The sequence below is a fragment of the Pseudomonas sp. PB106 genome, from assembly GCF_009764645.1.
GTDB lineage: Bacteria > Pseudomonadota > Gammaproteobacteria > Pseudomonadales > Pseudomonadaceae > Aquipseudomonas.
Window position 1 is genome coordinate 1 of the sequence record NZ_RWIM01000168.1, and the last position, 57,671, is coordinate 57,671.

The following is a 57,671-nucleotide window of genomic DNA, read 5'->3' on the forward strand; positions in this document are numbered from 1 at the left end:
TGCGATCTTTTGATCTTGATGTTAAAGATCAAAAGATCGCAGCGTGCCGCAGCTCCTACAGGGGCGATTATTGCCAGCCGAAGACTTCGCAGCTGTTCGCGGTGCTGGCGGCGGCCAGTTGTTCCGGGCTGATTTTCATCCACTCGGCCAACGCCGCACAAATCGCCGGCAAATGCGCCGGCGTATTGCGAACACCGGGAAACATCGCGGGCGCCATGTCCGGTGAGTCGGTTTCCAGCACGATAGACTCCAGGGGCAACTCCGCCAGCACGCGATGCATGCGCAGTGCCTGCGGCCAGGTCGGCGCGCCGCCCAGACCCAGTTTGAAACCGAGTTTGATGTATTCCCGTGCCTCTTCGCGGCTGCCGGCAAACGCATGGATGATTCCGGCACGTTTGAGCTTGAGGCGCTTGAGGGTGGCGATCACCGCCGCGTGGCTGCGGCGCACATGGATCAGCGCTGGCAATTCGAAGTCCGCCGCCAGTTGCAGCTGTGCTTCGAACAGCGACTGTTGGCGCTCGCGATCCAGCGTTTCGATGAAGTAATCCAGACCGATTTCGCCCACCGCACACAGCTGTTGATGACCGCGCAAGCGTGTCAGCCAATCGCCGAGTGCCGATAAGTCTTCGGGGCGATGCTGATCGAGATACACCGGGTGCAAACCGAATGCCGCGTACAAATCGGCATCGCTCTGCACCAGATCCCACACCCGTTGCCAATTGCCCTCGTAAACCCCCAACACCACCATCCGCCGCACTCCGAGGGCGCGGCTTTCGGCCAGCAGCGCCGGACGATCGGCGTCGAAGTCGGGGAAGTCGAGGTGGGTATGGCTGTCGATCAGCTCCACGGTTCAGTCCCGGTGAATACGCTGCTTGAAGGTCCGCGCGATGGCTTGCACGCCGGGCTTGTACTCCGACTGCTCGACGGCGGCCAGCGCCAGTTCCAGCGCCTTGTCGGCGATCAACTGGTGCTGCTGGGCCATGGCGTTGACCGGCAGTGGCAGAAAGTCCAGCAACTGCGTGTCGCCGAAGGTGCCGAGGCGCAGCGGTCGTGATTTCAGCGGGAAGTCATGCAGCGCATCGAAAACGCCCTGCAGCAGCACGTAGGAAGTGGTGACCAATGCGTCGGGCAAATGCCCCAGGCGCTGCAGGAGTTCTTCCATCAACTGCCTGCCGCACTCACGGCTGAAAGATTCAGCGTGCTCGACCAGCACTTCACCTTTGAAGTCGACCAGCGCCTGTTGGAAACCGGCGGCACGTTCCTGGCTGATGCTCAGTTCCGGGCGTGCGCCGAGCAGTACGATTTGTTTGGGTTGCGGATCGAGCAGGCTCTGGGTCAGGTGCCGGCTGGCCTCGCGGTCGTCACTGATCACCGAGCAGAAATGCTCCGGCTCCATGACCCGGTCGATGGCGATGATCGGCGTGCCTTTGGCCTGCAATTGTCGGTAACTGTCGTCACCGGCGGGCAGGCAACTGGCAACGATCAGCGCATCGCAACGGCGCGCACGGAACAGTTGCAGCAATTGCCGTTCGCTGTCCGGGGCATCGTCGGAGCTAGCGATCAGCAATTGATAGCCGCGTGCACGCGCACCTTGTTCCAGCAGTTTGGCGATCCGCGCGTAACTGGGGTTTTCCAGATCCGGCAGAATAAAGCCCAGCGTGCGCGTATGCCGACTGCGCAGCCCGGCCGCTTGAGGGTTTGGCGTGAAGCCGTGCAGTTCGACCACCGCCCGCACGCGCTCGACGGTCGCGGTGCTGATGCGTTGCTGTTCGGCCTTGCCGTTGATGACGTAGCTGGCGGTGGTCACGGACACTCCGGCCAACCGCGCGATATCACTGAGTTTCAACCCGGGATTTCCTTGTTTTTTCGAGCTTGCCGCAACATTTTCGCCAATCCTACCCGATTAGGGCAGGCGACTATTGTCGCAGCGCATCCGACAAGTTGGACTTCAAGGATGGGACATTATCGAGTAACGTGCCGATCAATCTAGATTAAACGTTTCAGCAAGCGTATTTTCTACGTTTTAGACGCCTTTGGCCGGTTCTGCCGTGAAACCGCCAAAACAGCCGCTGAAAAGCGAAGCTATCCAGCGCCTAAGCTGCAACCATTCAAAACAATACCTGGCGTCATCCGATGCCAAAAAGGAGATCGTATGCTCGAGCTCACTATAGAGCAGATATCCATGGGCCAATCGGCTGTGGATAAACCCGCCGCCCTGCAATTGCTGGCCAATCATCTGGTCGCCGATGGGCTGGTCGCCGACGGTTACCTCGCTGGCCTGCAGGCCCGGGAAGCCCAGGGCTCGACCTTTCTCGGGCAAGGTATTGCCATTCCTCACGGAACCCCGGAAACCCGCGATCAGGTGTTCGCCACTGGCGTGCGCCTGATGCAGTTCCCCGAAGGTGTGGATTGGGGCGATGGCCAGATCGTTTATCTGGCGATCGGTATCGCCGCCAAATCCGACGAACACCTGCGCCTGCTGCAACTGCTGACCCGTGCCCTTGGCGAGACCGATCTGGGCCAGGCCCTGCGTCGTGCGAGCTCCCCGGAAGCGTTGCTGAAACTACTGCAAGGCGCGCCGCAAGAGCTGGCGCTGGATGCGCAGATGATTGGCCTCGGCGTGTCGGCGGATGATTTCGAAGAACTGGTTTGGCGTGGCGCACGCCTGCTGCGCCAAGCCGATTGTGTGAGCAACGGTTTCTCTGCGGTGCTGCAACAAGTCGAAGCGTTGCCGCTGGGCGACGGCCTGTGGTGGCTGCACAGCGAACAAACGGTGAAACGCCCGGGCCTCGCGTTCGTGACGCCGGACAAACCGATGCGCTACCTCGGCCAGCCGCTCAGCGGTCTGTTCTGTCTGGCCAGCCTCGGCGAAGCGCATCAGGCACTGCTTGAGCGTCTATGCGCGTTGCTCATCGAAGGTCGCGGCCATGAATTGGGCCGTGCCACCAGCAGTCGTAAAGTTCTCGAAGTGCTCGGCGGCGAGTTGCCTGCCGACTGGCCGAGCGCGCGGATTGCGCTGGCCAACGCCCACGGCTTGCACGCGCGCCCGGCGAAGATCCTCGCGCAATTGGCAAAAAGTTTTGATGGCGAAATTCGTGTGCGCATCGTCGACGGTCAGGACAGCGCCGTGTCGGTGAAGAGCCTGAGCAAACTGCTCAGCCTCGGTGCTCGTCGTGGTCAGGTGCTGGAACTGATCGCCGAGCCGAGCATCGCCGCCGATGCCTTGCCGGCACTGCTCGCCGCTATCGAAGAAGGCCTCGGCGAAGAAGTCGAGCCGCTGCCCGCGATTAGCGAACAACGAGAAGTCTTTGCCGACATCGCCGAAGTAGTCATTGCCCCGGCGTCAGGCACTCAGTTGCAAGCCATTCCCGCCGCGCCCGGCATTGCCATCGGCCCGGCGCACATTCAAGTGCAGCAATCCATCGATTACCCGTTGCGGGGCGAGTCCGCCGCCATCGAGCGCGAACGTCTCAAACAAGCGCTCAGCGATGTGCGCAGCGACATTCAGGGCCTGATCGAACGCAGCAAGGCCAAAGCCATCCGCGAGATCTTCATTACCCATCAGGAGATGCTCGACGACCCGGAACTCACCGACGAAGTCGACACCCGCCTCAAGCAAGGCGAAAGCGCTGAAGCGGCGTGGATGGCGGTGATCGAAGCGGCGGCCAAACAACAGGAATCGCTGCAAGACGCGTTGCTCGCCGAGCGCGCGGCGGATCTGCGTGACATCGGCCGCCGTGTGCTGGCGCAACTGTGCGGAATTGAAACGCCGAACGAACCTGAGCAAGCGTACATTCTGGTGATGGACGAAGTCGGGCCGTCCGACGTTGCACGGCTGGATCCGGCGCGTGTCGCGGGGATTCTCACCGCACGCGGCGGCGCCACAGCGCACAGTGCAATCGTTGCGCGAGCCCTCGGGATTCCGGCGCTGGTCGGCGCTGGCGCAGCGGTGTTGTTGCTGGCGCCAGGCACACCGTTGCTGCTCGACGGTCAACGCGGTCGCCTGCACGTCGATGCCGATGCGGCGACCTTGCAACGCGCCACCGAAGAACGCGACACCCGCGAGCAACGCCTGAAGATTGCCGCCGAACAACGCCATCAACCGGCGCACACCACCGACGGCCACGCGGTCGAAGTGTTCGCCAACATCGGCGAAAGTGCCGGCGTGATCAGCGCGGTGGAGCAGGGCGCCGAAGGCATTGGTCTGCTGCGCACCGAACTGATTTTCATGGCCCACCCGCAAGCACCGGATGAAGCCACGCAAGAAGCCGAATACCGTCGTGTGCTCGATGGTCTCGCCGGGCGGCCATTGGTGGTGCGTACGTTGGATGTCGGCGGCGACAAACCGCTGCCGTATTGGCCGATCGCCAAAGAAGAAAACCCGTTCCTCGGCGTGCGCGGCATTCGCCTGACCTTGCAGCGTCCGCAGATCATGGAAGCGCAGTTGCGTGCCTTGCTGCGTTCTGCCGACAACCGTCCGTTGCGGATCATGTTCCCGATGGTCGGCAGCGTCGAAGAGTGGCGCCAGGCCCGCGACATGACTGAACGTCTGCGCCTGGAAATCCCGGTCGCCGATCTGCAACTGGGGATCATGATCGAAGTGCCGTCCGCCGCGTTGCTCGCGCCGGTATTGGCCAAGGAAGTCGACTTCTTCAGCGTCGGCACCAACGACCTCACGCAATACACCCTGGCCATCGACCGCGGCCACCCGACCCTGTCGGCGCAGGCGGATGGCCTGCACCCGGCGGTACTGCAACTGATCGACATCACCGTGCGCGCCGCCCATGCCCATGGCAAATGGGTCGGCGTCTGCGGCGAACTCGCGGCAGATCCGCTGGCGGTGCCGGTGCTGGTCGGCCTCGGGGTCGATGAACTCAGCGTGTCCGGGCGCAGCATCGCCGAAGTCAAAGCGCGCATCCGAGAACTCAGCCTGACTCAGGCGCAAACCCTTGCTCAACACGCCCTGGCCGTGGGCAGCGCCAACGAAGTACGCGCATTAGTGGAGGCCCTGTAATGGCCAAGATTCTTACCCTGACCCTCAACCCGGCGCTCGACCTCACCGTCGAACTGCCACGGCTGGAGGCCGGTCAGGTCAATCGCAGCGAGGAGATGCACACCCACGCCGCCGGTAAAGGCGTGAACGTCGCGCAGGTGCTCGCCGACCTTGGTCATCAACTGACGGTCAGTGGTTTTCTCGGCGAAGACAATCTGCAAGCGTTCGAAACCCTGTTCGCCAAGCGCGGTTTTGTCGACGCGTTTATCCGCGTGCCGGGCGAGACGCGCAGCAACATCAAAGTGGCTGAACAGGACGGTCGCATCACCGACATCAACGGCCCGGGGCCAGTGGTCGATGCTGCCGCACAGCAAGCGTTGCTTGAGCGTCTGGTGCAGATTGCACCGGGGCACGACGCGGTTGTAGTCGCCGGCAGTTTGCCGCGTGGCGTGACGGCGCAGTGGTTGCGTGAGTTGATCGAACGGCTCAATCAGCTTGGCCTGAAAGTCGCTCTCGACTCCAGCGGCGAAGCGTTGCGCGAAGCTTTGAAAGCCAGTCCGTGGCTGATCAAACCGAACACTGAAGAACTCGCCGATGCGCTCGTTTGCGACGTGGTTTCGCACGCGGCCGAGGCACAGGCAGCGGCACGTTTGCATGCGCAAGGCATCGAGCACGTGGTGATCTCTCACGGTGCCGATGGCGTGAACTGGTTCAGCATCGGTTCGGCATTGCACGCGACGCCGCCGAAGGTCAGCGTCGCCAGCACGGTCGGTGCCGGTGATTCGTTGCTGGCCGGCATGCTCCACGGTTTGCTCAGCGCCGACACGCCTGAACAAACCCTGCGCACGGCCACCGCGATTGCCGCGATGGCGGTGACCCAGATCGGTTTCGGCATCAACGACGCCGCGCAACTGGCGCAGCTCGAACAGGGCGTGCGCGTGCGCCCCCTGACAGAACAATAAGAGGGTTTGTCATGAAGTTAGCCATTGTTACGGCTTGCCCGAACGGCATGGTCACCAGTGTGCTGTGCGCGCGATTGCTTGATGCGGCGGCGCAGCGTCAGGGCTGGAGCACCAGCGTTGAAGTGGTCGATGCCGCGCACCCAGAACGCGAGTTGTCGGCGGCGACGATTGCCGCGGCCGAGTGGGTTTTGTTGGTCGCCACCGGTGCGGTCGACATGACGCGTTTTGTCGGCAAGCGGGTTTTCCAGATTGCCCCGGCCCAAGCGCTGCAGGATGTCGAAGCAGTGTTGCGTCGTGGTGCTGAAGAGGCTGAGGTCTACGTTGCCGGGGCCGCTGAACCGGTCGCTGATGCGCCGCGTGCGCCACGCCTCGTCGCCATCACCGCGTGCCCGACCGGTGTCGCCCACACCTTTATGGCCGCCGAAGCCTTGCAGCAAACCGCCAAGCGTCTGGGTTATGAACTGCAAGTCGAGACCCAAGGCTCGGTGGGTGCGAAAACCCCGTTGAGTGCAGCGGCGATTGCCGAAGCTGACGTGGTGTTGCTGGCGGCGGATATTGAGGTTGCCACCGAGCGTTTTGCTGGCAAGAAAATCTATCGTTGTGGCACTGGCATTGCCTTGAAGCAGTCTGAAGCGACGCTGAAAAAAGCGCTGGCCGAAGGCGTTGTGGAAAGTGCTGCGGGTGACGGTAAAGCACCGGCCAAGCAAGAGAAAACTGGTGTCTACAAACACCTGCTGACCGGCGTGTCGTTCATGCTGCCGATGGTGGTGGCGGGCGGTTTGATGATCGCGCTGTCGTTCGTGTTCGGCATCACCGCGTTCAAGGAAGAAGGCACGCTGGCTGCGGCGCTGATGCAGATCGGCGGCGAGACCGCGTTCAAACTGATGGTGCCGCTGTTGGCCGGTTACATCGCTTATTCGATTGCCGACCGCCCGGGTCTGGCGCCGGGAATGATTGGCGGCTTGTTGGCGAGCACCCTGGGTGCCGGATTTATCGGCGGCATCGTCGCCGGGTTCATCGCCGGTTATGCGGCCAAGGCTATCAGCCGCTATGTTGCGTTGCCGCAGAGTCTTGAGGCGCTGAAACCGATTCTGATCATCCCGTTGTTTGCCAGCCTGTTCACCGGTCTGGTGATGATCTACGTGGTCGGCAAACCGGTCGCCGGGATGCTGTTGGCCCTGACCAATTTCCTCGACAGCATGGGCACCACCAACGCAATCCTGCTCGGTGTGGTGCTTGGCGGCATGATGTGCGTCGACCTCGGTGGGCCGATCAACAAAGCGGCGTATGCGTTCTCGGTGGGGTTGTTGGCGTCGCAGAGTTATGCACCGATGGCGGCAACCATGGCCGCCGGTATGGTGCCGCCGATTGGTCTGGGCATCGCCACGTTTATTGCACGGCGCAAGTTTGCCCAGACTGAACGCGAAGCGGGGAAAGCGGCGCTGGTGCTGGGGCTGTGCTTTATCTCTGAAGGCGCGATCCCGTTTGCCGCGAAAGATCCGTTGCGGGTGATTCCGGCGAGCATTGCCGGTGGCGCACTGACCGGTGCGTTGTCGATGTACTTCGGCTGCAAACTGATGGCGCCGCACGGTGGCCTGTTTGTGTTGGCGATTCCGAATGCGATCAATCATGCGTTGTTGTATCTGCTGGCGATTGTCGCGGGGAGTTTGTTGACGGCCGTCGTCTACGCAACGGTCAAACGCCCGGAAGCCGTCGAGTTGGCCCTGGAACCGGCCAAGGCTTAACCGACACCACAAATCTCCTGTAGGAGTGAGCCTGCTCGCGATAGCGGTCTGTCAGTGACATGAATGTTGGCAGATATACCGATATCGCGAGCAGGCTCACTCCTACAATGGGTTCTGCGGTGTGTCTGGTGTCATGTGTGTTTCATGATGTCGTGCTTAAGTTTTCCTTTTTTCAGGGAGAACAGCATGAGCGATTTCAATCCCGGTCGCCGGCGTGTCATGCAAGTGGTTGGCGCCGGGCTGTTGATGCCAAGCCTGGCGCCGGCGGTGATTGCTTCGGTCAAGGATCGTCCGCAACTGACCGATGGCGTGCAGTCCGGCGACCTGCAAGGCGACCGCGCGATGATCTGGAGCCGTAGCGATCGCCCCGCGCACATGGTGGTCGAGTGGGACACCCGCAGCCAGTTTCGTAATCCACGTCGACTGATCTCAGCACTCGCCGATGCGCGCACAGATTTCACCGCCCGCGTTGAACTCAGCGGGCTGCCCGCCGATCAGGCGATCTTCTATCGGGTGTATTTCAAGGACGCCCGTACCGGCGCCGCCAGCGAGCCATGGCTCGGCCACCTGCGCAGCGCACCGACGGTGCGGCGCAATATTCGTTTCGTCTGGAGCGGCGACACCGTCGGCCAGGGCTTCGGCATCAACCCGGACATCGGCGGCATGCGCATTTACGAAGCCATGCGTCTGCGCTTGCCGGACTTCTTTATCCACAGCGGCGACACCATCTACGCCGATGGCCCGGTGCCTGCTCAGCTCACCACCGAAGGCGGGCGCATCTGGCGCAACCTGACCACCGAAGCCAAGAGCAAAGTCGCGCAGACCCTCGACGATTATCGCGGCAACTACCGCTACAACCTGATGGACGAAAACATCCGTCGCTTCAACGCCGAAGTGCCGCAGATCTGGCAGTGGGACGACCATGAAGTGGTCAACAACTGGTCGCCCGGCAAGCAGCTCGACGAGCGTTATCAGGAGAAAGATATCCACACCCTGGTCGGTCGCGCGCGAAAAGCCTGGCTAGAATATTCACCGATGCGCCTGCAGGCCGCCGACGGTGGCGGACGGATTTATCGCAAGCTCAGTTACGGGCCGATGCTCGATGTGTTCGTGCTCGACATGCGCAGTTATCGCGGCGCCAATGACGACAACCTTGGCGCCGCGAAACCGTTCCTTGGGCGTGAGCAACTGGACTGGCTCAAGCGCGGCTTGAAGAAATCCAAAGCCCAGTGGAAGGTGATTGCCGCCGACATGCCGATCGGTTTGGGTGTGCCCGATGGCGAGGTCAGCCCGGGTGTGGCGCGCTGGGAAGCGGTAGCTAACGGTGACCCGGGACCGGCGCAGGGGCGCGAGGTGGAAATCGCCGAATTGCTCGGCTACCTGCGTGCGCAGCAGGTATACAATTTCGTCTTCCTCACCACCGACGTGCATTACTGCGCGGCGCATCACTACCACCCGGATCGTGCGGCGTTTCAGGATTTCGAACCGTTCTGGGAGTTTGTCGCGGGGCCGTTGAATGCCGGCAGTTTCGGGCCCAATCCGCTGGATAAAACCTTCGGCCCTGAGGTGGTATTCGAGAAAGCGCCACCGGTGCAGAACGCATCGCCGTTTGCCGGGTTTCAGTTTTTTGGCGAGGTGAATATCGAAGGGCAGAGCGGGGAGATGAGCGTGGTGTTGCGCGATCTGAATGGCGTAGCCGTTTTCGAACAGAAGTTGCAGCCAATCTGACCGTAGGAGCTGCCGCAGGCTGCGATCTTTTGATTTTGCTTTGTGAAGATCAAGATCAAAAGATCGCAGCCTGCGGCAGCTCCTACAGGGGTGTTTTCAATAGACGTCGCGGCGGTAGCGGCCCTGTTCGATCAGGCGTTCGACTTCGGTGCTGCCGAGAACGTCGTTGAGTACCTGGTCCACGCCTGAGGCCATGCCTTGCAGGCTGCCGCAGATGTAGATCACGGCGCCGTCAGCCAACCATTTTTTCAATTCGTCAGCCGACTCACGCAAGCGATCCTGCACATAAACCTTCTCGACCTGATCGCGCGAAAACGCCAGATCCAGCCGTTGCAGATCACCATTGATGAACCACTCTTCCAGCTCCGCGCGGCAGAGGAAATCGTGTTCACGATTGCGCTCACCAAACAGCAACCACTGGCGCTGCTGGCCGTCGGCAATCCGTGCCTTGAGCAAACTGCGCAGCCCGGCCAGACCTGTGCCGTTGCCCAAAAGAATCATCGGCACTGGCTCGTTCGGCAGGTGGAAACCACTGTTGCGGCGCACGCGCAGGCTGATGGCGCCACCGACCGGCGCATGCTCGGTCAACCAGCCGGAACCGATGCCGAGGCTGCCATCGACATGCTGTTCCTGACGTACGATCAGCTCCAGCACACCGTCGGCGGCAATCGAGGCGATCGAGTATTCACGCATGGCCAGCGGCACCATCGCATCGACCAGCGACTGCGCATGCAAACCGACCAGATGCGCGCGATGCTCCGGCAATTGACGCGAAGCCAATGCAACTTCCAGCGGCTCGTCGAGGCCGTTGATTTTCACCATGGTCTCGCCACGAATACCCAGGCCGTCGAGGAAATGTTCGATGACCCACGGGCAATTGCGCGGCAGCACTTCGACCAGATCACCAGCCAGCCAACTGCTGGTGTTCGGTGCGTTCAGGCCCAACAGATAAACCGGCGAACCGCTGCTGTCCGGGTTCATCAGTTCGCGGCGTGTCAGCGTCCAGTTGTCGTAGCTCGGCGCCTGCCAGGTATCGACCGGCGCCTGCCCGGTGAGCAGACCGAGTTGTGTCTGCCAGTGACGCAGCGCATAGGGGTCGCCGCTGTCGACTTCTACCGGCGCAAACAACGTCTTGCCGCCGTGTTCGCCCAGCCACTGATGCAGGCGTTTGGCGAAGCCGCAGAAGTGCTGATACTGCCGATCACCCAGACCGAGCACCGAGTAATTCAGACTGTCGAGCGTTGCAGCCTGGCCCAGCACTTTGCGCTCGAAACCACGGGCGCTGTCCGGTGCTTCGCCGTCGCCGAAGGTGCTGACCACGAACAACGCGTTGTTTGATTCACGCAAATCTTGCTCGCTGACATCGGCCAGCGGCTGCACTTTCACCGGCAAACCGGCGGCCTGCAATTGCCCGGCGGTTTGCCAAGCCAATTGCTCGGCAAAACCGCTTTGACTGGCAAAACCGATCAGCCACGCCGACGCATCGTCGGCCGGTTGCTCGAGACCTTTGCGCGCGTCCTTGATGTGCTTTTTCTTGCGTCGGCGATCGAGATACAGCAGCCATCCGGTGATGAAAAACAGCGGCATGCACACCGCCGCGAGCGTGATGATGATCCGTCCGAAGAGGCCGAAATAGCTGCCGACGTGCAGCGCATAAATGCTGGTCAGCAGTTGCGCCTTGAAGCTCTTGTCGGCGTAGCGGTCGACCCGTTTGACGATGCCGGTGGCCGGGTCGAGGGTGATCTGGTTCAGTGCACGATCATGCGGCGAACTTTCCAGCAGGTAGAACACCGTCGCCGGTTGACCGGCCACCGGCGGCATCCGAATGTTGTAGGCAGACAGGCCAGGGCCGGCAGCGCTGTAGATGCTGCTCCACATCGCCGCGTAGTCGGCGGTCGGTGCCGGGCCTTCTGGTGCCGGGCCGCGACCGCCGCGCACGCGCTCGTTTTGCGGCGCGTCGGAGAGCAATTTGGTCAGGCCTTTGTTGTACCACTCGTACGACCACGACAACCCGGTCAACGCCAGCAGCAAATAGACCAACAGGCACCAGGTGCCCGCCACCGAGTGCAGATCCCAATTGAAGGCGCGGCCCTTTTTCTGCCAGTCCAGCGTCAGCCAAACACGCCAGCTGTTCCACTGACGCGGCCAGCGCAGGTACAGACCGGAGAGGCAGAAAAACAGCAGGATCAGCGTGCAGGCGCCGGTGATGTTGCGCCCGGTATCGCCCATCGCGAGGAAGCGGTGCAGTTGCAGCATCAGGCCGAAGAAGTCCTGGCCGACGGCATCGCCCATGAACTCGCCGGTGTACGGGTCGAAATAGCGCATTTCACCGCGACGTTCGCCCTTTGGCGGGGTGAAAAACACTTTCGCCGCGTTGCCGCTATCGGTCTCGACCCAGAGCATTGAAACTTTTTTACCCGAGGTGGCTTCGATGCGCTCGACCAGTTCAACCGGGGGCAGGACGCCGGCGACCTGTTTTTCCACTTGCAGGACGGACGGATTGATCGCCCGCAGGATTTCGTCCTGAAACGAATAGGCCGCGCCGGTGATGCCCATCAAGGCCAGCACCAGGCCTGCGGTGATGCCAAAAAACCAGTGCAACTGGAACAGGGTTTTCTTCAACACGTCACTCGCCGTCCGTTCGGAAATTGTCTTCACGGCGCGCATTATGCCGTGGGTTATCGAGAAGCGTTCTTTATTACGCACAAAAGCCCCGTTCAATTGAATGAACGGGGCCCACTGTTTTTGTAGGAGCTGCCGAAGGCTGCGATCTTTTGATTTTTTTCAGAATCAAAAGCCAGATCAACAGATCGCAGCGTGCCGCAGCTCCTACAGGTTTAGAAGTGGAAATTGGTGCTCAACAGCGCCGTACGGCCCGCCGCCTGGTTGGCGAAGTGGGTCGAGAAGGCTTTGTCGTAGTAGTTTTCGTTGGTCAGGTTCTGCACGTTGAGTTGCAGGTCGACGTTCTTGGTCAGCTTGTATGCTGCCATCGCGTCGTAGCGAACATACGAATCGACCATGGTGGTGTTGGCCACGCTGCCGAACACGTCATCCACGTAGAACGCACCGCCACCGATGGTCAGCTTCGGCGTGACCTGGTAAGTGGTCCACAGGCTGGCGCTGTTTTTCGGCGTGTTTGGCAGTTCGTTGCCATCGTTGGCCCGGCCCAGTGGACCGCCATCGACTTGTTCGCTGTCCATGTAGGCGTAGCCGGCGAACACTTGCCATTTGTCGGTGAGCTTGCCGCTGGCCGACAGTTCGACACCTTGCACGCGGGTCTTGCCGGCGTTTTCGTACGACGAGGTATCGACCTGCACGCGAGCGTTTTCTTTCTCGGTGCGGAAGATGTCAGCAGTCAGCGACAGACGATCATTCAACAGATCCCACTTGGTGCCGATTTCGTAGTTCTTGGTGGTTTCCGGCTCCATGTCGCTGCTCAGCAGATTGCCGCTGCGATCTGCCGTGCCGCCCAACGGGTTGCCTTCCTGACCTTCACCCAGCGTGTTGCCCGGTGGAGTCGCCGAGGTCGCGTAGGACGCGTAAATGCTGCCGTTCTCTGCTGGCTTGTAGACGACACCGAATTGACCGGTGACGAACTCGCTGGTGTCGTCACCCTTGGAGGTGGTGCGGCCAGCGTTGGTGTAAGTCTTGTAGCCGGTTTCGAAATGGTCGTAACGCAGGCCCATGTTCACCAGCCATTGCTCGGACAGCTCCAGGGTGTCGAACACATACAGTGCGTACGTATCGGACTGGGTGTCGGTGCCGGCGTAGTTGCGCGAGATCGCGCCGTTCCACGGATCGTTCGGGTTCGGGTTCGACAGCGAAGTGCAGTTGTAGCCACTGGCCGCGCCGATCAGACCCGGATTGCAGTTTGTGGTCGCTGCGCTGGTGCGCGGCGTGGTGTCGGTGTTGACGTTGTACGAAGACTTCTGGCTTTCCTCACGGGTGTATTCGACGCCGGTGGAGAAGCTGTTCTTGAAGCCGGCGACGTAGAAGTTGCCGAACAGGTCAGTCTGGTTGGTGGTGGTCTCGGTGTTGCTCACCCGAGTATTGGCACGACGCCAGACGCTGCCGTTGTTGACGTTGCCCTTGCTGTCGTCCGGCTGAGTCAGGATGTAATCCTGCATGCTGGTGCCGTGGCGCAGGGTGTTCTTGATCGTCAGCGAGTCGCTCAGGTCATGCTCAATGGCGAAGGTCGCGGTGTCGGTGCGGCCCTTGCGGAAGTCGCGATCCAGACCGTAGAAGTTGCTGTGATCACCGCCAGCGTATGGCTTGTCCGGGTTGGACTTGGTGCGCGCAGCAGAGCCGCCGGTTGGAATGGTGTAAGGGATGCCCGAATCCGGGGTGTCGTTGCTTTCCAGGTGGTAGTAATCGAGGTTGACGCGGGTGTCGGTGCCCAGGCCAAACGCCAGGGACGGAGCGATGCCCCAACGGTCGTAATCGACCTTGTCACGACCGGCGACATTGCTCTCGTGGCTCATCAGGTTCAGACGGCCAGCGGCGGTGTCGCTGAACTGGTAGTTGCCGTCGAGGGTGTAGCGCTGGGTCTGGTCGGAGCCCCGGGTGAAGCCACCGTCGAACGAGTTGCCCAGGTGCGCTTTTTTGCTCACCAGGTTGATGCTGCCGCCGGCTGCGCCACGACCGCCGATGGCAGAGTTCGGGCCCTTGCTGACTTCAATGTTTTCCACGGCGAAGATTTCGCGGCTCTGCGAACCGGTGTCGCGCACGCCATCGAGGTAGGTGTCGCCTTGGGCGTCGAAGCCGCGAATGAACGGACGGTCGCCCTGAGGGTTGCCGCCTTCACCGGCGCCAAAGGTGATGCCCGGCACGGTGCGCAGCGCGTCCTGCATGTTCAGGGCGCCGGTGTCTTTCAGAACCTGTTGCGGAATCACGGTGACCGAGCGCGGCGTGTCGACCAGCGGCGCGGTGTACTTGGGCGAGGAGGCTTTTTCGACCTGGTAGGACGTCGAGTCCTGGGCTTCGCCGGTGATGGCGGTGGCGTCCAGGGCGATGGCATTGCCGGAGGCTTTGCTCTCGGTTTTTTCCGCAGCGAAGACCATGTGGCCAGCGGAGCCTGCAGTGATCGCTACACCAATTGCCGAAGCGAGCAGACGTGGTGAACTGACCGGTAATTGTGCGTGTTGACGTGCCATTTTTATTCCCCTCCCCAAGGATTTGAGGCGGCGGAATATAGGGTAAACAGGTATTCGTATCAATTGCGAAACATTGCTAACTGCACTGAATTTACATTCTTTACAATTTAACCTTACGGTTTCTGCCAGTTCGTTCGTCTCCCGGGTTTTACACGGCCAATAAGAATCAATACCATTGCCGCCTCTTTGCCATCAGGTGACATCACCATGCTGCTGCACATTCCCGCACTGTTCGCGAAAGACGAGGTGCAGCGCATTCGCGAGGCGCTGGAGCAAGCCGATTGGGCCGATGGCAAGATCACCGCTGGCTTCCAGTCGGCCAAGGCCAAGCACAACCTGCAATTGCCTGAAGGCCATCCACTGGCCAAGGAAATCGGCGCGGCGATGCTTGAGCGGCTGTGGAAAAATCCGTTGTTCATGTCGGCCGCGTTGCCGCACAAAGTCTTCCCGCCGTTAGTGAACTGTTACACGGCCGGCGGCAGTTTCGATTTCCACATCGACAATGCGGTGCGCCAGCCCAAGGGCAGTATTGAGCGCGTGCGCACCGATTTGTCGGCCACGCTGTTCTTCAGCGAGCCTGAGGATTACGACGGCGGCGAGCTGGAAATCCAGGACACCTACGGCACTCGGCAAGTGAAACTGCCGGCCGGCGATATGGTTTTGTACCCCGGCACCAGTCTGCATAAGGTCAACGCGGTCAGCCGTGGCGCGCGCTACGCCTCATTCTTCTGGACGCAGAGCCTGGTTCGCGAAGACAGCCAGCGCGCATTGCTGTTCGAGATGGACGGCGCGATCCAGCAGCTCACCCAGGACATGCCCGATCATCCTTCATTGATCCGCCTGACCGGCACCTATCACAACCTGCTTCGTCGCTGGGTCGAGGTATGACGTTTCAAATCCGTCGCGAGGAGATCCTCAGCGGCGAGCAACTCAGCGCCATGCTCGCAGAAAGCCCGGCCCGCGCGGCGCAGGCGATTTTGCTCGCGGCGGGCGAGGGCGAGGTTGAAGCGCAGGCGTTGCTTGGACAGATTCTGCTGGACGGTCAGGGCATCGCGCAGGATCAAGCGCTGGCGCTGCGCTGGTTCGACATCGCCGCCGGGCGCGGGCATCTGATGGCGCGCAACATGCTCGGGCGTTGTCATGAGCATGGCTGGGGTTGTGCGGCGGATGCGGCGATTGCTGCACAGCATTACCGGATTGCGGCGGATGCCGGACTGGATTGGGCGATGTACAACTTTGCCAATCTGTTGGCGACCGGGCGCGGTGTGGCCGTGGATCATTTGCAGGCGCTGGCGTTGTATCGACGCGCGGCTGAGTTGGGTCATGCGAAATCGATGAATCTGCTGGGGCGCTATCTGGAGGAAGGGCCGGTGTGCCCGGCGGACCCGGCGGCGGCGCGTGAGTGGTATCGGCGTTCGGCAGAAGGCGGGGATTTTCGTGGGCAGTTCAGTTTTGCGGCAGTGTTGGCCGATGAAGGCAGGATCGATGATGCCGTCATGTGGCTTGAGAAAGCCTTGGCCGGCGGTAATCTGAATTTTTTGCGGGTGGCGAGTCAGACGCTGGCTGACGCGACAGACCCAAGGATTCAAGCCTTCGCATCCCGATATCAGCGTCGTGCCGATGAATTGAACCGCACCGCATAATCCTGTGGGAGCGAGCTTGCTCGCGAAGGCGTCGTGACAGTCACCATCATCTGCGCTGATCCACCGCTTTCGCGAGCCAGCTCGCTCCCACAGGGATTGGCATCAGCGAATACAAAAAAGCCCATGACACGTCATGGGCTTTTCACTTGCCGCTAGCAGCTTGAAACTCGCAGCTGCTCTTACACGTAGAACGACTTCAAGGGCGGGAAGCCATTGAACTCAACCGCGCTGTAACTGGTGGTGTACGCACCGGTCGACAGCCAGTACAGACGATCACCAATCGCCAGGTTCAGCGGCAGACCGTACTTGTAGTTCTCGTACATGATGTCGGCGCTGTCGCAGGTCGGGCCGGCGATGACGACTTCTTCCATCTCGCCTTTCTTCTCGGTCCAGATCGGGAACTTGATCGCTTCGTCCATGGTTTCGATCAGGCCGGAGAACTTGCCCACGTCGGTATAAACCCAACGCTCTACAGCGGTGCGCGACTTGCGTGCAACCAATACCACTTCGCTGACCAGAATACCGGCGTTGGCAATTAACGAACGGCCAGGCTCGAGAATGATTTCCGGCAGATCATCACCGAAGTCTTCTTTGAGGAAGCGAATGATTTCTTCGGCGTAGGTTTCCAGGCTGTTGGTACGGGTGATGTAGTTGGCCGGGAAGCCACCGCCCATGTTGATCAGCTTCAGGTGGATGCCGTCTTCTTCCTTCAAACGCTCGAAGATCACTTTGACCTTGGCGATCGCCGCGTCCCAGACGCTGATGTCGCGCTGTTGCGAACCCACGTGGAACGAGATGCCGTAAGGCACCAGGCCCAAGTCGCGGGCGAGGATCAGCAGGTCCATGGCCATGTCGGTCTGGCAGCCGAATTTGCGCGACAGTGGCCAGTCAGCCGTGGTCGAGCCTTCAGTGAGGATGCGTACATAGACTTTCGAGCCCGGTGCAGCCTTGGCGATGTTGCGCAGGTCGGCTTCGGAGTCGGTGGAGAACAGACGCACGCCCTTCTCGTAGAAGTAGCGGATGTCCTTGGATTTCTTGATGGTGTTGCCGTAGCTGATACGGTCGGCGCTGACGCCGCGATCCATTACTTTGTCCAGCTCGTAGATCGAGGCGATGTCGAAGCTCGAACCTTTCTCTTTGAGCAGGTCGATGATCTCGACGGCCGGGTTGGCCTTGACCGCGTAGTAGACCTTGGCGAATTCGAAACCGGCGCGCAGGTCATCGTAGGCCTGGCTGATCATCGCGGTGTCGATCACCACGAACGGGGTTTCCTGTTTGTCGGCGAACGCCTTCATTTTGTCGAATGTAGCGCGCGCGAAATAGTCTTCGACCTGGATCGACATGCTGGGAACTCCTACTGGCAAACGTCGTTAATCAATGGGTGCAAATGAACGCCCTCCGTATCCCCACTTTGGTTCGCCTACTTCCCAAGGCATGTCGCCGAAAGCAAAAAGGCCATGGGTGGTTTTACCCTTGGCCTTGCTGTCTCGTCGTCAGTACTTGAGCCGGATGGATCGTTTCCAGCATGGACGTTCGGCGCGAACTTTAGGGCGTGAGGGGCCTGAGATCAACTAAAAATGTCGCGTTTTTGCACGCTTCTGACGTGCGTCGCGTTCAGCACTCTTTGTAGCCGACCGAGATGACGGACAGATGTTCCCCGAGAATTTCGCACTGTTAAAAATACCTGCACGTTCGCGGATTATGTCGGCTAAGTCGTGGGTAAGTGTGATCGCGTCAACATCGGCGACGTTGGCGGCGAGGGGGAGGGTGTGAGGGGTATTTTGCCTATGTCGAACAACTTGTCCGACAGGGTTTGGATCGGTCTGGTGTTGAGATTCTTTTCCGCCCTGTGAATGAACAAAAAACTCACCACGACCCTGTGGGAGCGAGCTTGCTCGCGAAGGCTTTTTCACAGTCGACATCGTTGTTGACTGATATTGCGCTTTCGCGAGCAAGCTCGCTCCCATAGGGCTTTGTGTTTTTACCGGGTAATCAGGCGACCACGGCTTCAGCTGGCGAGACGATACTGGTCTTGCCGCCACGAGATTTGCCGGAGCTCAGATACTCGGCAATCGACTCCTGCGTCACCTCTCCAAGGAACACCCGCTCGGCATCCATCACCGGCAGCCACGAACGGTTGAACTCGTACATCCGCGACAGCAGGATGCGCAGATGCTCGTCGTACGCTGCGGTGGCGTTGAACTCACGCAGGAACTGCGCGCAAGTGCCGGTCTGGCGATGCAGATCGCGACGACGCACGTAGCCCAGCGCCTTGTTGTCAGCGCAGGTGACCACCACGTAGCGACGGTCATGCTCGTCCATCAATTCCAGCGCATCGGCCACCGGGGTTTCCGGGCTGACCGACGGCGCGTTGTCCGCCGCATCTTCTGCTTTTACCAACAGCAAGCGTTTGAGCGTGCTGTCCTGGCCGACGAAGTTGCTGACAAAGTCGTCTGCCGGGTGCGCGAGGAGCGTGTCCGGGTGATCGATCTGCAGCAGTTTGCCGGCGCGGAAGATTGCGATCTTGTCGCCGAGTTTGATCGCTTCGTCGATGTCGTGGCTGACCATGATCACGGTCTTGTTCAGCGCGCGCTGCATTTCGAAGAATTCGTTCTGGATCATCTCGCGGTTGATCGGGTCGACCGCACCGAACGGCTCGTCCATCAACAGCAGCGGCGCATCAGCGGCCAGTGCGCGGATCACGCCGATGCGCTGTTGCTGGCCACCGGACAGTTCACGCGGGTAGCGATGCAGATACTGCTTGGGTTCGAGCTTGATCATGCTCATCAACTCGCGGGCGCGGTCGTGGCATTTCTGTTTGTCCCAGCCGAGCAGTTTCGGCACGACGACGATGTTCTCTTCGATGGTCATGTTCGGGAACAGGCCGATCTGCTGGATCACGTAACCGATGTTGCGACGCAGGGTCACTTCGTCGAGATCAGTGGTGTCTTCGCCATTGATGAGGATCTTGCCCGAGGTCGGTTTGATCAGGCGGTTGATCATTTTCAGCGTGGTGCTTTTGCCGCAACCCGATGGCCCGAGGAACACACAGATTTCGCCTTCATTGACGGTCAGGCTCACCGAGTCCACGGCTTTGACATCTTTGCCGTTGCTTTGGAAAGTTTTGCTGAGGTTTTGAAGTTCGATCATTTGAGGAGTCCTTTTGGAGTCAACGAGCGTTGCAGCCATTGGAGAAACAGGTCAGCGAAAATGGCCAGAAGACTGACCAGCAGTGCGCCGACGATCAGCATCGACATGTCACTGCGGCTGATGGAAGCGAGGATCAACACACCGAGGCCGCCGGCGCCGATGGTCGCGGCGATGGTCATCACGCCGATGTTCATCACCACGGCGGTGCGCACGCCAGCGAGGATTACTGGCACAGCGATCGGCAACTCGACCATGCGCAGGCGCTGGCCGAAAGTCATGCCGATGCCGCGTGCCGCTTCACGGATGCCCGGCTCTACACCGGTCAGAGCGAGGTAGGTGTTGCGCATGATCGGCAGCAGCGAATAAAGGAACACGGCGGTGATTGCCGGCATCGGGCCCAGGCCCTGGCCGAACTTGGAATAGAACGGCAGCAGCAGGCCGAACAGGGCAATCGACGGCACGGTCAACAGCACCGTAGCGCTGGCCTGCAACGGGCCGGCAAGGGTTGGAAATCGTGTCATCAGGATGCCCAGCGGCACGCCGATGAGGATCGCCAACGTCACGGCGATGCCGACGAGGGTGATGTGCTGCCAGGTCAGGTGCATCACCTGCTGCCAGTCGAGATGGGAAAAGGCGTTGAAAAATTCCATGACTTTTCCTCCTTTAGTTCAGCGGATGTTGGCGCAGGAAATCGGCGGCAACGGACGATGGGCTTTCGTGATCGACGTCGACCCGCGCGTTGAGCTGGCGCATGGTTTCGTCGTCGAACAGTTCGGCCAGCGGCTTGAGTTGCTCGGCCAGTTTCGGGTTGGCGTCCAGCGTTGCCTGACGCACTACCGGCGCGGCGGTGTAGTCGGGGAAGTAGTGCTTGTCGTCTTCCAGCAATTTCAGGCCGAAGGCGTTGAGGCGACCGTCGGTGGTGTAGACCAGACCGGCAAACACCTGACCGTTGCGCAGCGCGGTGTAGACCAGGCCCGCGTCCATCTGGCGGATGTTCTTGCGGCTGAGGTTCATGTCGTAGAGATCGACCATGCCGATCAGCCCGTCAGAGCGATTGGCAAACTCGGTGTCCAAAGCGACCAGATGATTGGTCTTGGCTTCGGCGCGCAGCACTTCGTTGAGCTGACTGATGTTGTTGATCTGCGGATATTCCTCGGCGACTTTTTTCGGCAGCGCGAGGGCGTAGGTGTTGCTGAACTTCGACGGGGTCAGCCAGATAAGACCTTTTTTCGCGTCGAGTTCTTTCACCCGGGCGTAGGACTGGGCGCTGTCGAGTTTTTCCGTGACATGGTTGTAGGCCACCAGCGACACGCCGGTGTATTCCCAGAGCATGTCCAGTTGTCCGCTTTCGTGGGCGCTGCGGGCGAGGTTGCTGCCCAGACCGCCGGTGATCTGCGCGTCGTAACCTTTGCTGCGCAGGTATTGCGCGGTGATTTCCGCGAGCAGGGTTTGCTCGGTGAAGACCCGGGCGCCGAGGCGGATAACCGGTTTTTCAGCGGCTTGTGCGATGCCTGCGAACAGTAGGGCGCTGCTCAGCATCAGGCCTAAGATCAAGCTAAGTCGTTTCATATTCATTCCTTCGCAAAAGCCTTAAGACGGGCGCAAACCGCGTTCCAGCCAGAGACGGCTGGCGAGGGTGACCACGCCATCGAGCAGCAAGGCCAGCAGCGCGGTGCACGCGGCGCCGAGCAGCAGTTGCGGCTGATTGTTCAGGGCGATGCCAGGGAAGATCAGGCTGCCGAGGCTGTTGGCGCCGATCAGGAAGGCCAGCGGTGCGGTGCCGACGTTGATCGCCAGTGCGACACGCACGCCACCGACGATGATCGGTACGGCGTTGGGCAATTCGACTTTCCACAGCACTTGGCGCGGGGTCATGCCAATGCCGACGGCCGCTTCTTTCAGCGAGCCCTGGACATTTTTCAGGCCTTCGTAGGTGTTGCGCACAATCGGCAGCAAGGAAGCGAGGAACAAAGCGAAGATCGCCGGGCCACTGCCGATGCCGAGGATGCCCAACGCAATCGCGAGCACGGCCAACGGAGGCACGGTGTTACCGATGTTGAAGATCTGCATGAAGCGTTCGGCGCGTCCGACCATGGTCGGGCGACTGAGGAAGATGCCAGCGGGGATGCCCACGACAAGGGCGGCCAGCATTGAAGCGAGGACGAGAATCAGATGAGCTTGCAGGTAAAACAACAAATCGTCGCGGTAGTGTTCGATCGTGTTGATGCCGATCCAGTGGACCAGCAGGGCCAGGAGCGCGATCACCACCGCACCTCCAATCAGCCCTTTGCCATAGCGGATAGCCACAGGCGGACTCCTTTTTTGTAGTCGGCGAGCGCACTCCCGAGTGGCATGCCAAACCTTGGCCGCCGAGAGCGTCGTTCGCGAAAAGTAGCCGTTTTTCAGGACCGGAAAAGCGGTCTGAAAGCGAGCCATGAGCGCAGCCTCGTCAGGCTAACTTGCTGATTTTTCAGCCCCTGACGAAATGTCGTAACAGGGGATGGACGTCTCCGTGCTTTAAAAGGTTCCCATCCGAGGCAGCATTTGGCCACCCCTAATGTGCTCAACGGTTCGGTTATTGCATCGAGTTGGGCTATAATCGCGGCCCTTTTTTGAATCACCGCCAGGCGATTTCCCATGACCAACCAGGCCGCCGAAGTCGCGAAACGCCGCACTTTCGCCATTATTTCCCACCCCGATGCCGGTAAAACCACGATCACCGAAAAGCTCCTGTTGATGGGCAAGGCGATTGCAGTGGCCGGTACGGTGAAATCCCGTAAATCCGATCGCCATGCGACATCCGACTGGATGGAGATGGAGAAACAACGGGGTATTTCCATTACCACGTCGGTCATGCAGTTCCCGTATCGCGAACACATGATCAACCTGCTCGACACCCCGGGCCACGAAGACTTCTCCGAAGATACCTACCGCACCCTGACGGCGGTGGACTCGGCCTTGATGGTTCTCGACGGCGGTAAAGGTGTCGAGCCACGGACCATTGCGCTGATGGACGTCTGCCGTCTGCGTGACACGCCGATCGTCAGCTTCATCAACAAACTCGACCGTGACATCCGCGACCCGATCGAACTGCTCGACGAAATCGAAGCCGTTCTGAAGATCAAGGCCGCGCCGATCACCTGGCCGATCGGTTGCTACCGCGACTTCAAGGGCGTGTACCACCTGGCTGACGACTACATCATTGTCTACACCGCCGGTCACGGTCACGAACGCACCGAAACCAAGATCATCGAGAAGCTCGACTCCGACGAGGCGCGTGCGCATCTGGGCGACGAGTACGACCGTTTCATCGAGCAGCTGGAACTGGTTCAGGGCGCCTGCCACGAATTCAACCAGCAGGAATTCCTCGACGGTCAGCTGACCCCGGTGTTCTTCGGTACCGCCCTGGGCAACTTCGGTGTTGACCACGTTTTGGACGCTGTCGTCGATTGGGCACCGCGTCCGCTGGCCCGTGTGGCCAACGAGCGTACCGTTGAGCCGGTCGAAGAGAAGTTCTCCGGCTTCATCTTCAAGATCCAGGCGAACATGGACCCGAAACACCGCGACCGCATTGCCTTCATGCGTATCTGCTCTGGCAAGTACGAGAAAGGCATGAAGATGCGCCACGTGCGTACCGGCAAGGACTTGCGTATCGGCGACGCCCTGACGTTCTTCTCCTCCGAGCGTGAGCAGCTGGAAGAAGCCTTTGCAGGCGACATCATCGGTCTGCACAACCACGGCACCATCCAGATTGGCGACACCTTCAGCGAAGGCGAAGTCCTTGGTTTCACCGGCATCCCGCACTTCGCCCCGGAACTGTTCCGTCGCGTGCGTCTGCGTGATCCGCTGAAGTCCAAGCAATTGCGTCAGGGCTTGCAGCAGTTGGCCGAAGAAGGTGCAACGCAGGTGTTCTTCCCAGAGCGCAGCAACGACATCATTCTTGGCGCCGTCGGTGTGCTGCAGTTCGATGTGGTCGCCAGCCGTTTGAAAGAGGAATACAAGGTTGAGTGCTCGTATGAGCCGATCACCGTGTACTCCGCGCGCTGGATTGAATGTGCTGACAAGAAGAAGCTTGAGGAATTTTCCAACAAGGCTGTGGAGAACCTGGCGTTGGATGGCGGGGGGCACCTGACCTACCTTGCGCCGACGCGGGTTAACCTGGCGTTGATGGAAGAGCGTTGGCCGGATGTGAAATTCCGCGCGACGCGTGAGCATCATTAAGCGTTGAGTTTTGTTGTTCGAGAGCCCCCAAGGTTTAGGCCTTGGGGGTTTTTTTTGCCTTGGGTTTGGGGGTAGATCCGTTGCTGCGGGTGTTGCTGATTACGGTTTCGCCCTTACGGCGAGTCACCTTTTCCAAACGCCGGAGTGCCGGCCCAGCGAAAAGGTAACCCAAAAGGCTTGCTCCTACGTTCGGCCCGCTCGCTGGGGCTCGGGGTTCCTTCGCTGCGGGATCGATCCGGGCGCAGCGCCTCCGGTTTGCTTCGCTGCACCTCCTCTCGCTGTGTTTGGCTGCGCCAAACGGTCGCTGCGCTCCCACGCCCGGATCAATCCCTCCACTCAGCCTTCCGACGTCGCCCGTGGTTCAAGATCAAAAGCGGTACTCGAGCTTGCGCTCATTGTGTTGAGTGGGGCGGCTTTGCCGCGGGTTGGTGTAGGAGCTGCCGGAGGCTCGGGCCGCGATCGGACGATCTTTTGATCTTGCTACTGCTTTTCTGTGGGAGCGAGCTTGCTCGCGAAAGCGGTCTGACAGCCGACCTTTCTTTGCCAGATGTACTCGGCCCCTGTGGGAGCTGGCTTGCCAGCGATGGCGGCCTGTAAGCCGATCATTTCCCGACTGACTGCACCCAACCATCCGATCTGCCAAAGGCTGCTCCTACATCGCTCTGTAGGGCGTCTCTGTTTTCGTTGTCTGACGCATTCTGAGGCGCGACAACTGCCTCGCTGACCGTTAGTGTTCCTGCTCCCCCCAGTCGCTTTGAGAGATCAATGGAATGACGAGTCGTCTGACTCACCTGCTGCGCCTCGGCGGTTATTTTGGCGTGATGGCCTGGGTGCTCGCGGCGTTGTTGTTCATCAATCGCCTGAGCAGCATGGTGAAGCTGTTCATGGCGTTGTACCTGCGTCAGGAGCTGGGGCTGGCGATCGAGACGGTCGGCTGGTTGCTGTCGGCGTACGGTGCCGGTTTGCTGGTCGGGTCGATGCTCGGTGGCTGGCTCAGTGATCATGTGCGCACGGCGCGGCTGACGGCGGCGTTGTTTTTCATTTCCATTTGGGTACTGATGCTGCTGGGGCTGGTGACGCACGTGCCATGGCTCGCCGCGTTGCTGTTGCTCAGCGGAACCATTGATGGCGCCATTCGCACCCTGCATCAGCGCCTGATCATGGAGTACTGCGAGGTGGCGCAGCGCTCGCGTGCGCAGGCGTTGAGCCGGGTGGCGCGCAATCTCGGCATGGCTGCCGCCGGCGTCGCGGGTGGGTTGTTGGCGCAGACCGATTTTCGTTGGGTGTTTTTCGGCAGTGCAGCGATGACGTTGTTGGCGCTGTTGTGGTTTGTTCACACCACGTGGCGGCGGCCGCTGCTGATGGTCGAGGAGAAATCGGCGGCCGGCGTGAGTGGCTCGAGTACGCCTTTTCGCGACAAACCCTTCCTCTGGTTGCTGGCAGCGACGGCCGTGCTCGGCATCGCGTTCGACACGGTCTACAGCACGCTGGGCAACTATCTGCGTGATTACTACCATTTGAGCACCGAGGCGATCGGCTGGCAGTTCGGGCTCAATGCGCTGCTGGTGATCGCGCTGCAGATTCCGCTGTCGCACTGGGGCGAACGCTGGGGCTCGCGGCGACAAATGGTGGCGGGCAGTCTGCTGCTGGCCTGTGGGCTGGGCATGTTGCCGTTCGGTTCCGGACTGGCGTTTGTCTGCCTGTCGACGGTGATCTGGACCTTGGGCGAGGCGCTGTTCATGCCACCGCTGAATGTATTGGCCATGCAGTTCGCCCAGCGTGGCAGGAGGGGTCAGTACTTCGGCCTGTTCTTCATGAGCTGGAGTGCCAGCGCGCTGCTGTCGCCGGTGCTCAGTGGTCAGCTGTACGGCAACTTCGGCGGTCACAGCGTGTGGCTGGCCAGTGCGGCGCTGCTGCTGATATCCATCCCGTTGACCTGGCAAGCCACCCGCTCGCTTAGCTGATCCGGTTATTGAGCTTATTCGAAAGCAATCTGTCTGCCGACGGCATTTCTGCGCGCCCGTTAGCGTCCTAACTGGTGAGCCCGGCTGATCGGAACTAGATTTCACACAGCGCCAGTCTGGCACGCATGTCTTCCCTGAAAATGGATGGAGTCGGCTATGAAAAGCAGGTTGCTACGGGTTTTATTGCTGTTGAAAGTGATGGTCATGCTGTCCCTCGGCACCGCAACGGCCTGGGCCGAGTGCGAGGATCACGATTCTCAGGCGTTCAACGGGCAGGTCGGGCACAGCGGCTTGATGCTCGCCAAGTCGGAGTCCGAGCCAGGCGATCAGGGGCAGGGTGGCAGCGCCGATGACGACGACTCGACCACCGACGAGCCGGACACTGACGATCCGGATGAAGAAGGCGACACCCAGACGTAAATCGCAGGCAAAAGAAAACCCCTTCTGCCTCGATTGATGCGCAATCGAGGTGGAAGGGGTTTGCTCAGTAGGCCATCTCTGAATTCAACATCATCCCCTGTGGGAGCGGGCTTGCCCGCGATTGCGGTGTGTCAGTCGATAAATCAGGTGACTGGCACTACGTTATCGCGGGCAAGCCCGCTCCCACAGGGTTTTGCATTTTCCCCAGATATGCTTACGCCGCGCCGTCGAGGAACTGCTCGGCGTAGTGGCAAGCCACCTGCCGGTTGTCCAGCGGACGCAACAACGGCTCTTCCGTGCTGCAACGCTCGGTCGCATACGGGCAGCGCTTGTGGAACGCGCAGCCTGGCGGCGGATTGAGCGGGTTGGGCAGTTCACCGACGATCTTGATTTTCGGCTTGTTCGGGTCCGGGTGAATGGTCGGGGTCGCCGACAACAACGCCTGGGTGTACGGGTGCAACGGACGTTCGTAGATGTCGTTCTTCGGACCCATTTCTACCGGGCGCCCGAGGTACATCACCATCACGTCATCGGCCACGTGTTGCACCACCGCGAGGTTGTGCGAGATGAACACGTAGGCGGTGTTGAACTCCTGCTGCAGATCCATGAACAGGTTGAGCACCTGCGCCTGAATCGACACGTCGAGCGCCGAGGTCGGTTCGTCTGCCACCAGCACTTTCGGCTGCAACATCATTGCCCTTGCCAGCGCGATACGCTGACGCTGACCACCCGAGAACATGTGCGGATAGCGCTGATAGTGCTCAGGACGCAAGCCGACCTGCTTCATCATCGCCTGGACTTTCTCGCGACGTTCAGCAGCGGAAAGATTGGTGTTGATCAGCAGCGGTTCGCCGAGCTGGTCACCGACTTTCTGCCGTGGGTTCAACGACGCGTACGGGCTCTGAAACACCATCTGCACGTCTTTGCGCAGTTGCTTGCGCTGGGCCTTGTCGGCGCCGGCGACTTCCTGGCCGGCGATTTTCAAGGAGCCGGAGGACGGATCTTCAATCAGCGTCAGCGCGCGGGCCAGAGTGGATTTGCCGCAGCCCGATTCGCCTACAACGGCGAGGGTCTTGCCGGCTTCCAGTTCGAATGACACGCCGTTCAGTGCGCGTACGGTCGCATGGCCCTTGAACAGGCCACGGGAGACTTCGTAGTGACGGGTCAGGTCGCGGGCGGTAAGTACGACGGCCATTACGCCACCTCCTGGTTCAACGGGTAGAAGCAGCGGGCGAGGCTGTGGGCTTTCGGATCAAGGCCTGGACGCTGCGCGCGGCAGCTGTCCTGCACATACGGGCAGCGCGGCGACAGCAGGCAGCCTTGCGGACGGTCGTAACGACCCGGGACGATGCCCGGCAGGGTGGCCAGACGCGTAGCGCCGAGGCTGTGCTCGGGAATCGCCTTGAGCAACGCTTCGCTGTACGGGTGCGCCGGGATGTCGAACAGTTGCGGCACCTGACCGACTTCAACGGCTTGGCCGGCGTACATCACACAAACGCGTTGAGCGGTTTCCGCCACGACCGCGAGGTCGTGAGTGATCAGCACCAGGCCCATGTTCTGTTCTTTCTGCAACGCCAGCAGCAGATCCATGATCTGTGCCTGAATCGTCACGTCGAGTGCAGTGGTCGGTTCGTCAGCGATCAGCAGTTTCGGCTCGCCGGCAATTGCCATGGCGATCGCAACACGCTGGCTCATACCGCCAGACAGTTGATGCGGGTAGGCATCCATACGGCTGGCGGCGCCGGGGATTTCGACTTTTTCCAGCAGTTCGATCGCACGTTTGCGCGCTTGCTTGCCGGACATTTTCAGGTGCAGGCGCAGGACTTCTTCGATCTGAAAACCGACGGTGTAGCTCGGGTTCAGCGCGGTCATCGGGTCCTGAAAGACCATCGACAGGTCTTTGCCGACGATTTGCCGACGCTGACGGTTGCTCAGTTTGAGCATGTCTTTGCCGTCGAAGCTGAGCGAGTCGGCGGTAACGATGCCCGGATGCTCGATCAGGCCCATCAGCGCCATCATGGTCACGGATTTACCCGAACCCGACTCGCCCACGATGGCCAGCACTTCGCCTTTGTCGACTTTCAGGTCGAGGCCATCGACCACCGGTGTAGCGTTTTTGTCGCCGAAGCGAACGTTGAGATTCTTGATTTCTAGCAGTGACATAGGAATCTCCTCAGGCGGCGTTCTTGAGTTTCGGGTCCAGCGCATCGCGCAGGCCGTCGCCCATCAAGTTGATTGCCAGCACGCTGAGCAAAATGGTCAAACCAGGCAGACTTACCACCCACCAGGCGCGTTCGATGTAGTCGCGGGCCGAGGCCAGCATGGTGCCCCACTCAGGGGTTGGCGGTTGTACGCCAAGACCAAGGAAGCCCAGCGCAGCGGCATCGAGAATCGCCGAGGAGAAGCTCAAGGTTGCCTGCACGATCAGCGGCGCCATGCAGTTCGGCAGCACGGTGATGAACATCAGACGTGGCAGACCGGCACCGGCCAGGCGCGCGGCGGTCACGTAGTCGCGGTTCAGTTCGCCCATCACGGCGGCACGGGTCAGACGCACGTAGGACGGCAGCGAAACCACGGCGATAGCGATCACGGTGTTGATCAGGCCAGGGCCGAGGATGGCGACAATCGCCACAGCCAGCAGCAGCGACGGCAGGGCCAGCATGATGTCCATCAGACGCATGATGGTCGGGCCGATCATCTTCGGGAAGAAACCGGCGAACAGACCGAGCAGGATCCCCGGAATCAGCGACATCACCACCGACGACAAGCCGATCAGCAGCGACAGGCGCGAACCCTGGATCAGGCGCGACAGCAAGTCACGACCCAGTTCATCGGTGCCGAGCAGGAATTGCATCTGCCCGCCTTCCAGCCACGCCGGCGGCGTCAGCAGGAAGTCGCGGTATTGCTCGCTCGGGTTGTGCGGGGCGACCCACGGCGCGAACAGCGCGCAGAAAACCACCAGCAACATGAACAGCAGACCGGCAACCGCGCCTTTGTTCTTGGAGAAGGCTTGCCAGAATTCTTTGTACGGAGACGGGTACAGCAGGCTTTGATCCGCGTTGGTGGCGGACGTCGCTACTGAGGAAGTTGGAGTGCTCATTGGATTGGACCTCAGCGCTGATGACGGATGCGTGGGTTGGCAAAGCCGTAGAGGATGTCCACTACGAAGTTGACCAGAATCACCAGGCAGGCGATTAACAGGATGCCGTTTTGCACAACCGGGTAGTCCCGGGCGCCGATGGCTTCGATCAGCCATTTACCGATGCCGGGCCAGGAGAAAATGGTTTCGGTCAGAACCGCACCGGCCAGCAATGTGCCGACTTGCAGACCGACCACGGTGAGTACCGGAATCAGTGCGTTACGCAAACCGTGAACAAACACCACGCGCGACGGCGACAGGCCTTTGGCCTTGGCGGTGCGGATATAGTCTTCGCGCAGCACTTCGAGCATCGACGAACGGGTCATCCGCGCGATCACCGCCAGCGGAATGGTGCCGAGCACGATGGCCGGCAGGATCAGGTGATGCAGGGCATCGAAGAACGCACCGACGTCATCGGCCAGCAGCGTGTCGATCAGCATGAAACCGGTGCGCGGTTCGATGTCGTAAAGCAGGTCGATGCGCCCGGAAACCGGGGTCCAGCCCAGGCTCACCGAGAAGAACATGATGAGGATCAGGCCCCACCAGAAGATCGGCATCGAATACCCCGCCAGGGAGATGCCCATCACCCCGTGGTCGAACAGGGATCCTCGCTTGAGTGCCGCGATCACCCCGGCCAGAAGCCCGAGAATGCCGGCGAACAGCAGGGCGGCCATGGACAGTTCCAGGGTCGCCGGGAAGAGAGAGGTGAACTCGGTCCAGACGCTTTCACGCGTACGCAGTGATTCGCCGAGGTCGCCTTGAGCCAGTTTGCCGATGTAGTCCAGATACTGGGCATACAGCGGCTTGTTCAGACCTAGGCGTTCCATTGCCTGAGCGTGCATTTCGGGGTCGACCCGACGTTCGCCCATCATCACTTCCACGGGGTCGCCCGGAATCATGCGAATCAACGCGAAAGTCAGCAAGGTGATGCCGAAAAACGTGGGGATCAACAACCCCAGTCGGCGGGCAATAAAACTAAACATCTTGTGTGGTACCTCATCAGCCGGTTAGGCGTGCCCGGCGTCCCTGGGGTCAGGGATACCGGGCGTTTCTTATCTACTTCACCTGGGTAGTGGCGAAGTTATTAGTGGTGAGAGGGCTGATGTGATAGCCCTCTACGTTGTTGCGCATTGCGGTAAACATCCTGGTGTGGGCCATGCTGATCCATGGCTGATCCTGATTAAACAGCACTTGCGCCTGTTCGTAGAGCGCGGCGCGTTCGGCCGGATCTACTTTAGCCCGTGCTTCATCCAGCAGTGCCTGGAATTTCTCGTTGCACCAGCGTGCATAGTTCTCGCCGTTCTTGGCCGCTTCACAACTGAGCATAGGCGTCAGGAAGTTATCCGGGTCACCGTTGTCGCCCGCCCATCCGGCAGACACCATGTCGTGCTCGCCGTTCTTGGCGCGTTTAAGCATTTCGCCCCATTCCATCACGCGGATGTCGATCTTGATCCCGACTTTCGCCAGGTCAGCCTGCATCATTTGCGCGCCCAGCATCGGGTTCGGGTTGGTCGGGCCACCGCCGTTACGGGTAAACAGGGTAAACACGGTGCCATCCGGCACCCCGGCTTCCTTGAGCAGCGCGCGAGCCTTGTCGAGGTCGCGTGGCGGGTTCTTCAGGTCGTGGTTGTAACCGAGCAACGTCGGCGGGTACGGGTTGACCGCCACCGAGGCGTTGCCTTTGCCGAACAGCGCGTTGACGTAGGCTTCCTTGTCGAAGGCGATATCGATGGCCTTACGTACGCGCACGTCGCTCATGTATTTGTGCTGGGTGTTCATGGCGATGTACGAGACGGTCATCGCGTCCAGTTCGTCGACTTTCAGGTTGCTGTCTTTCTTGATGCTCGGGATGTCATCCGGTTTCGGATACAGCGCGATCTGGCACTCGTTGGCCTTGAGCTTTTGCAGGCGCACGTTGTTATCGGTGGCGATGGCCAGGATCAACGCGTCAGCCGGTGGCTTGCCACGGAAATAGTCCGGGTTGGCCTTGAAGCGCACCTGAGCGTCTTTTGCGTAACGCTGGAAGATGAACGGGCCGGTGCCGACAGGCTTGTTGTTGAGGTCGCCGGTCTTGTTGGCCTTGAGCAACTGGTCGGCGTATTCGGCCGGGTAGATCGAGGAGAACGCCATCGCGATGTCGGCCAGGAACGGCGCTTCGCGGCGGGTCAGGGTGAACTTGACCGTGTTGTCGTCGACTTTTTCTACGCTTTTGAGCAGCTCCTTGAAGCCCATGCTCTCAAAGTACGGGAAGCCCACGCTCGACAGTTTGTGCCACGGGTGATTCGGGTCCAGCTGACGCTGGAAGCTCCAGACCACGTCATCGGCATTCATGTCGCGGGTCGGCTTGAAGTATTCGGTGGTGTGAAACTTGACGCCTTTGCGCAGGTGGAACGTGTACGTCAGGCCGTCTTCGCTGATGTCCCAGGACTCGGCGAGCGCCGGGATCACTTCAGTGCTGCCAGGCTTGAAATCGGCCAGGCGATTGAAGATGGTTTCGGCCACCGCATCGGCCGTGACTGCAGTTGTGTACTGGACCATATCGAAGCCTTCCGGACTGGCTTCGGTGCAGACCACCAAGGGTTTGGCCGAGACGCCGACAGCGACACTCAGCAACGCAGCCGCAATGGCCGCACGTAGGGGAAGCATTTTCATCGATAACCCTCTGCAATCGGTTGAAGACAAAAAGCCGAACGGCCGACTCGTCATGAGTCCGCCGTCGGCTGGCGTTTTTACAGGATGTTGAACGGAATCGTGGTCACGAGACGGAACTCGTTGATGCTGCCGTCAGCCTGGTTTTCGCTGGCGCGGTGGGTGGTGTAGGTGCCACGAATGGTGGTCGCCTTGAGCGGGCCGCTTTGTACGGCATAGGTCGCGCCGACGCCGTATTCATAGTGGTGCTCGCCGTCCATCGCTTGCACGCCGTCGTAGCCGCCACCCTTGTAGTGAGTGCCGTCGATGCCCCAGCCGCGCGCTTGGTAGATGTTGAACTTCAGGCCCGGTACGCCGTATTCGGCCATGTTGATGCCGTAGGAAATCTGGAAGGATTTCTCGTTCGGGCCGTTGAAGTCCGAGAGCAGGGAGTTGGCCAGGTAGATACCGTTGGTTTCGTGCAGGTAGTCGAAGTACTCGTTACCGTTCACTTCCTGATACGAGAAGGTCAGGGTGTGGGCCAGGTGAGTCAGGCCGAACGACAGCGAGTAGGTGTCGTTGTCGATCTCGCCCAGCAGCTTTTTACCTTCGTCGACGGTCTTGTAGTAGTTCAGGCCGGTGGTCAGGCTCAGCACGGAGCTATCACCCAGTACGTGGGTGGCGCCGAAGTAATACTGGTTCCACAGGTCTTCAGCCTGAGTGCCCCACAGGCTGGTGGTCAGGCTGGCGAACGGCTGGTACGAGATACCGGCGGTGTTCACGTGGTCGGCTTCAGCGTCGATGCTGCCGTATTCGGAGCGGAATTTGCTGAGGCTTTCTTCGGTACGTGGCGAGACGCGGTCGAAAGTGGCCAGGTCGAAGGACAGATTGTTCAGTTCTTCGCTGTGGATCGCGATCCCTTCGAAGCTCGAAGGCAGCGGACGGTTGCCGATCACATCGACTTGCGGGCTGCTGAAGTTCATGCGGCCGGCGGTCAGGGTGGTGTTGGAGATACGCGCCTTGACGTTGGCCAGACCCAGTTTGCTCCATTGACCGACAGCGTCACCGCCTTCACGGGTCAGGGTACGGTTGTTGCCCGCGCCCGGACGGGTGCCCGGTGCGCCGCCGTTGTTGGAAGCGAGGTTCTCGCGATCACGCTCCAGCGCGATGGCGTTGTACGCAGCCACTTCGGTGCTGAAGCCGACAGTACCTTCGGTGAAACCCGAGTTGTACTTGATGATCGTGCCTTGCACCCAGTTGATACGGCGGTCGGTTTCCGCCGATTGGCCGCTTTTGCGGTAAGCGAACTTGCCGCCACGCTTGAGTTGCTCGTTGGCGTACCAGTTACGGGTCGAACCGCTGATCGATTGACCTTCGAGGAAGCCAGTGGCCTCCGCTTGGGCACTTTTCTCGTTGACGGACACCGGGGTGAACGCCTGGCTTTGGGTTTCCGCGTAAGCCGTGGCGGTGATGCTGCTGATGGCCAAGGCCAGTATCGCGGTGCTGCTCAGTTTCATGGGTGAAGCTCCTTTACTTTCTTTTTATGCCGGCTTTTTTTGGTATGCCGGTTATTGGTTTAGAACTCATTCACACATCGCAAACGTTTGCAAAAGGCCAAATCGGCGAATTTCGGCAAAGCGCTTGCGTGAGGGGATAGACAGCTCCCCTCAGCGTTGCGGCTAATCGGTTGGTTTAATCGATACTGACGCCCGAGAACACGTTGCGGCCGAACGGGCTGACTTTGAACCCTTCGACTTTGGTGTTTAACGGTTGGTTGACCGTCGAGTGAGCGACAGGCGTGATCGGCACTTGCTGTTTAAGCAACTGCTGGGCCTGTTTATAGAGCACGGTGCGCTGGTCACGGTCGGTGACGACCTTGGCCTCTTTGATCAGCTTGTCGTAAGCCGGATCGCACCACATGGAGTAGTTGTTGCCGCCGATGGCATCGCAGCTGTACAGCGTGCCCAGCCAGTTGTCCGGGTCACCATTGTCACCGGTCCAACCGATCAGGCTGATGTCGTGCTCGCCATTTTTGGTGCGCTTGATGTACTCGCCCCATTCATAGCTGACGATCTTCACTTTCAGACCGATCTTGGCCCAGTCCGCCTGGAGCATTTCGGCCATCAACTTGGCGTTCGGGTTGTACGGGCGCTGCACCGGCATCGCCCACAAAGTGATCTCGGTGCCTTCCTTGACGCCGGCAGCCTTGAGCAACTCTTTGGCTTTTTCCGGGTTGTAGGCGGCGTCCTTGATAGTGTCGTCGTAGGACCACTGGGTCGGCGGCATGGCGTTGACGGCCAGTTGGCCGGCGCCTTGATAAACAGCGTTGAGAATCCCTTGTTTATTCACCGCCATGTCCAGCGCCTGACGCACTTCGAGCTGGTCGAATGGCTTGTGCCGCACGTTGTAGGCGATGTAGCCGAGGTTGAAACCGGGCTTGGTGATCAGTTGCAGTTTCGGGTCATTCTTCAACGCTTCAACATCGGCAGGGCGCGGATGCAGGGTGATCTGGCACTCATTGGCCTTGAGTTTCTGCACACGGACCGAAGCGTCGGTGTTGATCGCGAAAATCAGGTTGTCGAGTTTGACCCGGCTCGGGTCCCAGTAATGTTTATTACCGGTGTAACGGATGTTCGAGTCTTTCTGATAACTCTTGAACACAAACGGTCCGGTGCCAATCGGCTTCTGGTTAATGTCGCTCGGCTTGCCGTCAGTCAGCAACTTGTCGGCGTATTCGGCGGACAGGATGGCGGCGAAGCTCATGGCGAGGTTCTGAATAAACGCGGCGTCGACGCTGTTTAGCGTGAATTCAACAGTCAGCGGCCCGGTCTTTTCGACCTTGGCGATGTTCTTGTTCAGGCTCATCCCGTTGAAGTATGGGAATTCGGTCGGATAAGCCTTACGGAATGGCTGCTGTGCATCAAGCATGCGGTTAAACGTAAACAGCACGTCGTCGGCGTTGAAATCGCGACTTGGCTTGAAATACGGCGTTGTATGAAATTTCACACCTTCACGCAGGTGAAAGGTGTACTTGAGACCATCCTCGGAAATATCCCACGTGGTGGCCAGACCCGGTACGACATTGGTCGCGCCTTTTTCGAACTCGACCAGACGGTTGTAGATCGGTTCGGCGGCGTCGTTATCGGTCGCTGTCGTGTACTGCGCGGTATCGAAACCCGCCGGGCTGCCTTCGGAGCAGAACACCAGGCTTTTGCTGGCGGCGAAACTGGCGGACGAAGCGGCCAACAGGCCGGCGCCCAGCAATGCGGAAAAAACCAAGGTATGGCGCATGACGCTCCCTCTTTTTTAGTGTTGTTCAATGCGCCGCAGTCTCGTCCAGAGACGTAGTGACGCATCGAGCTCAATCCAGTACGTACGGCAAACCGGAGGCCCACGCAGAAACTGGTCAGAACCGACGGTAGTGGCCGTTGGTCTGGCAGTAAATGCGTAATTGCCTTAAACATCGTAGGAAAAGTCGACGCGTCCTATTCCTCAGCAGTAATCCACTGCGGAACTGGATGTAAGAAAATTCCTAACTTCCCGGCAAAACAAAGCGGCGGCAACGTTCGAAACGTTGCCGCCGCAGTGCTTTATTTGCTGACGCTGACGCCGTAGAAGGAGTTCAAGCCGAATGGGCTGATCTTGAAGTCCTGCACGTTGGCGCGCATGGGTTGGTACACCGTCGAGTGAGCGATAGGTGTCATAGGGACTGCATCTTTGAGGACGTGTTGCGCCTCTTTGTACAGTTCGGTGCGCTTACCTTGGTCGGTTGTGCGCTTGGCTTCTTTGACGAGGCCGTCGAACTTCTTGTCGCACCACTTGGAGAAGTTGTTGCCGCTGAGCGAGTCGCAGCCGAACAGCACGTTCAGCCAGTTGTCCGGGTCACCGTTATCACCGCTCCAGCCAATGATCATGGCCTGGTTCTCGCCACCCTTGGAGCGCTTGATGTACTCGCCCCACTCATAGCTGGTGATTTTCACTTTCAAGCCGATCTTGGCCCAGTCGGACTGGAGCATTTCGGCCATCAGTTTGGCGTTCGGGTTGTATGGACGCTGAACCGGCATCGCCCACAGAACGATCTCGGTACCTTCCTTGACGCCGGCTTCCTTGAGCAGCTGTTTGGCTTTTTCAGGGTCGTACTTGGCGTCTTTGATGGTGGTGTCGTAAGACCACTGGGTCGGCGGCATGGCGTTAACGGCCAGTTGGCCTGCGCCCTGATAAACCGAGTCGATGATCTGTGGCTTGTTCACAGCCATGTCCAGCGCCTGACGGACGCGCAGGTCAGCCAGCGGGTTGGCCTCGTTGCTGCCCTTGACCTTGTCCATCACGTTGTAGGCGATGTAGCCGAGGTTGAAGCCAGCCTGGTCAGGCATCTTCAGGGCTTTGTCTTCTTTGAGTGCCTTCAGATCGGCCGGACGCGGGAACAGGGTGACCTGGCACTCGTTCTTTTTCAGCTTCTGAATACGCACCGACGGGTCGGTGGTGATGGCGAAGATCAGGTTGTCGATCTTCACATCTTCAGGCTTCCAGTAGTCCTTGTTCCCGGTGTAGCGGATGTTGGAGTCTTTCTGGTAGCTCTTGAACACGAACGGGCCAGTGCCGATCGGCTTCTGGTTGATGTCGGCAGCCTTGCCTTCCTTGAGCAGCTGGGCAGCGTACTCGGCGGACTGTACCGACGCGAAGCTCATGGCCATGTTCTGGATGAACGCGGCGTCGACTTCTTTCAGGGTGAACTTGACGGTGTGCTCGTCGACTTTATCGATCTTGGTGATGTTGGTGTCCATCCCCATGTCGGTGAAGTACGGGAATTCGGTCGGGTACGCCTTACGGAACGGGTCATCCTTGTTAATCATGCGATTGAAGGTGAACAGCACGTCGTCGGCGTTGAACTCACGAGTCGGTTTGAAATACGGGGTGGTGTGGAACTTGACGCCTTCACGCAGGTGGAAGGTGTAAGTCAGGCCATCATCGGAAATGTCCCACTTGGTCGCCAGACCAGGAATCACGGCGGTGCCGCCGCGCTCGAACTGGGTCAGACGGTTGAACATGGTTTCGGCTGAGGCGTCGAAGTCGGTTCCGGTGGTGTACTGGCCTGGGTCGAAACCGGCCGGGCTGCCTTCGGAGCAGAACACCAGGTTAGTCGCAGCGGATGCGAAAGGTGCGGAGGCTAACAAGCCTGCGCCGACTAAAAACGGAATGACCGCGTGTTTAAGCATGTTGGCCTCATGATTTGTTGTCATTTTTTAGTTGTGAGGTACGACCTCGTGAGTCGTGCCTGCGGATACTTATGCAGGGGCCATACCCATTGCAAGATCCAGAACGACTGCCGGCCTCAAACCGTGGCACGAACGTACCTTAATGTCGCATCTGTATAACTTCTGACGCATTTGACCGTTTGCGAGTGGTTTTTACGGTGCAAATGAAGCCCCAAAACGGTGCGCTGGTCACGTTGTGCGCGCCGCCTTGGGGCTTGGTGTTACTTATTTATACCCACGCCATAGAAGGGCGTTAGACCGAAAGGGCTGATACGGAAATCAGTGACTTCCTTGCGCAGTGGCTGGAACACCGTGGAGTTGGCAATCGGTGTGATCGGCACCTGCTGTTTAAGGATCAGTTGCGCCTGTTGATACAGTTTTACCCGTTGCTGTTTGTCAGTGGACAGCTTGGCTTGTTGCACCAGTTTGTCGTAGGCCGGATCGCACCATTTGGCATAGTTGCTGCCTTTCACCGCCGCGCAGCTGTAGAGCACGCCAAGCCAGTTGTCCGGGTCACCGTTGTCACCGGTCCAGCCATAGATCATGGCGTCGTGTTCGCCATTTTTCGCGCGCTTGATGTACTCGCCCCATTCATAGCTGACGATGTTGGCCTTGATGCCGATTTTCTCCCAGTCCTGCTGAATCATCTGCGCCGACATGCGCGCATTCGGGTTCGACGCGCGTTGCACTGTCATTGCCCAAAGGTTGATGGTTGTACCCGGCGCAACCCCTGCTTCTTTCAGTAGCACCTTGGCTTTTACCGGATCGTAGGGAGCGTCCTTGATGTTCGGGTCATAGGACCATTGCGCCGGCGGCAAAGCGTTTTGCGCTAATTGCCCGGCACTCTGGTAGACGGCTTTGATGATCGCCGGTTTGTCGATGGCCATGTCCAGTGCCTGTCGCACCTTCAACTGATCGAGCGGTGGATGAGTGGTGTTGTAGGCGAGGAAGCCGAGGTTGAACCCGGCTTGTTTGAGCACGCGCAGATTCGGGTCTTTCTCCATCACTTCGATGTCGGCGGGGCGCGGATAGCCGCTGACCTGGCATTCGCCGGCCTTGAGTTTTTGCAGGCGCACGGCGGCATCCGGGGTGATGGAGAAGATCAGGTTGTCGATCTTCACGTCTTCGGGTTTCCAGTAGGCCGTGTTGGCGGCGTAGCGGATTTGTGAGTCCTTCTGATAGCGCTTGAACACGAACGGGCCGGTGCCGATCGGCTTCTGGTTGAGGTCGGCGGCTTTGCCTTCCTTCAGCAGTTGCGCGGCGTATTCGGCCGATTGCACCGAGGCGAAGCTCATGGCGAGGTTTTGCACGAACGCGGCGTCGACGTTGTTGAGGTTGAAGCGCACTGTCTGGTCGTCGAGTTTTTCTACCGATTTGATCGTGGTGTTCAGGCCCATGTCGGTGAAGTACGGGGATTCGGCGGGGTAGGCCTTGCGGAAGGCGTTGTCCGTGTCGAGCAGGCGCTGGAAGGTGAAGAGGACGTCGTCGGCGTTGAAATCGCGGGTGGGTTTGAAGTAGTCGGTGGTGTGGAATTTTACGTTTTGGCGCAGGTGGAAGGTGTATTGCAGGCCATCCGGGGAGACGTCCCATTTTGTCGCCAGGCCGGGTTCGATGTCGGTGCCGCCGCGCTGGAATTGGGTGAGGCGGTTGAAGACGGTTTCGGCGGAGGCGTCGAAGTCGGTGCCGCTGGTGTATTGGCTGGGGTCGAAGCCGGCGGGGCTGGCTTCGGAGCAGTAGACGAGGGTGGTGGCGGCGTTGGCGATTGGGGCTATGGCTGTTAGGGCGAGGGAGATTAATAGTGGTTTTAGCGTGGATCTTGGCATGGGGTACCCGGGGGAATCGGCGGTGGTTGTTGGTTGAGGTTAGCGGGGATTTGGGGATGTTCGGAAATATCGTTTTTTCTGTTGGAGTGTCTATCTCGGTATATGTAGGGGCTTTTTCGGGTACATATCCGTTGCTGCGGTTACGGCCGCTTAGGGTTCCGCCCTTACGGCGGGTCACTTTTTCCAGACGCCGAAAAAGTAACCAAAAAGGCTTGCTCCTACGTGCGGCCCGCTCGCTGGGGCTCGGGGTTCCTTCGCTGCGGGATCGATCCGGGCGCAGCGCCTCCGGTTTGCTTCGCTGCACCTCCTCTCGCTGTGTTCGACTTCGTCGAACGGTCGCTACGCTCCCACGCCCGGATCCATCCCTCCGCTCAGCCTTCCGACGTCGCCCGTGGATCAAGATCAAGAGCTGCAGCCGAGCTTGCGCTCATCCTGCGAGTGGTGCGGCTGCGCCGCGGGTTTTGTGTAGGAGCTGCCGCAGGCTCGGGCCGCGATCGGACGATCTTTTGATCTTGCTTGTGGTTTTGAAAGATCAACGTCAAAAGATCGCAGCCTTCGGCAGCTCCACAGGGGTGGGGTGTTTAAAAGGGTTTTGGAATAGGTGAACCTTCCCACAAGGTTTTCAGGTTGTCCGTCGGACGTGGGCGCTCTAGGCTTCGGTTGTCGCTGAAGACTCAGCGAACGGGTGTGAGAACCTGGGAAAAATTAGTGATTCGGTCCCTGTATCCGCATAATTGCCGCCAGCTTATTCGCTGTCTGCAAATGCGCTATGGCGGCTGTGTGTGGGCAGGCTTCGGTCTGGCCGGTTTTCCTATTTTTCCGGTTTCTCACCCCGCACATAGCTGCCACCCACTTCGCCGCGTGAGAAACGGCAAGGGCTGGCTCCCATTTGCAAAATAGGGTTTCCAATGACTAAGCCAGTTCCCGATCCACCCCTCGAATCCACAACCCCGCTCGAAGACGCCATCCGCGTCGACGATCAGATCAAGAACCGCGAAGCGATCAAGCGCGCGCTGGATTTCTACCTCAGCCCCGAACCCAGTAAACCGCGATCCCCCTCCGCGATGTTTCTTGTCCACCCGAACATCGACACGGAAAGTCTGCTCGCGCATGCCTGCGAATCGCTGGCTTCGGCGAATGTCATGGCGGGTGATTTCGCTGATCAGCTCAGCCGCCCGCAACGCAGCACGGCGTTGGCGATTCAGCAGATTGTGATGCTGGCGGAGTTGGCGGTGAACCGGGCGCTGGATCGGGTTGATCCGCGTACCTGATTCGTCGGGATACCGCGTCATCGTTCATCGCGGGCAAGCCCGCTCCCATAGGGTTATATGCAATTTTCAAAACACCGCAGAACCTGTGGGAGCTGGCTTGCCAGCGATGGCGGCAGATCATTCACCCCAAAATTCGGGCACAAAAAAACCGGCGATCATTCACTGATCGCCGGTCTTTCATTCAGCCCACGTCACATCACTGCATCAACACTTCAATCGAGCCATCGGCCGTCATGCTGACCTGGCTGGTGCCCGCTTCAACTTCAGGCGTCACCGGCGCCGAGTCCATGGCCGCCGCTTTCATCATCATCGGTGCGCGCAGGTACGGTTGTGGATAACCGTTGCTGTTGAGGTTCAGGTTGACGATTTTGTAGCCTTTGCCGCCCAGTGCATCGGTGGCCAATTGGGCGCGGGCCTTGAAGGCGCTCACGGCTTCTTTGAGCAACTGGTCTTCACTGGATTTGCGGGTCGGGTCGGCGATGGCGAAGTCCATGCCACCCATTTTCAGGTCACCCAACAGTTCGCCGGTGAGTTTGGACAGGGCGGCGAAGTCGGAGCTTTCCAGGCGCAGCTCGGCGCGTTCGCGCCAGCCGGTGATCTTCTGACCTTTAGTGTCGTAGATCGGGTAACTGTTGCGGCTGCCCTGGCGCAGGGTGATGTCTTTGACTTGCTTGGCTTGGGCCAGGGCCTTGTTCATGGTGGTGCTGACGTCGGCGGCGAGTTTGGCCGGGTCGGTATTTTGCTCTTCGGTGTAGAGAGTGACGATCATCAGATCGCGGGCGACTTCCTGGCTGACTTCGGCGCGCAGGGAGATCTGGTTGTAGTGCAGCTCATCGGCGGCCAGGGCCGGAAGGCTGGCGATGCTGCCGACGGTCAGGGCGAGAAAGGCGGCGCTGCGGCGAAAGGTGTGCATGAAGGCTCCTTGATGAGGGCGCAGGTGATGGTTCGGGGGCCTGCGTGAAACCATCAGACTCTATAAAGCAGCTTCAAGTTGCAAGCGTCGAGCTGCAAGCCAAAAGCTTTTACTTATAGCTTGTAGCTGGAAACTTGCAGCTTCCGGGCTGTGGTCGTTTGCCGCACTTTCGCCTCTCGGGCGCGTGGCTTGGTTATACTCCGTGCGATCCGCCTGGAGCGCTCATCAGGAGAGCTCATGCTCGCCCCCGTACAACTGACTTCCGCCACTCGCCAGAACCTCTGGCGGCTGACCTTCATCCGCACGCTGGTGCTTGCCGCGCAGGCCGGTTCCGTGGGCCTGGCTTACTGGCTGCAATTGTTGCCGTTGCCGTGGGTGCAGCTGGCGATGACTCTCGGCTGCTCGACGCTGCTCTGCGTATTTACCGCCGTGCGTTTGCGCACCTCGTGGCCGGTGACTGAGCTTGAATATGCGCTGCAACTGGCCTGCGACCTGGTGATCCACAGTGCGCTGTTGTATTTCTCCGGTGGTTCGACCAACCCGTTCGTTTCCTATTATCTGGTGCCGCTGACCATCGCTGCGGTGACGCTGCCGTGGCGCTATTCGGTGATTCTGTCCGGTATCGCGCTGGCGCTGTATACGGTGATGCTGACGCGGTTCTATCCGCTGGAAACCTTGCCGGTCGCCCGCGAAAACCTGCAGATCTACGGCATGTGGCTGAGCTTTGCCCTGGCCGCTGCGGTGATCACGTTTTTCGCCGCGCGGATGGCTGAAGAGCTGCGCCGTCAGGAAGAATTGCGCGCGATCCGCCGCGAAGAAGGTCTGCGCGATCAGCAATTGCTGGCCGTCGCCACCCAGGCCGCCGGCGCCGCCCATGAGCTGGGCACACCGCTGGCGACCATGAGCGTGTTGCTCAAGGAAATGCAGCAGGATCATCCCGACCCGATGCTGCAGGACGATCTGAAGGTGCTGCAGGATCAGGTCAAACTCTGCAAAGAAACCTTGCAGCAGTTGGTGCGTGCCGCCGAAGCCAATCGTCGTCTGGCCGTCGAGATGCAGGACGTCACCGACTGGCTCGACGAAGCGCTCAACCGCTGGCACCTGATGCGCCCGGAAGCCAGCTATCGCTTCCATCGCCTCGGCCAAGGCACCGTGCCGCGCATGGCGCCGCCGCCGGATCTGACGCAGGCACTGTTGAATCTGCTCAACAACGCTGCCGATGCCTGCCCGGAAAATCTCCAGGTCACGCTCGACTGGGATGCGGAAAACCTGACCATCAGTATTCGTGACCACGGCGCCGGTGTGCCGCTGGCCATCGCCGAGCAGATCGGCAAACCGTTTTTTACCACCAAGGGCAAAGGTTTCGGCCTGGGCCTGTTTTTGAGCAAGGCCAGCGTGACACGCGCCGGCGGCTCAGTGAAACTCTATAGTCATGAGGAAGGCGGCACGCTCACCGAGCTGCGCCTGCCCCATGGCGCCCGAGGAGACCAACATGAGTGACGAAATCCAAGTCGAAGGCGAAGAACTGCCGCATTTGCTGCTGGTCGACGACGACGCAACGTTCACCCGCGTCATGGCCCGTGCCATGGCTCGCCGTGGCTTTCGCGTCAGCACCGCCGGTTCCGCTGAAGAAGGCCTGACCATCGCCCAGGCCGATCTGCCGGACTACGCCGCGCTCGACCTGAAAATGGACGGCGATTCCGGCCTGGTGCTGCTGCCCAAGCTGCTGGAGCTTGACCCGGAAATGCGCGTGGTGATCCTCACCGGATACTCGAGCATTGCCACCGCTGTCGAAGCGATCAAGCGTGGCGCCTGCAACTACCTGTGCAAACCGGCCGACGCCGACGACGTGCTGGCCGCGCTGCTGTCCGAGCACGCCGACCTCGACAGTCTGGTGCCGGAAAACCCGATGTCGGTCGATCGCCTGCAGTGGGAACACATCCAGCGCGTGCTCACTGAACACGAAGGCAACATCTCCGCCACTGCCCGCGCCCTGGGCATGCACCGCCGCACCTTGCAGCGCAAACTGCAGAAGCGCCCGGTTCGTCGCTGAACCTGCGCTGAACGACTATCGCCAGCCCTCGCGATAAAACGCACCGATCTACTATGATCGGTGCGTGTCTGTTCTTTTCTATATCGAGCCTTATCCATGAATCAGAACGCTGAATATTCCGCGGTCAACGATGCTGTGCGCGGGCAGTTTTTTCGCAAGGTGTGGGCGATGACCACGCCCTACTGGCGCAGCGAAGAGAAGGGCAAGGCCTGGACATTGCTGATTGCCGTGATCGCGCTGTCGTTGTTCAGCGTGGCGATTTCGGTATGGATCAACAGTTGGTACAAAGACTTCTACAACGCGTTGCAGAAGAAAGACGAGGCGGCGTTCTGGCAGTTGATCCTGTATTTCTGCGGCATCGCCACGGTTGCGATCCTCGGTGCGGTGTATCGTCTGTACCTGACGCAGATGCTGACCATCCGCTGGCGCGCGTGGTTGACCGAGACCCACTTCAAGCGCTGGCTCGGCAACAAAAACTACTATCAGCTGGAGCAGGGCGGTTACACCGATAACCCTGACCAGCGGATTTCCGAAGACCTCAACACCTTTACCGCCAACACCCTGAGCCTGGGCCTTGGGCTGATCCGCACGGTGGTCAGTCTGGTGTCGTTCTCGATCATTCTGTGGGGCGTGTCGGGCAGCATCGAGGTCTTCGGCATCGAGATTCCCGGCTACATGTTCTGGTGTGCGCTGATTTATGCCGCTGTCGGTAGCTGGCTGACGCACCTGATCGGTCGTCGTTTGATCGGCCTGAACAACCAACAACAACGTTTCGAAGCTGACCTGCGTTTCTCCATGGTTCGCGTGCGTGAGAACGCCGAAAGCATTGCGCTGTACAACGGCGAGCCGAACGAAAATCGCCGCTTGAGCAATCGTTTCGGGCTGGTCTGGCACAACTTCTGGGACATTATGCGCGTGTCCAAGCGTCTGACGTTCTTCACTTCCGGTTACGGCCAGATCGCAATCATCTTCCCGTTCATTGTTGCGGCGCCGCGTTATCTGGCGGGCAAGATCGAACTGGGCGAGCTGATGCAAATCAACTCGGCGTTCGGCAACGTGCAGGAAAACTTCAGCTGGTTCATCAGCGCGTATTCGGACCTCGCGGCGTGGCGCGCCACCTGTGATCGTCTGCTCAGTTTCCGCCAGGCGATGACCGATAACGAAGAGCGCACGCCGGCCATCGACGTGCAGAATCAGGGCAGCGCGTTGAAGGTGCACAACCTCGGACTGGATCTGGCCGACGGTCGTCATTTGTTGACCAATGCCGACATGATCGTGGAACCGGGTGAGCGGGTCATGCTCAGCGGCCGCTCCGGCAGCGGCAAATCGACGCTGCTGCGGGCGATGGGGCATTTGTGGCCGGCGGGCCACGGCAACATTCGTCTGCCAGCAGCGCGTTACCTGTTCCTGCCGCAGAAACCTTATCTGCCGATCGGCACCCTGCGCGAGGCGCTGAGTTATCCACAACCGGGCGACACCTACGCGCCGGAACGTTATGCACAAGTGCTGGAAACCTGCCGCCTGCCGCATCTGGTCGCGCGGCTGGACGAGGCCAATCACTGGCAGCGCATGCTCTCGCCGGGTGAGCAGCAACGACTGGCCTTCGCCCGCGCAATGCTTTATGCGCCGCAGTGGTTGTATATGGACGAAGCCACGTCGGCGATGGATGAGGAAGACGAGGCAACGTTGTATCAAGCATTGATCGATCAGTTGCCGGGGCTGAGCATTGTCAGCGTCGGCCATCGCAGCAGCCTGAAACGCTTCCATCCTCGGCATGTGCGGATCGACAGCGGTCATCTGGTGGAGCAAACCGTAACCGCCTGATCAACACCATCCCATGTGGGTGCTGGCTTGCCAGCGATGGCGTTGGTTCAGTCGACATTTTCATCGACTGGTATGGCCCCATCGCTGGCAAGCCAGCTCCCACAGGTTTTGTATGGAAATGGAAAGTGATCGTACAACCCGCTTGAGCTATCATGCCCACAAGCCGAATTTTCGAGACAAGATGCAGACCATGGAAAACCTGATCGACACCCCGCGTCTCCCGCGCAAGCGCCGCAGCCTGGCCCAGGAACTGGTGACGGTGCTGAGCGAGCAGATCCGCGACGGCTTGCTCAAGCGCGGTGACAAACTGCCGACCGAGTCGGCGATCATGGAAGCCCATGGCGTCAGCCGCACCGTGGTGCGCGAGGCGATTTCCCGTTTGCAGGCGGCCGGCCAGGTGGAAACGCGCCACGGCATCGGCACCTTCGTTCTCGACACGCCGAGCCCGAGCGGTTTCCGCATCGACCCGGCCACCGTCGTCACCCTGCGTGACGTGCTGGCGATTCTCGAATTGCGCATCAGCCTTGAAGTGGAATCCGCCGGCCTCGCCGCGCAACGTCGCAGCCCCGAGCAACTGGCAACCATGCGTGCCGCCCTCGATGCGCTGAACGACAGTGTTTCCCATGCCAGTGATGCAGTCGCATCGGACTTCGCTTTCCACCTGGAAATCGCGCTGTCCACAGGCAACCGTTATTTCACCGATATCATGACCCACCTGGGCACCAGCATCATTCCGCGTACACGGCTGAATTCCGCGCGACTGGCCCATGATGATCAGCAGCACTACATGAACCGCCTGAGCCGCGAGCACGAAGAAATCTACGAAGCGATTGCCCGTCAGGATTCCGATGCGGCCCGCGCGGCGATGCGTCTGCACCTGACCAATAGCCGCGAAAGACTGCGCCATGCTCATGAAGAGGCGCAGGCGCAGGGTTGATGAGTGTTTTATAGGTTGGCGCACCGCTTCAACGAACGGTGTTAGCCGATATCAGGCTTCGATTTTCAGCCGCAACGGCGCCGAATACGGCTCCATACTCGACTCATCCTGAAACTTGTAGCGCAGTTCGATGGTGGTATTCAGGAAGGGCAGCAGTGCTTCTTTCGGAATCTGCAGTTCGATGCCCATGAGCTTTTCCATCTCGTCTTCAGCGTCGTCCCAAGTCCCGGTGTCGACTTCTTCGCCGGCCCATTCGGGTTGCTCGGGGTCGTTCCCAAGAATCGCGTAAACGCTCCAGTTCGACGCAAAGTCGCTGGAGTCCGGAACGCGCACGATCAGGATGTCAGGCAGGAGCGATAGCTGCAGGGTGGTCTCTTCAGATTGCAGGGACGACAGTTGCGCGAGGGTCGGGGCGGCGTAATTCATCAACATTTCGTTCTCCTTCGAAAGGTCCGCCACGATCCTTCGTGGCAGTCGTCACACCTTACCCGGCGTGTTACAGGCGCTCAGTAAACGAATCTTGACCAGACATTTCCGAGATTCAGCCCAGTACTACGGGCCTTTGCGCCGATTGCTCGCGCGTTTTAAACACAATTGTCCGACAAAAAAACACTCTCAACGATGAAATGCAGTTGACGGTTATCTTTTAAGTTGTACGATGACCTACAACTTCAGCGAAGGCTGAACGGACCAATCACAAAAAACGTTGCTACCAGGGTGTTCGAATAATGAATCCACAAGAACTGAAGTCCATCCTCTCTGCCGGCCTGCTGTCTTTCCCGGTGACCGATTTCAACGCGCAGGGCGATTTCAACCGCGCGGGCTACATCAAACGCCTGGAATGGCTGGCTCCGTATGGCGCTTCAGCCTTGTTCGCCGCCGGTGGCACTGGTGAGTTCTTCTCCCTGGCCGCCAGCGAATACTCGGAAATCATCAAGACTGCCGTCGACACCTGTGAAACCAGCGTGCCGATTCTGGCCGGTGTCGGCGGTTCGACCCGTCAGGCCATCGAATACGCACAAGAAGCCGAGCGTCTGGGCGCCAAAGGTCTGTTGCTGTTGCCGCACTACCTGACCGAAGCGAGCCAGGACGGTGTTGCCGCTCACGTTGAAGCCGTGTGTAAATCGGTCAACATCGGCGTGGTCGTTTACAACCGCAACGTTTGCCGCCTCAACGCGCCGCTGCTGGAGCGTCTGGCCGAGCGCTGCCCGAACCTGATCGGTTACAAGGACGGTCTGGGTGATATCGAGTTGATGGTGTCGATCCGTCGCCGCCTCGGTGATCGCTTCAGCTACCTGGGTGGTCTGCCGACCGCCGAAGTTTACGCCGCTGCCTACAAGGCGCTGGGCGTGCCGGTCTACTCCTCGGCAGTGTTCAACTTCATCCCGAAAACCGCGATGGACTTCTACCACGCGATCGCCCGCGAAGATCACGCCACCGTCGGCAAGATCATCGACGACTTCTTCCTGCCGTACCTGGATATCCGTAACCGCAAGGCCGGCTATGCCGTGAGCATCGTCAAGGCAGGCGCAAAAATCGCTGGCTACGACGCGGGTCCTGTACGTGCACCGCTGACCGACCTGACCGGCGAAGAGTACGAAATGCTCGCCGCGCTGATCGACAAGCAAGGTGCGCAGTAACACCCGACAAAAACGCGGCCGCTGAGTAATCAGCGGCTTTTTGCGTAAAGGCTTTTAGTTTTGAGGGCTGCTCTGTGACAACTGCAAAACGCTACGACAACTATATCAACGGTGAATGGGTTGCCGGTGCCGACTACTCGGCCAACATCAACCCGTCCGAACTGAGCGACACCATCGGCGATTACGCCAAGGCTGATCTGACTCAGGTTCACGCCGCCATCGACGCCGCTCGCGCAGCATTCCCGGCGTATTCGACTTCGGGCATTCAGGCTCGTCACGATTCGCTGGATAAAGTCGGCACGGAAATCCTCGCCCGCCGCGAAGAACTCGGCACCCTGCTGGCCCGGGAAGAGGGCAAGACCCTGCCTGAAGCCATCGGTGAAGTGACCCGCGCCGGCAACATCTTCAAGTTCTTCGCCGGTGAATGCCTGCGTCTGTCCGGCGACTACGTGCCGTCCGTGCGCCCGGGCGTCAACGTTGAAGTGACCCGCGAAGCACTGGGCGTGGTTGGTCTGATCACCCCGTGGAACTTCCCGATCGCGATTCCGGCGTGGAAAATTGCCCCGGCCCTGGCCTACGGCAACTGCGTGGTGTTGAAACCTGCGGATCTGGTTCCGGGCTGCGCCTGGGCGCTGGCGGAAATCATTTCCCGCGCAGGCTTCCCGGCCGGCGTGTTCAACCTGGTGATGGGCAGCGGTCGTGTGGTTGGCGATGCGCTGGTGCAGAGCCCGAAAGTCGACGGCATCAGCTTCACCGGTTCGGTGGGTGTGGGGCGGCAGATCGCGGTCAACTGCGTGTCGCGCCAGGCCAAGGTTCAGCTGGAAATGGGTGGCAAGAACCCGCAGATCATTCTCGACGACGCCGACCTCAAGCAAGCGGTCGAGCTGTCTGTACAGAGCGCGTTCTACTCCACCGGCCAGCGTTGCACAGCGTCGAGCCGTTTGATTGTTACTGCGGGCATTCACGACAAGTTCGTTGAAGCGATGGCCGAGCGCATGAAGTCGATCAAGGTCGGCCACGCTCTGAAATCCGGCACCGACATCGGTCCAGTGGTTTCCCAGGCGCAGCTTGAGCAGGACATGAAGTACATCGACATCGGCCAGTCCGAAGGTGCACGTCTGGTCAGCGGCGGTGGTGTGGTGACCTGCGACACCGAAGGCTACTTCCTCGCGCCAACGCTGTTTGCCGACAGCGAAGCGTCGATGCGCATCAGCCGTGAAGAGATCTTTGGCCCGGTGGCCAACATTGTTCGCGTGGCCGACTACGATGCGGCGCTGGCGATGGCCAACGACACCGAATTCGGTCTGTCGGCGGGTATCGCGACCACTTCGCTGAAGTACGCCAACCACTTCAAACGCCATTCGCAAGCCGGGATGGTCATGGTCAACCTGCCGACCGCTGGCGTCGATTACCACGTTCCGTTCGGTGGCCGTAAGGGTTCATCCTATGGCTCACGTGAGCAAGGTCGCTATGCGCAAGAGTTCTACACGGTCGTGAAGACCAGCTACATCGGTTCCTGATACACGCAATACCCCTGTAGGAGCTGCCGAAGGCTGCGATCTTTAAGATCAAGATCAAGAGATCGCAGCCTTCGGCAGCTCCTACAGGGAATACCAAAGAAGATTCACCCGCGCATAAAAATAATCAGTGGGAGTACATCTACATGCAATCGTCCAAGCCGACTCACGTCCGCTATTTGATCCTGCTCATGCTGTTTCTGGTGACCACGATCAACTACGCCGACCGTGCCACGATCGCCATCGCCGGCTCCAGCCTGCAAAAAGATCTGGGCATCGACGCGGTCACCCTCGGCTATATCTTCTCCGCATTCGGTTGGGCCTACGTGGCCGGGCAAATCCCCGGCGGCTGGCTGCTCGATCGCTTCGGCTCGAAAAAAGTCTATGCCCTGAGCATTTTCACCTGGTCGCTGTTCACCGTGCTGCAAGGCTTTGTCGGTGAGTTCGGCATGTCCACCGCCATCGTTGCGCTGTTCATGCTGCGCTTCCTCGTCGGTCTGGCTGAAGCGCCTTCGTTCCCCGGTAACGCGCGCATCGTGGCCGCTTGGTTCCCGACCGCTGAACGCGGTACCGCCTCGGCGATCTTCAACTCGGCGCAATACTTTGCCACCGTGTTGTTCGCACCGCTGATGGGCTGGATCGTTTACTCCTTTGGCTGGGAGCACGTGTTTATCGTCATGGGCCTGTTCGGTATCGTCTTCTCGGGCATCTGGCTGAAGGTTATCCACAGCCCGCGCCAACACCCGATGGCCAACGAAGCCGAAGTGCAGTTCATTGCCGACAACGGCGGCATGGTCGACATGGACGTGAAGAAGGGCAAAAAGGCTGACGGCCCGAAATGGGATTACATCCGTCAGTTGCTGACCAATCGCATGATGCTCGGCGTGTATCTGGGCCAGTACTGCATCAACGGCATCACTTACTTCTTCCTGACCTGGTTCCCGGTGTACCTGGTGCAAGAGCGTGGCATGACCATTCTCAAGGCCGGTTTCATCGCTTCGCTGCCAGCAATCTGCGGCTTTATCGGTGGTGTACTCGGCGGGGTGATTTCCGACTACCTGCTGCGCAAGGGCCATTCGCTGACCTTCGCCCGTAAAGCACCGATCATTGCCGGCCTGCTGGTTTCCAGCAGCATCGTTGCCTGCAACTATGTTGAAGTGGAATGGATGGTCGTCGGCTTCATGGCCCTGGCCTTCTTCGGCAAAGGCGTTGGCGCACTCGGTTGGGCGGTGGTCTCCGACACCTCGCCGAAACAGATCGCCGGTCTGAGCGGTGGCCTGTTCAACACCTTCGGCAACATCGCTTCGATCACCACGCCGATCGTGATTGGCTACATCATCAGCTCCACCGGTTCGTTCAAATGGGCGCTGGTGTTCGTCGGTGCCAACGCACTGGTCGCGGTGTTCAGCTATCTGGTCATCGTTGGCCCGATCAAGCGTGTGGTCCTCAAAGAGCCGCCAACCAACGGCGGTACTGAAGCCACCGGTAAATTGTCTCAAGCGCATTCCTGAGGAGCGGCGTCATGCAGTTGATTGAACATTCCGACTCGCCGCGCCACATCCGCCTGCACGAGCGGGACAATGTGGTGGTAGTGGTCAACGACCAGGGCGCACCGGCCGGCACTGAATTTGCCGATGGCCTGGTGACGCTGGAATTTGTGCCGCAGAGCCACAAGGTCACCCTCGAAGACATTCCCGAGGGCGGTCCGGTGATTCGCTACGGTCAGGTGATTGGCTACGCATTGCAGCCGATTCGCCGTGGCAGTTGGGTCAAGGAAGATCAACTGCGCATGCCGACTGCGCCGCCGCTGGACAGCTTGCCGCTATCCACCGACGTGCCGGACGCGCAGGCACCGCTGGAAGGCTTCACCTTCGAGGGGTATCGCAACGCTGACGGCACCGTCGGCACGCGCAATATTCTTGGCATCACCACCACGGTGCAGTGCGTCACCGGCGTGCTTGATCACGCCGTGAAACGCATCAAGGACGAGCTGCTGCCGAAGTACCCGCACGTCGATGACGTGGTGGCGTTGACACACAGTTACGGTTGCGGCGTGGCGATCACCGCCACCGATGCTTACATCCCTATTCGCACCGTGCGCAATCTGGCGCGCAACCCGAATCTCGGTGGCGAGGCGTTGGTGATCAGTCTGGGCTGCGAGAAATTGCAGGCCGGGCAGGTGATGCACGAGGACGACGCGTCGGTGGATCTCAGCGATCCATGGCTGTATCGCTTGCAGGATTCCAGTCACGGTTTCACCGAGATGATCGAGCAGATCATGGAACTGGCCGAGGTTCGTCTGAAGAAACTCGACCAGCGCCGCCGCGAAACCGTGCCGGCGTCCGAGCTGATTTTGGGCATGCAGTGCGGCGGTAGCGATGCGTTCTCCGGGATCACCGCCAACCCGGCGTTGGGTTATGCCTCGGACTTGCTGTTGCGTGCAGGGGCGACGGTGATGTTTTCCGAAGTCACCGAAGTGCGCGATGCGATTTATCTGCTGACCTCACGCGCCGAAAGCAAAACCGTGGCTGAAGAGCTGGTGCGCGAGATGGACTGGTACGACCGCTACCTGGCCAAGGGTGAAGCGGATCGCAGTGCCAACACCACGCCGGGCAACAAGAAGGGCGGGTTGTCGAACATTGTCGAAAAGTCGCTGGGCTCGATCGTCAAGTCCGGCAGCAGCGCGATCAATGGCGTGCTCGGCCCAGGCGAACGGTTCAAGCAGAAAGGTCTGATTTTCTGTGCGACCCCGGCGAGCGATTTTGTTTGCGGAACGTTGCAGTTGGCGGCGGGGATGAACCTGCATGTGTTCACCACGGGGCGCGGCACGCCGTATGGTTTGGCGATGGCGCCGGTGGTGAAGGTTTCGACCCGTACGGAGTTGGCGCAGCGCTGGCCGGATCTGATCGATATCGACGCCGGGCGGATTGCCACCGGGCGCGCGACGATTGAGGAATTGGGCTGGGAGTTGTTCCACTACTATCTGGATGTTGCCAGCGGCAAACAGCAGACGTGGGCGGAGAAGCACAAGCTGCATAACGACATTACGTTGTTTAACCCGGCGCCGATTACCTGAGACCGCGCGATTGATCGTTCCCACGCTCCGCGTGGGAATGCAGCCCGGGGCGCTCCGCGTCCCAAAATTGTGAAGCGGAGCATCACAGGAGGCGTTCCCACGCAGAGCGTGGGAACGATCAGGGTGAAAGTGGCTTATCATTAGCCCCCTAACGACGCTCACCCAAGGCTCCCCGGCATGCTGGCAATCTTCCTCGAAACCCTGAACATCACCGCGCCGGTGTTTGCCATGCTGTTTCTCGGTGTGCTGCTCAAGCGCATCGACTGGATCAACGACAACTTCATCCACACCGCCTCGTCGCTGGTCTTCAACGTGACCATGCCGGCGCTGCTGTTCCTCGGCATTCTGCATGCTGACCTGCACGCGGCACTGCAACCGTCGCTGCTGATCTATTTTTCCCTCGCCACCCTGGTGAGTTTCGCCGTGGCGTGGGGCTGGGCGATTTTCAAGTGCCCGCGTGAAGATCGCGGCATCTACACCCAAGGCGCCTTTCGCGGCAACAACGGCGTGATCGGTCTGGCGCTGGCCGCGAGCATGTATGGCGATTACGGGATCTCCCTCGGGGCGATTCTCGCGGCGCTGGTGATTCTGTTCTACAACACGCTGTCGACCATTGTGCTGGCGGTGTACAGCCCGGTGATCAAGTCCGACCCTTGGAGCATCTGCAAAAGCGTGTTCAGCAATCCGCTGATCATCAGCGTGATTGCGGCGGCGCCGTTTGCCTATTTCAAGATCGGTTTGCCGGGATGGCTGGAGACGTCCGGTCAATATCTGGCGCAGACCACCTTGCCGCTGGCGTTGATCTGCATTGGCGGAACCTTGTCGCTGGCGGCGTTGCGCAAAAGCGGCAACATGGCGCTCAGTTCGAGTCTGGTGAAGATGGTCGGTTTGCCGCTGTTGGCGACGTTGGGCGCGTGGTTGTGGGGTTTCCGCGGCGCTGAGCTGGGAATTCTGTTTCTGTACTTCGGCAGCCCGACGGCGGCAGCGAGTTTTGTCATGGCCCGGGCGGCGCAGGGCAATCATGAACTGGCGGCGGCGATTATCGTGCTGACCACGTTGATGGCGGCGATCACCACCAACGTCGGGATCTTCGTTTTGCAGTGGGGTGGGTGGATCTGAGGGCAAGATCAAAAGATCGCAGCCTGCGGCAGCTCCTACAGGAGAACGCATTTCCATGTAGGAGCTGCCGAAGGGTGCGATCTTTTAGCTTTTCTCGTAGGTATCAATCACTTCCTGCGCCGCCCGAAACGCATCAATCGCCGCCGGTACGCCGGCATACACCGCGCAATGCAGCAATGCCTCGCGAATCTCGTCCACCGTACAGCCGTTGTTCAACGCGCCGCGCACATGGCCCTTCAGTTCTTGCGGGCACTTCAATGCGGTCAGCGCCGCCAGCGTAATCAAACTGCGCGTCTTCAGCGGCAGACCTTCGCGATTCCACACGCCACCCCACGCATGTTCATTGACGAAATCCTGCAGTGGTTGAGTGAACTCGGTGGCGTTGCCCAAGGCTCGGTCAACAAACGCATCGCCCATTACCTGGCGGCGGACATCGACCCCGGACTTCTTCGATTCGGTCATGGCATATCACTCTTGTGGTGTTGGCGGCGCCAGGCGCGGATCGACGTGAACAACAAATACGCCAACAGCGGCGGCAGGACATAAAACAGCATCAGGCGCTCCAGTTTGCCGGCCAGCGGCATACCGGTGGTGAACGACACCACGTGCAGCCCATAGACCATATACAAACCGAGCAGCAGCAAACCTTCGACACGGGTCACGCGGTAGCCGGAATAGAACACCGGCAGGCACAGCGCGGCGACACCGAGCATCACCGGCAGGTCGAAATCCAGCGCGTTCGGCGACACCGACAATGGCGTCGGCGCGATCAACGCCGTCAGGCCGAGCACGCCGAGCAGGTTGAACAGATTGGCGCCGATCACGTTGCCCACGGCGATGTCGCGTTGTCCGCGCAGCGCGGCGATCAGCGAGGTCGCCAGTTCCGGCAGCGACGTGCCGACGGCGACCACGGTCAGACCGATCACCCGTTCGGAGAAACCCAGATCCGTCGCCACCACCACCGCTGCGCCGAGCAGCAGATGCCCGGCGAACACCAGCATCGCCAGACCGACGATGATCATCAGCGAGCTGCCAATCCAGGAGGTCTGCGCGGCGTCCGTCTGTGCCGAATGCGGACGCGTCGAGTGCCGCGACTGACGCAACAGCAGAGCGAGGTACAGCGCCAATGCAGCCAGCAAAAGGATGCCGTCGAAGCGCCCGATTTCTTTGTTCCACGCCAACACGAACACCAGCAGGCTGGCGCCGATCATCAGCGGAATGTCCAGGCGCACCAGTTGCCGTGACACGCGCAGCGGGATGATCAGCGCGGAGAGGCCGAGTGTCACAAGGATATTGAAAATGCTGCTGCCGACCACGCTGCTGACGGCGATGTCGGGGTTGTGCGCCAACGCGGCTTGCACACTGACGGCCATCTGCGGTGCGCTGCTGCCGAGGGCGACGATGGTCAGGCCGATGATCAGAGGGCGTACGTGCAGACGTTCGGCCAGACGTACTGCGGCGCGCACCATCAGTTCGGCACCGAAGATCAGCAGGCACAGGCCGGCGAGCAGTTCGATCACGCTGATCAGCGGTAAATCGCTCAGTCCGTAAATGGTCAGCGCTCCATCAGTCGAGAGCCTGCACGCGCACCCGCGCGGTGCCGCTGCGCAGCATGCCGAGCTGGTCGGCGGCCTCGCGGGAAACGTCGATCAGACGCCCACGGGTGTGAGGGCCGCGGTCGTTGATGCGGACCACAACGGATTCATCGTTTTTCAGGTTGGTGATCTTCACCCGCGTGCCGAAGGGTAGCTGGCGGTGGGCGGCGGTCAGGGAATTCTGGTTGAACGCTTCGCCGCTGGCGGTGCGTTTACCGTGGTGCCTGGCACCGTAATAGGAAGCGACGCCGGTCTGGTCGTAACCGTGCGGGTCGATGGTGTCGGTGCTGGCGCAACCGGCCAGTAAAGAGAGCAGGGCGCAGGCGCCGAGCAGACGTTTCATTCAGATACTCCAAAGTGATCGTTCCCACGCTCCAGCGTGGGAATGCATCCCGTGACGCTCTGCGTCACACCGCAATGGACGCGGAGCGTCCGGGGCGGCATTCCCACGCAGAGCGTGGGAACGATCCCCGAGCGCGGGGCCAGAATCAGCCTTCGAGCTTGCTTTTCAGCAGTTCGTTCACTTGCTGCGGGTTGGCTTTGCCTTTGGACGCTTTCATCGCCTGACCGACAAAGAAGCCGAACATCTTGCCGCGTTTGGCTTCATCAGCCGCACGATACTGTTCAACTTGCTCGGCGTTGGCCGCGAGCATTTCGTCCAGCACCGCCGAGATCGCGCCGCTGTCGGTCACTTGTTTCAGGCCACGTTTTTCGATGATCTCGTCTGCGCTGCCTTCACCGTTGGCCATCGCTTCGAACACCACTTTGGCGATCTTGCCGGAGATGGTGTTGTCCTTGATCCGCTGGAGCATGCCGCCCAGTTGCTCGGCGGAAACCGGCGACTCGTCGATATCCAGGCCTTGCTTGTTGAGCAGGCTGCCCAACTCGACCATCACCCAGTTTGCCGCCAGTTTGGCGTCGCCGCCGATGGCTGCAACTTTCTCGAAGTAGTCCGCTTGCTCACGGCTGGTGGCCAGCACGTTGGCGTCGTAGGCCGACAGACCGAACTGGCTCTGGAAACGCTCGCGTTTTTGCGGTGGCAGTTCCGGCAGGGTGGCGCGCACCTCGCCGAGGAACGACTCTTCGATGACCACTGGCAGCAGGTCCGGATCGGGGAAGTAACGGTAGTCGTTGGCTTCCTCTTTCGAACGCATCGGACGTGTCTCGTCCTTGTTCGGATCGTACAGACGCGTCTGCTGGATCACTTTGCCGCCGTCTTCGATCAGCTCGATCTGCCGCTGGATCTCGGAGTTGATCGCCTTCTCGATGAAGCGGAACGAGTTGACGTTCTTGATCTCGCAGCGCGTACCGAACTCGACCTGGCCTTTCGGACGGATCGACACGTTGCAGTCGCAACGCAGCGAGCCTTCGGCCATGTTGCCGTCGCAGATGCCCAGGTAACGCACCAGCGCGTGGATCGCCTTGACGTAAGCCACGGCTTCCTTGGCGCTGCGCATGTCCGGCTCGGAAACGATTTCCAGCAGCGGCGTGCCGGCACGGTTCAGGTCGATGCCGGTGGCGCCGTTGAATTCTTCGTGCAGGCTCTTGCCGGCGTCTTCTTCCAGGTGCGCGCGGGTGATGCCGACACGTTTGACGGTGCCGTCTTCCAGCGCGATGTCCAGGTGGCCCTTGCCGACAATCGGCAATTCCATCTGGCTGATCTGATAGCCCTTCGGCAGGTCCGGATAGAAGTAGTTTTTACGGGCGAACACGTTGTGTTGACCGATCTCGGCGTCAATCGCCAGACCGAACATCACCGCCATGCGCACCGCTTCCTGGTTCAGCACCGGCAGAACGCCAGGCATGCCCAGATCGATCAGGCTGGCCTGGGTGTTCGGCTCGGAACCGAAGGTGGTGGAACTACCGGAAAAGATTTTCGACCGGGTAGTGAGCTGAGTGTGAATCTCCAGCCCGATCACGACTTCCCATTGCATGTGTGTCTCCTCAGAAGCCGGTTGGGGTGCGGGTGTGCCAGTCAGTGTTCAACTGATACTGGTGCGCAACATTGAGCAAACGGCCTTCCTGGAAATACGGCGCAAGCAACTGCACGCCAACCGGCAGACCGTCGACAAAACCGGCCGGCATCGACAGGCCCGGCAGGCCCGCGAGGTTGGCGGTGATGGTGTAGACGTCTTCCAGATAGGCGGCAACCGGGTCGCTGTTCTTCGCGCCAAGTTTCCAGGCCGGGTTCGGCGTGGTTGGGCCGAGGATGATGTCGACTTCATTAAAGGCAGCCATGAAATCGTTCTTCACCAGACGACGGATCTTCTGCGCTTTCAGGTAGTAGGCGTCGTAGTAACCGGCGGACAGCGCGTAGGCACCGACCATGATCCGGCGCTGCACTTCCGGGCCGAAGCCTTCGCCACGCGAGCGCTTGTACAGGTCGATCAAATCTTTCGGTTGCTCGCAACGGTGGCCGAAACGCACGCCGTCGAAACGCGACAGGTTGGAAGAGGCCTCTGCTGGCGCGATCACGTAGTACGCAGGAATCGCGTGCTGCATGTTCGGCAGGCTGATTTCCTTGATCACGGCACCGAGCTTCTGCAGCTCTTTAATGCTGTTCTGGATCAGTTCGGCGATGCGCGGGTCGAGACCGGCGCTGAAGTATTCCTTCGGCACGCCAATGCGCAGGCCTTGCAGCGATTCGCCGAGGCTGGCGGAGTAATCCGGAACCGGTTCATCGATGCTGGTGGAGTCGTTCTGATCGAAGCCGGCCATACCTTGCAACAAAATTGCGCAGTCTTCGGCAGTGCGTGCCAACGGGCCGCCCTGATCGAGGCTGGAGGCGTAAGCGATCATGCCCCAGCGCGAAACGCGACCGTACGTCGGTTTCAGGCCGGTGAGGTTGGTGAACGCCGCCGGCTGACGAATCGAACCACCGGTGTCAGTGGCCGTCGCCGCA

The 57,671-nt window shown here is 59.9% G+C and carries 44 protein-coding genes (1 of these 44 running past the window's edge); 19 read left to right on the forward strand and 25 right to left on the reverse strand.

Annotated features, from left to right (window positions below):
- Positions 1–67: 67 nt before the first annotated feature.
- Positions 68–847 (reverse strand): TatD family hydrolase, encoded by a 780-nt coding sequence (locus EJA71_RS21645; protein ID WP_158959582.1) that lies wholly within the window; start codon positions 845–847, stop codon positions 68–70.
- Positions 848–850: 3 nt separating this feature from the next.
- Positions 851–1,846: a catabolite repressor/activator gene (gene cra, locus EJA71_RS21650; protein WP_158959583.1), complete on the reverse strand. Its 996-nt coding sequence runs from the start codon at positions 1,844–1,846 to the stop codon at positions 851–853.
- 306 nt (positions 1,847–2,152) lie between these two features.
- Between cra and ptsP the strand changes: the two genes are divergently transcribed.
- The 4 genes from ptsP (at position 2,153) to EJA71_RS21670 (ending at position 9,428) form a co-directional block, all read left to right on the forward strand.
- Positions 2,153–5,014, forward strand: a complete 2,862-nt coding sequence (gene ptsP / locus EJA71_RS21655; RefSeq protein WP_158959584.1) for a phosphoenolpyruvate--protein phosphotransferase — start codon at positions 2,153–2,155, stop codon at positions 5,012–5,014.
- Positions 5,014–5,955 carry a 1-phosphofructokinase gene (gene pfkB / locus EJA71_RS21660; protein ID WP_158959585.1) on the forward strand — a complete coding sequence of 314 codons (942 nt, stop codon included), beginning with the start codon at positions 5,014–5,016 and terminating at the stop codon, positions 5,953–5,955. The genes ptsP and pfkB overlap by 1 nt, the downstream gene beginning before the upstream one ends.
- 11 nt (positions 5,956–5,966) lie before the next feature.
- Positions 5,967–7,700 carry a PTS fructose-like transporter subunit IIB gene (locus tag EJA71_RS21665; RefSeq protein WP_158959586.1) on the forward strand — a complete coding sequence of 578 codons (1,734 nt, stop codon included), beginning with the start codon at positions 5,967–5,969 and terminating at the stop codon, positions 7,698–7,700.
- 186 nt (positions 7,701–7,886) lie between these two features.
- Positions 7,887–9,428: an alkaline phosphatase gene (locus EJA71_RS21670; protein ID WP_158959587.1), complete on the forward strand. Its 1,542-nt coding sequence runs from the start codon at positions 7,887–7,889 to the stop codon at positions 9,426–9,428.
- A 96-nt stretch (positions 9,429–9,524) separates the two neighbouring features.
- Here the strand turns inward: EJA71_RS21670 and EJA71_RS21675 are convergent, their stop codons facing one another.
- Both EJA71_RS21675 and EJA71_RS21680 read right to left on the reverse strand, forming a co-directional pair.
- Positions 9,525–12,053, reverse strand: a complete 2,529-nt coding sequence (locus tag EJA71_RS21675; RefSeq protein ID WP_158959627.1) for a sulfite reductase flavoprotein subunit alpha — start codon at positions 12,051–12,053, stop codon at positions 9,525–9,527.
- A 212-nt stretch (positions 12,054–12,265) separates the two neighbouring features.
- Entirely contained in the window at positions 12,266–14,581 is a 2,316-nt protein-coding gene (locus EJA71_RS21680) for a TonB-dependent siderophore receptor (protein ID WP_158959588.1), read from the reverse strand.
- Positions 14,582–14,788: 207 nt separating this feature from the next.
- Between EJA71_RS21680 and EJA71_RS21685 the strand changes: the two genes are divergently transcribed.
- Positions 14,789–15,469 carry a Fe2+-dependent dioxygenase gene (locus EJA71_RS21685; RefSeq protein WP_158959589.1) on the forward strand — a complete coding sequence of 227 codons (681 nt, stop codon included), beginning with the start codon at positions 14,789–14,791 and terminating at the stop codon, positions 15,467–15,469.
- On the forward strand, positions 15,466–16,224 hold the full coding sequence (locus EJA71_RS21690) for a tetratricopeptide repeat protein (RefSeq protein WP_158959590.1): 759 nt from the start codon (positions 15,466–15,468) through the stop codon (positions 16,222–16,224). Before EJA71_RS21685 ends, EJA71_RS21690 begins: the two co-directional genes overlap by 4 nt.
- A gap of 179 nt (positions 16,225–16,403) precedes the next feature.
- Here the strand turns inward: EJA71_RS21690 and EJA71_RS21695 are convergent, their stop codons facing one another.
- The 5 genes from EJA71_RS21695 to EJA71_RS21715 all read right to left on the reverse strand — a co-directional run bounded on the left by EJA71_RS21695 (position 16,404) and on the right by EJA71_RS21715 (position 21,681).
- Positions 16,404–17,567, reverse strand: coding sequence for a type III PLP-dependent enzyme (locus EJA71_RS21695; RefSeq protein ID WP_016986476.1), 1,164 nt, complete (start codon positions 17,565–17,567; stop codon positions 16,404–16,406).
- Between the two features lie 649 nt (positions 17,568–18,216).
- Complete coding sequence (locus EJA71_RS21700) at positions 18,217–19,374, reverse strand: betaine/proline/choline family ABC transporter ATP-binding protein (protein WP_053117057.1); 1,158 nt, start codon at positions 19,372–19,374, stop codon at positions 18,217–18,219.
- Positions 19,371–20,024: an ABC transporter permease gene (locus EJA71_RS21705; RefSeq protein WP_158959591.1), complete on the reverse strand. Its 654-nt coding sequence runs from the start codon at positions 20,022–20,024 to the stop codon at positions 19,371–19,373. Before EJA71_RS21705 ends, EJA71_RS21700 begins: the two co-directional genes overlap by 4 nt.
- Before the next feature lie 13 nt (positions 20,025–20,037).
- Entirely contained in the window at positions 20,038–20,943 is a 906-nt protein-coding gene (locus EJA71_RS21710) for a glycine betaine ABC transporter substrate-binding protein (RefSeq protein WP_158959592.1), read from the reverse strand.
- 21 nt (positions 20,944–20,964) lie between these two features.
- Positions 20,965–21,681, reverse strand: coding sequence for an ABC transporter permease (locus tag EJA71_RS21715; RefSeq protein WP_158959593.1), 717 nt, complete (start codon positions 21,679–21,681; stop codon positions 20,965–20,967).
- Positions 21,682–22,011: 330 nt separating this feature from the next.
- Between EJA71_RS21715 and EJA71_RS21720 the strand changes: the two genes are divergently transcribed.
- The 3 genes from EJA71_RS21720 to EJA71_RS21730 all read left to right on the forward strand — a co-directional run bounded on the left by EJA71_RS21720 (position 22,012) and on the right by EJA71_RS21730 (position 25,979).
- Positions 22,012–23,595, forward strand: a complete 1,584-nt coding sequence (locus EJA71_RS21720) for a peptide chain release factor 3 (RefSeq protein WP_158959594.1) — start codon at positions 22,012–22,014, stop codon at positions 23,593–23,595.
- Positions 23,596–24,365: 770 nt separating this feature from the next.
- Entirely contained in the window at positions 24,366–25,559 is a 1,194-nt protein-coding gene (locus EJA71_RS21725; protein WP_158959595.1) for an MFS transporter, read from the forward strand.
- Positions 25,560–25,715: 156 nt separating this feature from the next.
- Positions 25,716–25,979, forward strand: coding sequence for a hypothetical protein (locus tag EJA71_RS21730; RefSeq protein WP_158959596.1), 264 nt, complete (start codon positions 25,716–25,718; stop codon positions 25,977–25,979).
- Positions 25,980–26,193: 214 nt separating this feature from the next.
- On the opposite strand, the gene EJA71_RS21735 is transcribed toward EJA71_RS21730, so the two are convergent.
- From EJA71_RS21735 to EJA71_RS21775, 9 genes are all read right to left on the reverse strand, one after another.
- Positions 26,194–27,174 carry a peptide ABC transporter ATP-binding protein gene (locus tag EJA71_RS21735; RefSeq protein ID WP_064387908.1) on the reverse strand — a complete coding sequence of 327 codons (981 nt, stop codon included), beginning with the start codon at positions 27,172–27,174 and terminating at the stop codon, positions 26,194–26,196.
- Positions 27,174–28,142, reverse strand: coding sequence for an ABC transporter ATP-binding protein (locus tag EJA71_RS21740; protein WP_105705439.1), 969 nt, complete (start codon positions 28,140–28,142; stop codon positions 27,174–27,176). The genes EJA71_RS21735 and EJA71_RS21740 overlap by 1 nt, the downstream gene beginning before the upstream one ends.
- A 10-nt stretch (positions 28,143–28,152) precedes the next feature.
- A complete protein-coding gene (locus EJA71_RS21745) occupies positions 28,153–29,079 on the reverse strand; it encodes an ABC transporter permease subunit (RefSeq protein WP_122595180.1) in 927 nt (308 codons plus the stop codon).
- A gap of 11 nt (positions 29,080–29,090) precedes the next feature.
- A complete protein-coding gene (locus EJA71_RS21750) occupies positions 29,091–30,101 on the reverse strand; it encodes an ABC transporter permease subunit (protein ID WP_007917620.1) in 1,011 nt (336 codons plus the stop codon).
- A 73-nt stretch (positions 30,102–30,174) separates the two neighbouring features.
- Positions 30,175–31,770 carry an ABC transporter substrate-binding protein gene (locus tag EJA71_RS21755; protein WP_158959597.1) on the reverse strand — a complete coding sequence of 532 codons (1,596 nt, stop codon included), beginning with the start codon at positions 31,768–31,770 and terminating at the stop codon, positions 30,175–30,177.
- 77 nt (positions 31,771–31,847) lie between these two features.
- Positions 31,848–33,263 carry an OprD family porin gene (locus EJA71_RS21760; RefSeq protein WP_158959598.1) on the reverse strand — a complete coding sequence of 472 codons (1,416 nt, stop codon included), beginning with the start codon at positions 33,261–33,263 and terminating at the stop codon, positions 31,848–31,850.
- 175 nt (positions 33,264–33,438) lie between these two features.
- Positions 33,439–35,037 carry an ABC transporter substrate-binding protein gene (locus tag EJA71_RS21765; RefSeq protein ID WP_158959599.1) on the reverse strand — a complete coding sequence of 533 codons (1,599 nt, stop codon included), beginning with the start codon at positions 35,035–35,037 and terminating at the stop codon, positions 33,439–33,441.
- A 299-nt stretch (positions 35,038–35,336) separates the two neighbouring features.
- A complete protein-coding gene (locus EJA71_RS21770; protein ID WP_158959600.1) occupies positions 35,337–36,962 on the reverse strand; it encodes an ABC transporter substrate-binding protein in 1,626 nt (541 codons plus the stop codon).
- Positions 36,963–37,222: 260 nt separating this feature from the next.
- Positions 37,223–38,824 (reverse strand): ABC transporter substrate-binding protein, encoded by a 1,602-nt coding sequence (locus EJA71_RS21775; RefSeq protein WP_158959601.1) that lies wholly within the window; start codon positions 38,822–38,824, stop codon positions 37,223–37,225.
- Between the two features lie 908 nt (positions 38,825–39,732).
- On the opposite strand from EJA71_RS21775, the gene EJA71_RS21780 reads away from it, so the two are divergent.
- Positions 39,733–40,095: a DUF6124 family protein gene (locus EJA71_RS21780; RefSeq protein ID WP_158959602.1), complete on the forward strand. Its 363-nt coding sequence runs from the start codon at positions 39,733–39,735 to the stop codon at positions 40,093–40,095.
- A 196-nt stretch (positions 40,096–40,291) separates the two neighbouring features.
- On the opposite strand, the gene EJA71_RS21785 is transcribed toward EJA71_RS21780, so the two are convergent.
- On the reverse strand, positions 40,292–41,008 hold the full coding sequence (locus EJA71_RS21785) for an SIMPL domain-containing protein (protein WP_158959603.1): 717 nt from the start codon (positions 41,006–41,008) through the stop codon (positions 40,292–40,294).
- 237 nt (positions 41,009–41,245) lie between these two features.
- Here EJA71_RS21785 and EJA71_RS21790 point away from each other — a divergent pair, with 237 nt between their 5' ends.
- The 4 genes from EJA71_RS21790 (at position 41,246) to EJA71_RS21805 (ending at position 45,822) form a co-directional block, all read left to right on the forward strand.
- Complete coding sequence (locus tag EJA71_RS21790) at positions 41,246–42,508, forward strand: ATP-binding protein (protein ID WP_064119338.1); 1,263 nt, start codon at positions 41,246–41,248, stop codon at positions 42,506–42,508.
- Positions 42,501–43,061: a response regulator transcription factor gene (locus EJA71_RS21795; protein ID WP_003221630.1), complete on the forward strand. Its 561-nt coding sequence runs from the start codon at positions 42,501–42,503 to the stop codon at positions 43,059–43,061. The genes EJA71_RS21790 and EJA71_RS21795 overlap by 8 nt, the downstream gene beginning before the upstream one ends.
- A 96-nt stretch (positions 43,062–43,157) precedes the next feature.
- Positions 43,158–44,885: an ABC transporter ATP-binding protein/permease gene (locus EJA71_RS21800; protein WP_158959604.1), complete on the forward strand. Its 1,728-nt coding sequence runs from the start codon at positions 43,158–43,160 to the stop codon at positions 44,883–44,885.
- A gap of 190 nt (positions 44,886–45,075) precedes the next feature.
- The gene (locus tag EJA71_RS21805; protein ID WP_178113736.1) at positions 45,076–45,822 is read left to right on the forward strand and encodes a FadR/GntR family transcriptional regulator; all 747 of its coding nucleotides are present in this window, start codon (positions 45,076–45,078) and stop codon (positions 45,820–45,822) included.
- A gap of 51 nt (positions 45,823–45,873) precedes the next feature.
- On the opposite strand, the gene EJA71_RS21810 is transcribed toward EJA71_RS21805, so the two are convergent.
- Positions 45,874–46,254, reverse strand: a complete 381-nt coding sequence (locus EJA71_RS21810) for a hypothetical protein (protein ID WP_158959606.1) — start codon at positions 46,252–46,254, stop codon at positions 45,874–45,876.
- Between the two features lie 296 nt (positions 46,255–46,550).
- Between EJA71_RS21810 and kdgD the strand changes: the two genes are divergently transcribed.
- From kdgD to EJA71_RS21835, 5 genes are all read left to right on the forward strand, one after another.
- Positions 46,551–47,462: a 5-dehydro-4-deoxyglucarate dehydratase gene (gene kdgD / locus EJA71_RS21815; protein WP_093435890.1), complete on the forward strand. Its 912-nt coding sequence runs from the start codon at positions 46,551–46,553 to the stop codon at positions 47,460–47,462.
- Positions 47,463–47,536: 74 nt separating this feature from the next.
- A complete protein-coding gene (locus tag EJA71_RS21820) occupies positions 47,537–48,982 on the forward strand; it encodes an aldehyde dehydrogenase family protein (protein WP_158959607.1) in 1,446 nt (481 codons plus the stop codon).
- A 143-nt stretch (positions 48,983–49,125) separates the two neighbouring features.
- Complete coding sequence (locus EJA71_RS21825; RefSeq protein ID WP_158959608.1) at positions 49,126–50,490, forward strand: MFS transporter; 1,365 nt, start codon at positions 49,126–49,128, stop codon at positions 50,488–50,490.
- 11 nt (positions 50,491–50,501) lie between these two features.
- Positions 50,502–52,055 carry a galactarate dehydratase gene (gene garD, locus EJA71_RS21830; protein WP_158959609.1) on the forward strand — a complete coding sequence of 518 codons (1,554 nt, stop codon included), beginning with the start codon at positions 50,502–50,504 and terminating at the stop codon, positions 52,053–52,055.
- 177 nt (positions 52,056–52,232) lie between these two features.
- Positions 52,233–53,174 (forward strand): AEC family transporter, encoded by a 942-nt coding sequence (locus EJA71_RS21835; protein WP_158959610.1) that lies wholly within the window; start codon positions 52,233–52,235, stop codon positions 53,172–53,174.
- A gap of 84 nt (positions 53,175–53,258) precedes the next feature.
- Here the strand turns inward: EJA71_RS21835 and EJA71_RS21840 are convergent, their stop codons facing one another.
- The 5 genes from EJA71_RS21840 to gatA form a co-directional block, all read right to left on the reverse strand.
- A complete protein-coding gene (locus EJA71_RS21840) occupies positions 53,259–53,636 on the reverse strand; it encodes a carboxymuconolactone decarboxylase family protein (RefSeq protein WP_158959611.1) in 378 nt (125 codons plus the stop codon).
- Positions 53,633–54,694, reverse strand: a complete 1,062-nt coding sequence (locus EJA71_RS21845) for a calcium/sodium antiporter (protein WP_158959612.1) — start codon at positions 54,692–54,694, stop codon at positions 53,633–53,635. Before EJA71_RS21845 ends, EJA71_RS21840 begins: the two co-directional genes overlap by 4 nt.
- Before the next feature lie 46 nt (positions 54,695–54,740).
- Positions 54,741–55,112, reverse strand: coding sequence for a septal ring lytic transglycosylase RlpA family protein (locus tag EJA71_RS21850; protein ID WP_158959613.1), 372 nt, complete (start codon positions 55,110–55,112; stop codon positions 54,741–54,743).
- Between the two features lie 145 nt (positions 55,113–55,257).
- The gene (gatB, locus tag EJA71_RS21855; protein ID WP_122595164.1) at positions 55,258–56,703 is read right to left on the reverse strand and encodes an Asp-tRNA(Asn)/Glu-tRNA(Gln) amidotransferase subunit GatB; all 1,446 of its coding nucleotides are present in this window, start codon (positions 56,701–56,703) and stop codon (positions 55,258–55,260) included.
- Between the two features lie 10 nt (positions 56,704–56,713).
- On the reverse strand, positions 56,714–57,671 hold the 3' portion of the coding sequence (gatA, locus tag EJA71_RS21860; RefSeq protein WP_158959614.1) for an Asp-tRNA(Asn)/Glu-tRNA(Gln) amidotransferase subunit GatA. 494 nt of this gene lie beyond the right edge of the window; only the last 958 of its 1,452 coding nucleotides appear in the window; its start codon lies beyond the right edge, outside the window; its stop codon occupies positions 56,714–56,716.

What these genes read in the sequence shown, in the direction of transcription:
- ptsP (WP_158959584.1), top strand. Translation starts at nt 2,153, where the DNA reads ATGCTCGAGCTCACTATAGAGCAGATATCCATGGGCCAATCGGCTGTG.
- pfkB (WP_158959585.1), top strand. Translation starts at nt 5,014, where the DNA reads ATGGCCAAGATTCTTACCCTGACCCTCAACCCGGCGCTCGACCTCACC.
- EJA71_RS21665 (WP_158959586.1), top strand. Translation starts at nt 5,967, where the DNA reads ATGAAGTTAGCCATTGTTACGGCTTGCCCGAACGGCATGGTCACCAGT.
- EJA71_RS21670 (WP_158959587.1), top strand. Translation starts at nt 7,887, where the DNA reads ATGAGCGATTTCAATCCCGGTCGCCGGCGTGTCATGCAAGTGGTTGGC.
- EJA71_RS21680 (WP_158959588.1), bottom strand. Translation starts at nt 14,581, where the DNA reads ATGGCACGTCAACACGCACAATTACCGGTCAGTTCACCACGTCTGCTC.
- EJA71_RS21685 (WP_158959589.1), top strand. Translation starts at nt 14,789, where the DNA reads ATGCTGCTGCACATTCCCGCACTGTTCGCGAAAGACGAGGTGCAGCGC.
- EJA71_RS21690 (WP_158959590.1), top strand. Translation starts at nt 15,466, where the DNA reads ATGACGTTTCAAATCCGTCGCGAGGAGATCCTCAGCGGCGAGCAACTC.
- EJA71_RS21695 (WP_016986476.1), bottom strand. Translation starts at nt 17,567, where the DNA reads ATGTCGATCCAGGTCGAAGACTATTTCGCGCGCGCTACATTCGACAAA.
- EJA71_RS21700 (WP_053117057.1), bottom strand. Translation starts at nt 19,374, where the DNA reads ATGATCGAACTTCAAAACCTCAGCAAAACTTTCCAAAGCAACGGCAAA.
- EJA71_RS21705 (WP_158959591.1), bottom strand. Translation starts at nt 20,024, where the DNA reads ATGGAATTTTTCAACGCCTTTTCCCATCTCGACTGGCAGCAGGTGATG.
- EJA71_RS21710 (WP_158959592.1), bottom strand. Translation starts at nt 20,943, where the DNA reads ATGAAACGACTTAGCTTGATCTTAGGCCTGATGCTGAGCAGCGCCCTA.
- EJA71_RS21720 (WP_158959594.1), top strand. Translation starts at nt 22,012, where the DNA reads ATGACCAACCAGGCCGCCGAAGTCGCGAAACGCCGCACTTTCGCCATT.
- EJA71_RS21725 (WP_158959595.1), top strand. Translation starts at nt 24,366, where the DNA reads ATGACGAGTCGTCTGACTCACCTGCTGCGCCTCGGCGGTTATTTTGGC.
- EJA71_RS21730 (WP_158959596.1), top strand. Translation starts at nt 25,716, where the DNA reads ATGAAAAGCAGGTTGCTACGGGTTTTATTGCTGTTGAAAGTGATGGTC.
- EJA71_RS21735 (WP_064387908.1), bottom strand. Translation starts at nt 27,174, where the DNA reads ATGGCCGTCGTACTTACCGCCCGCGACCTGACCCGTCACTACGAAGTC.
- EJA71_RS21740 (WP_105705439.1), bottom strand. Translation starts at nt 28,142, where the DNA reads ATGTCACTGCTAGAAATCAAGAATCTCAACGTTCGCTTCGGCGACAAA.
- EJA71_RS21745 (WP_122595180.1), bottom strand. Translation starts at nt 29,079, where the DNA reads ATGAGCACTCCAACTTCCTCAGTAGCGACGTCCGCCACCAACGCGGAT.
- EJA71_RS21750 (WP_007917620.1), bottom strand. Translation starts at nt 30,101, where the DNA reads ATGTTTAGTTTTATTGCCCGCCGACTGGGGTTGTTGATCCCCACGTTT.
- EJA71_RS21755 (WP_158959597.1), bottom strand. Translation starts at nt 31,770, where the DNA reads ATGAAAATGCTTCCCCTACGTGCGGCCATTGCGGCTGCGTTGCTGAGT.
- EJA71_RS21760 (WP_158959598.1), bottom strand. Translation starts at nt 33,263, where the DNA reads ATGAAACTGAGCAGCACCGCGATACTGGCCTTGGCCATCAGCAGCATC.
- EJA71_RS21765 (WP_158959599.1), bottom strand. Translation starts at nt 35,037, where the DNA reads ATGCGCCATACCTTGGTTTTTTCCGCATTGCTGGGCGCCGGCCTGTTG.
- EJA71_RS21770 (WP_158959600.1), bottom strand. Translation starts at nt 36,962, where the DNA reads ATGCTTAAACACGCGGTCATTCCGTTTTTAGTCGGCGCAGGCTTGTTA.
- EJA71_RS21775 (WP_158959601.1), bottom strand. Translation starts at nt 38,824, where the DNA reads ATGCCAAGATCCACGCTAAAACCACTATTAATCTCCCTCGCCCTAACA.
- EJA71_RS21780 (WP_158959602.1), top strand. Translation starts at nt 39,733, where the DNA reads ATGACTAAGCCAGTTCCCGATCCACCCCTCGAATCCACAACCCCGCTC.
- EJA71_RS21785 (WP_158959603.1), bottom strand. Translation starts at nt 41,008, where the DNA reads ATGCACACCTTTCGCCGCAGCGCCGCCTTTCTCGCCCTGACCGTCGGC.
- EJA71_RS21790 (WP_064119338.1), top strand. Translation starts at nt 41,246, where the DNA reads ATGCTCGCCCCCGTACAACTGACTTCCGCCACTCGCCAGAACCTCTGG.
- EJA71_RS21795 (WP_003221630.1), top strand. Translation starts at nt 42,501, where the DNA reads ATGAGTGACGAAATCCAAGTCGAAGGCGAAGAACTGCCGCATTTGCTG.
- EJA71_RS21800 (WP_158959604.1), top strand. Translation starts at nt 43,158, where the DNA reads ATGAATCAGAACGCTGAATATTCCGCGGTCAACGATGCTGTGCGCGGG.
- EJA71_RS21805 (WP_178113736.1), top strand. Translation starts at nt 45,076, where the DNA reads ATGGAAAACCTGATCGACACCCCGCGTCTCCCGCGCAAGCGCCGCAGC.
- EJA71_RS21810 (WP_158959606.1), bottom strand. Translation starts at nt 46,254, where the DNA reads ATGTTGATGAATTACGCCGCCCCGACCCTCGCGCAACTGTCGTCCCTG.
- kdgD (WP_093435890.1), top strand. Translation starts at nt 46,551, where the DNA reads ATGAATCCACAAGAACTGAAGTCCATCCTCTCTGCCGGCCTGCTGTCT.
- EJA71_RS21825 (WP_158959608.1), top strand. Translation starts at nt 49,126, where the DNA reads ATGCAATCGTCCAAGCCGACTCACGTCCGCTATTTGATCCTGCTCATG.
- garD (WP_158959609.1), top strand. Translation starts at nt 50,502, where the DNA reads ATGCAGTTGATTGAACATTCCGACTCGCCGCGCCACATCCGCCTGCAC.
- EJA71_RS21835 (WP_158959610.1), top strand. Translation starts at nt 52,233, where the DNA reads ATGCTGGCAATCTTCCTCGAAACCCTGAACATCACCGCGCCGGTGTTT.
- EJA71_RS21840 (WP_158959611.1), bottom strand. Translation starts at nt 53,636, where the DNA reads ATGACCGAATCGAAGAAGTCCGGGGTCGATGTCCGCCGCCAGGTAATG.
- EJA71_RS21850 (WP_158959613.1), bottom strand. Translation starts at nt 55,112, where the DNA reads ATGAAACGTCTGCTCGGCGCCTGCGCCCTGCTCTCTTTACTGGCCGGT.
- gatB (WP_122595164.1), bottom strand. Translation starts at nt 56,703, where the DNA reads ATGCAATGGGAAGTCGTGATCGGGCTGGAGATTCACACTCAGCTCACT.